Raw genomic sequence first — 48,128 nt, forward strand, 5'->3', positions numbered from 1 at the left:
CGGCTGATGCACCGTCTGGGTCGGGTCCCGCCGCTCGAGTTCGAGACTGCGTATTACGCTGCTCTCGGTGCCGACCAGTCGGCCGCACACAGGTAACCGCAGTGTGCACTAAGCCCGGGGCGGTTCATCGATCAGCCGAACACTATCGGCGCGCTGCCGGTCACCTCCGACTGCACAAGTGAGCAATTGCCACAAATGCACCGATGGTCACAAACTGTCGTTGCAGTATTAGCAGCGGCGATGGTCTATCGGAGCCTAATTGACAGACGCGCCTGGCCCACTTCTACGCCCAGATGGCCGGCGAAACCGGGGTCGAGCCGACGGGCGAGCCAACCCGCCCGACCTGCCTTCGGTCATCTTTAGATCGCGTCGAAGACCTTGGGGTCGACGAGGGTCGAGGTGTCGCCGAGCTCACGGCCTTCGGCGACGTCGCGCAGCAGGCGGCGCATGATCTTGCCCGAGCGGGTCTTCGGCAGCTCCGGCACCACGGTGATCTGGCGGGGCTTGGCGATCGGGGAGATCTCCACCGCCACGTGATCACGCAGTTCCTTGATGAGCTGCTCGCCGGTGCCCTCGACGTGCTCGCGCAGGATCACGAACGCGACGATGCCCTGACCGGTGGTCTCGTCCGCCGCGCCGACGACCGCGGCCTCGGCGACGGACGGGTGCGACACGAGCGCCGACTCGACCTCCGAGGTGGAGATGCGGTGACCGGAAACGTTCATGACGTCGTCGACACGGCCGAGCACCCACAGCGCCCCGTCGTCGTCGTAGCGGGCACCGTCGCCGGCGAAGTACCAGCCCTGATCGGCGTAGCGCGACCAGTAGGTCTCGCGGTAACGCTGATCGTCGCCCCAGATGCCGCGCAGCATCGCCGGCCACGGCTGGTCGAGCACCAGGTAGCCGTTACCGCCCGCCCCGAGCGGGGTGGCTTCGTCGTCGACGATCTTCGCCGAGATGCCGGGCAGCGGGGCCATCGCCGAGCCGGGCTTGGTGGCGGTGATGCCGGGCAGCGGCGAGATCATGATCGCGCCCGTCTCGGTCTGCCACCAGGTGTCGACGATGGGTGCCGAATCCGCGCCGATGACCTCCCGGTACCACCGCCACGCCTCCGGGTTGATCGGCTCGCCGACGCTGCCGAGCAGACGGATCGACGACAGATCGTGGGCGTCGGGGATCTCGCGACCCCACTTCATGAACGTGCGGATCAGCGTCGGGGCGGTGTAGTAGATCGACACCCCGTACTTCTCGATGATCTCGAAGTGCCGGTGCTCGTTCGGCGAGTTGGGGGTGCCCTCGTAGACGACCTGCGTGGCGCCGTTGCTCAGCGGTCCGTAGACGATGTAGCTGTGGCCGGTCACCCAGCCGATGTCGGCGGTGCACCAGTAGACATCCGTGCCCGGCTTGTGGTCGAAGACGTAGTGGTGGGTGTACGAGGCCTGGGTCAGGTAGCCCCCGGAGGTGTGGATGATGCCCTTCGGCTTACCCGTGGTGCCCGAGGTGTAGAGGATGAACAGCGGATGCTCGGCGTCGAACGGCTGCGCGGTGTGCTCCGGGGAGGCCTTCTCGACGGTCTCGTGCCACCAGAGATCGCGTCCCGAAGTCCACTCGACGTCGATGCCGGTCCGCGCGACGACCAGCACGTGCTCGATCGAGGTCGCGTCGGCGACGGCCTCGTCGGCGGCGGCCTTGAGCGGCGCGGCCTGACCGCGGCGCCACTGACCGTCGACCGTGACGAGCAGCTTGGCGCGGGCGTCGTCGATGCGCGAGCGCAGCGCCGACGACGAGAAGCCGGCGAAGACCACCGAATGGGTCAGGCCCAGGCGCGCGCACGCGAGCATGGTGACGATCGCCTCGGGGATCATCGGCATGTAGATCGCGACGCGGTCGCCGGCGACCAGGCCGAGCTCGGTGAAGGTGTTCGCGGCGCGACAGACCTCGGCGAGCAGGTCGTTGTAGGTCAGCGACCGGGTGTCGCCGGGCTCGCCTTCGAAGTGGATGGCGACCCGATCGCCGTTACCGGCCTCGACGTGCCGGTCGACGCAGTTGTAGGCGACGTTGAGCGTGCCGCCGACGAACCACTTCGCGAACGGGGCGTCGGACCAGTCGAGCACTTCCGTCCAGGGCTCTGCCCAGTCGAGTCGTTTCGCCTGCTCGTCCCAGAATCCGAGCCGATCGGCGTCGGCCGCTGCCTGCAGTTCCGGACCGGCGTTGGCGGTGGCGGTGAACTCCGGACTCGGCGGGTAGGAAACGGGCACGTTGTCATGACCGCAACTCATCTGGTCTCCAATACAGGGATAGCTCACGGGGGAATGCGTCGGCCGCTACCGACATCTGAATGATCTGGATCACATAGCCGTTCAGCGCCTACGTTTCCGATCACGGTTGCAGCCGGCAAGAAGTCCACTGGGCTGCATACCTTGGAATGGCTGAGACGAAATCTCTCTTTCCTTCTCTGAGAGGATCGGACTCGTCGACGGGTGAATCAGCGATGCGTGATCGAATCCCAGCCAACGACCTCGGACGCGGATCGCGGATCCGGGCCGGTGTAGATCGCCGCGGGACGCACCAGCTTGCCCAGACGCTTCTGCTCGAGGATGTGCGCGCACCAGCCGGCGGTCCGGCCGCACGTGAACATCGCGGGCATCATCGCTGAGGGGACTTCCGCGAAATCGAGGATCACCGCGGCCCAGAACTCGACGTTGGTCTCTATCGCCCGGTCGGGACGACGCTCGCGCAACTCGGCCAGGGCGGCCTGCTCGAGCGCGGCCGCAGCCTCGAAGCGCGGAGCGTCGAGCCGCTTCGCGGTGCTGCGAAGCACCCGGGCGCGGGGGTCCTCGGCGCGGTAGACGCGGTGACCGAAGCCCATGAGCTTCTCCTTGCGGTCGAGGATGCCCTTGACCAGTGCGCGCGGGTCACCGGTGCGCTCGGTCTCCTCGATCATCGGCAGCACGCGGGCCGGGGCGCCACCGTGCAGCGGACCGGACATCGCGCCGACCGCACCGGAGAGCGCCGCCGCCGCGTCGGCACCCGTGGAGGCGATGACCCGGGCGGTGAACGTCGAGGCGTTCATGCCGTGCTCGGCCGCCGACACCCAGTAGGCGTCGATCGCCTCGACGTGCTTGGGATCGGGATCGCCCTTCCAGCGCACCATGAAGCGTTCGGTGACGGTGGCTGCCTCGTCGATGCGCTGCTGCGGCACGGCCGCCTGGTAGATGCCGCGGGCGGACTGGGCCACATAGGACAGGGCCATCACCGCGGCGCGCGCGAGATTGTCGCGGGCGGTCGCGTCGTCGATGTCGAGCAGCGGACGGAAGCCCCAGATGGGTGCGAGCATCGCCAGACCCGCCTGGACGTCGACGCGCACGTCGCCGGTGTGGATCGGCAGGGGGAACGGCTCGGCCGGGTGCAGGCCGCGACCGAACTCGCCGTCGACGAGCAGGGCCCACACGTCGCCGAAGGTGACGCCCTTGGCGACGAGCTCTTCGATGTCGACCCCGCGATAGCGCAGTGCGCCACCGTCCTTGTCGGGCTCGGCGATGTCGCTCGTGAAGGCGACCACGCCTTCGAGTCCTGCGACGAAATCGTCCGGCACAGTCGACTTCTCGTTTGACATGCTCGCCTCGGTCACGGTTACGGTCATTGATCCCTGCTCCTCGCACTCCCCCAAGTTTCGGTCGACAGTCAGTTCTTGGGCACCCGCACGATGAGCGCGTCGCCCTGGCCGCCACCGCCGCACAGCGCGGCAGCACCGACGCCACCCCCACGGCGCTTCAGCTCGAGCGCGAGGTGCAGCACGATGCGCGCGCCCGACATGCCGAGCGGGTGACCGAGCGCGATCGCACCGCCGTTGACGTTCACCTTCTCGGGATCGATACCCAGCTCGCGGGCGGAGACGATGCCGACGGCGGCGAAGGCCTCGTTGATCTCGATCAGGTCGAGGTCGGTCGGGTCGACACCCTCACGCTCGCAGGCCTTGGCGATCGCCCGTGCCGGCTGCGACTGCAGCGTCGAGTCGGGTCCGGCGACGACGCCGTGGCGGCCGATCTCGGCGATCCAGCTCAGCCCGAGCTCGGTGGCCTTGGCCTTGCTCATCACCACGACCGCGGCGGCACCGTCGGAGATCTGCGAGGCCGAACCGGCGGTGACGGTGCCGTCCTTCGAGAAGGCCGGACGCAGCGATCCGAGCGATTCGGCGGTGGTCTCGGGGCGGATGCCCTCGTCTGCGGCGAAGACGATCGGGTCGCCCTTGCGCTGCTTGATCGACACCGGCACGACCTCGTCCTCGAACAGGCCGTCCTTCCAGGCGCGGGCGGCCCGCTGGTGCGAGGCGGCGGCGAAGGCGTCCTGCTCGGCGCGGGAGACGAACTTCTCGCCCGAGTTCGCCGACTCGGTGAGGTTGCCCATGGCCTGATCGGTGAAGATGTCGTGCAGGCCGTCGTAGGCCATGTGGTCGCGCAGCGTGACATCGCCGTACTTGAACCCGGCGCGGCTCTTCTCGAGGAGGTGCGGGGCCTGGCTCATCGACTCCTGGCCCCCGGCGACGACGATGTCGAACTCGCCCGCGCGGATCAGCTGATCCGCCATGGCGATGGCGTTGATGCCGGACAGACACACCTTGTTGATCGTCAACGCCGGAACGTTCATCGGGATACCGGCGGCGACGGCGGCCTGACGGGCCGGGATCTGCCCGGCACCGGCGGTGAGGACCTGGCCCATGATGACGTACTCGACCTGCTCGGGGGCCACACCGGCCCGCTCGAGCGCACCGGAGATCGCGACACCGCCGAGATCGGATCCGGAGAAATCCTTGAGCGAGCCCTGCAGACGCCCCATGGGCGTCCGGGCTCCGGCGACAATCACCGCACGTGTCGTCCCAGTCATCGATACTCCTCCGATTTCTCTACTTCTCATATGGGTTTATGGAACCGAACTCCGAATCGCCGAAGCCGGCTGCGGGTGCGGGTGCGTCACCACCATGCACAGATCGACACGTAGTCGGAACAGACTCATGCATCACGTCGAGTGCAGCGGCCTTGGTACCGATGTAGGCCGAAATACACGGGGCAGCATGGAGTCCCGCAGTGCAGCTTTTCCCTTGCGCGACAACTCCACTGCGACAGTACGGTTACTGGATCGGAGGTCACCGCGACAGCGACACGGCCGCGAAGTAGCCACCGTTACGACACCGTCATCGACTCGTCGCTGGCCTTCGGGATCGGCCGGTAGCACGCTCCGAGCAGAATTCCGGCCGCACACAGCCCACCGACCAATGCGATCGTGCCGGCGCCCCACCCGTCGAGCAGGTTACCTCCGAAGATCAGATGATCGAGACTCGCACTGCCCGCACCCATGATCGCGACGACGACAGCACCACCGGCCAGCACGAGGTTGTACTCCCAACCGTCCGCTGCGATGAAAAACCCTTTACCTCGATGCACGGTCCAGGCGGCCACGAACATCAACGCGACGAACCCCGCAGCAGCGAACGGGGTGAACAAGCCGAGAGCAAGGGCGATGCCCGCTCCTAGTTCAGTGAGGGCAGCAAGCCAAGCGTGTACCTTGCCGGGCCGCATGCCGATACTGTCGAACCACCCGACGGTACCGGGAATACGACCTCCGCGGAAGAGTTTCCCGTATCCATGGGCGGCCATTGTCAATCCGAGCAGTACTCGGAGTACCAACAAGCCGGTATCGATAGCGTCCATTTCAGCTCCGATTCTCAAAACGTGATTGCTCGCGGAGTTGTATCCGCTGGAATGCACGTTGATGTCGAAGAAGCCTGTCCCCGCGGACCGGCCTCACTAGCCGCCGCCGTGTTGTCGAAGCGTCCGAATTCATAATCGGACCGCCCTCAGGGAGAGGAGTGAACCAGCAACGATACCGGGCTGCGTCACGTGGCCGGTACCGACGATGGCCACCCGCCCGATCACGTGCGTCACCGGCCTTTCGAACAGTTCTGTATCCATAACTTCCTTCAAAACCCGTGCGATCCCCAGGCTCGCCGCTTGTAGCGACACCTCCGTCGTGATCGTCAACGGACGGTGATGAGTGGCAGATGATGGGTTTCGGAGAACTCCACGCATTCTGCGTGAGACATAAGTTGGGTGGGATCGTTGATCCCGACCAATTCTGCGAACAAGGCACCTGGACGCAGTTCCGTACCTGCGGTCAGGCTCAACGCAATTGCCGCCGCACTGTCCTGCATATCGGAAGCACATGGGTCGATGGCGATCGGGACGAGGTGCCCGGGTCGAGTGAGAGCTCTCGGACCGGCCCCCGGGTCGACAAGGACACGGGCAGTGGTCGCACGATCGGCGGCAGAGATACCGGTACTTGTCCCCTGCACGGCATCCACGCCTACGCACATCCGAATTTCACCTGTGTCGAACGGGTTCATCGGCGGCAACATCAACTCCTCACAGCGCCCGCGCGGAAGCGCGATCTGCACGAACCCCGACGAGTATCGGACCATGAACGCGACCGCGGCTGTCGACGCCGCATGTGCGGCGACGACGAGGAACCCGTGCCCACGAAGACCGGACACGATGACGAGTCCTCCCCCTGCGAGGTGCTCGATCGCACTATTACTCGAATGTCTTGGCTGCCCAGGCGTTCGCACCGAGTGCCGTGTCACCAACTGTGGGACGTCCGTGTCACGCTGGCTGGATGTCAACGTCATAGGAACTGCTCCTGCCGTCTCGTGTAAGCCGTCCGCGCTGGCCGGCCAGCGCAGTGAATCCGGTTCTCATATCGAGCAGTGCACGAGTCCAGAACCGAGTTCCTACACCACTACCCGGATTACATTCCGAACATGTCAGAGGTCGATGCGAGCAAAGTCGGGTTCGGTCTTCTCCCGAACCTCGTCCTCTGTCACTCCAGGCGCCAACTCGACCAAGGCCAAACCACCTCCATCCGGGAGGACATCGATCACAGCAAGGTCTGTGATGATCCGCTGGACGACTCTGCGCCCGGTATAAGGCAACGAGCACTCGTCGACGATCTTGTAAGATCCGTCGTAGGCCACGTGTTCCATCAGTACGATGAGCCGCTTTGCCCCGTGGACCAAGTCCATCGCGCCACCCATTCCCTTGACCATTTTCCCGGGAATCATCCAGTTCGCGATGTCACCTGCGGCGGAAACCTGCATTGCTCCAAGAATCGCCGCGTCGATCTTGCCGCCGCGGATCATGCCGAACGACATGGCGGAGTCGAAGATGGAGGCTCCGTCTCGAAGCGTGACGGTTTCCTTGCCTGCGTTGATCAGATCCGCGTCCTCGTCACCTTCGAAGGGGTAAGGGCCCGTACCCAGTACTCCGTTCTCCGATTGCAGCACCAACTCCATGTAGTCGGGAACATAGCTGGGTACCAGTGTCGGGAGTCCGATTCCCAGGTTCACATACGAACCGTCACTCAGCTCCGAGGCAGCTCGCGCTGCCATCTCTCCTCGTGACCAGCTCATGCCTGCACCACTTTCCTCTTCGAGTCATTGTGCGTCGATGCCGAGGAAACACTGCGCTCGCGCACCATCCGCTTCTCAATCCGTTTGTCCGCAGCCTCTTCCGGGGAGAGCGCAACCACGCGGTGCACGTACACCCCAGGCGTGTGCACATCGTTCGGCGCAATTTCCCCGGGTTCCACCAAGAGCTCGACTTCTGCGATGGTGATCCTGCCGCACATCGCAGCCAGAGGGTTGAAATTGCGCGCCGAATCCCTGAAGACAAGGTTGCCGTGTGGGTCGCCCTTCCAGGCTCGGACCAGCGAGAAATCCGATACGAGGGCTTCCTCCAGAACGAAGTCCTTCACGCCATCACCCATGTCGAAAGACCGGACCGATTTCGGAGGGGACGCAATTGCCACATTGCCGTCCTTGTCGTACCGCCACGGCAGCCCCCCTTCCGCAACCTGGGTACCGACCCCGGTCTGCGTGTAGAAGCCGGCGATCCCCGACCCACCGGCACGCATTCGCTCCGCGAGTGTCCCTTGAGGCGTAAGTTCCACCTCGAGTTCTCCGGCGAGATACTGGCGAGCGAACTCTTTGTTCTCCCCGACATATGAAGCAACCATTCGGCGCAGGCGACCCGCGGCCAGCAAAAGGCCCAGTCCCCCGTCGTCAACGCCGGCATTGTTGGAATAGACCTCCAGGTCGCAAGTCCCTTTCTCCAGCAATGCGGCGATAAGGACCGACGGGATTCCACATAGTCCGAACCCACCTACCGCGATAGTTGCGCCGTCATTGATGTCCGCGACAGCTTCATCCGCGGAATCCATAACCTTGTTCATCGTCTTAACTCCATCAGGTGATCGACCCGGTGCCGGCATTCGGATCCGCGAACCGTTGACCTGCGATCCACAGGATCGTTGCCCGTCAATATTTCTCGCAAAAATAGGACGGGATCGACTGGCAGGGGCGATGTTCGGATTGTTCTACCAGTTCCTGATCTGAGAGCCACAGAAACAGTGCGAAATAGATACTCGCTCCGGCAGATCAGGCACGCTATTGCGGACTACGTCTGGTTCGCATCTACTAGGTCAGCCGACGCGTAGCAGCTCTGTTCAGGGTGATGTCTACCGCATGGCTCGCAACTGCGCGACCTACCCGAAGAATCGGGATCTCGGCGAGGCGGTTCGCAATGCGACCGGACACGGGCGCTTCGGCGAAACTTGGGGTGAAGAACTTGATCTCCGCATTTCCCCGCCACACTCTGTCGTATCGTGCCCCCTGCGTAAGAATTGTCGGATAATCCGCATCGGGAACCGGTTCCTCGTCAGCAGTGGGAGTCGCAGTAATATGCTTCCACCCGAGCCAATGGTAGGTACTCGAAGCGTTGTTCACACGTTCCAAGTACTCATTCGACGTAGGCTCCATATTCGAAAAGTTGATGGACAACAGATCTGTTCCATATTCGCTGCATACAACCTCGAAGGATTCCTCACCGACCGAAGCAGAGGGTATGTCCGCGTAGACCTTCGGTACGCCCAGATATTCCCGTCCGGCGACCACCGAGTTCGAATCATCCTCCCACACAACGAGGCTGAACGGGCCCTGAACGGTTTCCTTCTTGCCGCGGAAGATGGCGTCGATGTGTACCGCAACGAGGCTGTAGCCGCGTCCGGCCAACCAATCCAGATTGGAAAGCCTTGCGTAACTGATCATTACTGTCGGAGTGTCCGTCAGTTGATAGAAGGACGGAAGGAGATCGGCAACGGCATCCTTGCTCGTCTCGAAAGTCACTCTCGCGGACCATCCGGTCGCTCCGGTCGAGACCGGCGGCATCTGCGATGCCCCGAAACTTGCTGGCATGTCCAGGCGATTCTCGTAGGTCATCTTTGCCTCCTTCAGACAGTGCGACTCTTCGACCGACTCCAGATCGAGTCACCGCTGTCGGCTCTGGGCCCAATACTGCACAAGTACCACGACACAGTCAAGGCTGACTGTGCATTTTCGTAGGAATACTCGTGCGGACCCTTGCGCGTCCAGGTGAGGTCGAGCCCGTGGGTTCACGACCTCACCGGCAACGAGACGCAGTACACCCACGAAAACCAGCTTCCGCTCAGCACCGCAGTCAGGAAAGGGAGCGCCGCGGGGTCACCCCTACTGGGGGTGACCTACGAGCACAACCGTGAGGAGCTGCGGGCGTATCGCAACAGCGCGAAGAGCAGTCACCCGCGGTCCGGGGACGCTGCGAAACGTCGACGCCATTCCGAGACAAGGGCTTCAGATAAAATACGGACCAGTACACACTGCCGGGAAAACTGGGATGGATGACCGATGAACATGATGAACGCCGGAGGGAAGATCGAGGCCGGTGTGGATCACCCTCGCTCGAGTCCCGCCGTTCCGAGAGGACCTGCGTATACCGGATCCAGCCGGTCCCGCCGGGCCAACACAAATCTGTCGCCTACCGGCTCGTTCATCTCCCTGAGATCCCGGAAGGTCTTCACCACGACTCTTCGGGCGATACGCCAATCACCGTCCCGGCGTTCGAAACGGTCGATGTAACGACCGACCGAGGTCATCAGACGTCGCGGTTGCCCAGGACCCGCCTTGAGGACATGCATACCCGTGTAATACGTCTCGGTCATGGCCACGTCACCCTCCAATTCGATCTGGGTGCTGCCGAGCACATGCGAGACGCTGTCGAAAGTCTCTTCCATTTTCTGCATGGCAAATTCTGCAAACTCCACGACCGTACCCACGAACGACCCGTGGTCGTCGATTGCATCCGGGTGGTAAAGGGAGAGCAGAAGTTCACGATCGCCCCGGTCCACGGCCCGGCAGTACAACGCGAGCACGTTCCGGATCGCTTCGCGGTCACAGTGGGCATTCCAATCGACACCAGATCCCGACCGAGACAGTTCTGCGCCCATAGCTCCTTCTCAGCGTTTCGTCCGGCATTCGGAGCATCATGCGAGCTCCGAGAGGAGTACATCCGGTTCTCTCCAGGGTGTTGTCACTCGGTCGAGGCCGATAAACCAGGCAACCAGACAACCAAATCGGGCCAGAGGATGATCAATAGCACGACGCCCAGCACAGCCAGGACGAATGGCATGATCCCCTTATAGACGTCCACCAGCGTGATCCGCCGACCGAGGTTCACCTTCGGATCCTGGGCCAGCCGGTGGATCACGAAGACGAGCATTCCGATCGGCGGGAAGACCATACCGATCTCACACATGATGATGATGAAGACGCCGAACCACAGCATATCGATGCCGACAGCCTCCAACGGCGCCTGCAAGAGCGGAACCGTGAGCAGAATCATGGGCGTGGACTCGAGGAACATGCCGAGAACGATGTACACGACCACAAGGATCAACAGAAGCTGCACACGTCCGAGGTCGAGACCCACCAGATAACTGGTGAGCGCTTGAGCAAGGCCACTCAGGGTGATGATCCGGCCGATCAGGAGTGCACCGATCAGCACGAGGAACAGACTGGCGACCGAGGCCACTGCGTCCACCGCGCTGTCCTTCACGAATGACGCCAAGCTCCGCACGCCACGCTTACCGGAGCCCAGGCTCAGCCATCCGAACAGGAGAGCCACCAATGCGCCGACGGCAGCCGATTCCGTGGCGGTGAAGATCCCTGAGATGATCCCACCGAGCACGACGACCGCGACGGTCACGAGCGGGATCAGGCCGCCGAGAGATCGGAGCCGGTCCCCAAGGGTGACACCTTCCATGCTCGCCCGTGGCGCCATGGAGGGCCGTACCATCGCCCAGACAAAAATGGTCACCGAGAATGCCAGGGCGAGTAGCACACCGGGCACGATCCCGGCAACAAGCTGCGGACCGACAGGCACCTGCGCGACCCCGGCATAGATGATGAGCAGGATACTCGGGGGGATGACCTGTCCTAGCGTGCCCGCCATGGCGACCGTTGCCGTCGCGATTTTCGGCGAGTAGCCGATCTTGAGCATCTCCGGAATCGCCATGCGGCCGAGTGCGAACGAGATGCCGATCGTGCTGCCGCTCGTCGCTGCCAGGCCGGCGCCGGCGGCATTGGTCGCGATCGCGGGCCCCCCAGGCAACCGACCGAACCAAAGGTACATGCTGGCAAACGCCTTCGCCGTCATACCGCTGCGCCACATCGCAACGCCCATGAGAGCGAACAGGGGGATGACGCTCAGGCTCCAGCTGGCCACCCCGTCGAAGACGAGTTCCTGCAACGACGAAGTCGCCATTCGGTGACCGCGGAGGCTGAACAACCCGACGACCGCTGCCAGGATCATCGCTACGCCCACCGGAATACCGATGAACATGATGTTGACCAGCAATATGATCGTGAGAATGCCGACGGTCAGTCGATCCAGGTCTGCGAACAGCATGACTCCGGCAATGCCTACCGCCGCCATCCCGAAGACGAGTCCGAACCAATTCAGGGCGCTCGCTATTTTCTTCGGCGGCTTCGGTGGCGCGGTGTCGATGTCAACCGGATCCAACGTGCTAGTCATCAATAGGCTCCTTCTCCGTGGCGCGCATTCCGAACAACTCACACAGCCGCGCGCCCGCGCAGATCAACAGCAGCGTCACGCCTATGGCGACCAGGAAACGGCCAGGCCAAATCGGAACATTCGTCACGGCTGTCTTCTCACCGATTTCGAATGCGGCAAACGCTCGTTCCCAGCACAACACCGTCACCCAGGCCATCAGACCTCCGACAACGATTGCGCCCACGATGTCGGCAACCTTCGCACCGACCGGGCTCAGCGCGTCCGTGAGGACGGTTACCCGGATCTGCTCACTGCGGAGCTCGGTACTGCCCAATGCCAATAGCGCGAGCCCTGGCATCCAGAGGTACTGGACCATGTCGAGGGTCGCAGGCAGCGGGTCGCCGGCTACGCGCGCCAGAATGTCGATAATGATATTGAAGCCCATAAGCCCGACCAGCACACCAGCGAGGCCGACACCTCCCGCTGCAATCCTGTCGACCAACCGAAGGACGACCGGACGACGGTGTATGTCGTCGGGCTTCCCAAGGGCGACTTGGCTACTCATCGTCAGACCGGCCCGTCGAAACAGCTTCCAGAATCAATTCCTGGTAGCCGTCCCAGTCCACCTGCTCGGTTCCGGCTACGAACGAGGAGGCCACTGCGTCGGGAGAATAGTCGTCGTCGATGGCTACGCCGAGGTCCTCGAGTGCGGCAGAATTTCGCTCGATCGAGTCCACGTACCACTGAAGCAGACCTTCCGCGTCATCGACGCCTGCAGGTGCATCGGACACCATCTCTTCCAGCCTCCGCTCCTGCTGAGCGTAGAGAAGGTCGAGGAATGGCTGCATGTCCGCGATTGCGACGTTGTTCTTCTCGAGGGTCTCGATCACGGTGGCCCGCTGCTCGACAGCGAGCTTCGGTGTCTCGGTCGAGAATATGGCAGCAGCGTCTCGAATAATTTCTTGGGCTTCAGCCGGAAGGCTCTCCCAGATCTCCTGATTGATCACCAGGCCGGCGCCGGTGTTCACCGACATCGGCAGAGGCAGGTAAGTGTCGGCGACTTCGAAGAGACCGGCCTGGAGGAGGAACGTAGTGGATACCACCGCACAATCGATAACTCCACGCTGCAGAGCCTCGTACAACTCTCCCGAGGGTATGGACACCGGTGAAATACCGAGTGCCTTCGCCTCGCCGTTCCATGGCTCCCCGGGAACACGCGCGGAAGCGCCCTGGAGATCCTCAGGCGTCGTTACCGGTCGCGAGCAGATCATCTCGTTACTGCTCGCTGAGTTCATCGCGAGCGGAACGAGGCCGTGACTCGTAAATTCCTGGAGGAAAGGCAAATCCTCATCGAGATACATCTCGATGTGGGTCGGCACGCCGACCAGGTTGCTCGCCGGGTAGCTGTCCGGCGGCACTGCCCCGGCACCTGAGAACCAGTTCGCTATCGGCATCTCGGTGGGCGCCGACGCGATCGCCAACCGTCCCATGTCGGCAACCCCGTCGCGAATACCGGAGGCCATCTGGGGGGCGTCCAACAGCGCCTGCGACCAGTAGGGCGTAATGGTGATCTTGCCCCCGGACTCGCTTTGCACGTAATCGATCATCGCCTGGGCCGCTTTGCCGTCCGGGGAATCGGGCGACACGAGGTCAGCGTAGTTGAGAGTGATCGGTTCCATGGACGCGAGATCGCCCGAGCCCGCTGCCCCACTCCCACCGCCACCCGAGCACCCCGTGAGCGCCAAGATCAAGATACTCCCGGCGGCAACTGCTGCCGTCTTCCTACTGCGCATGTTTACTCTCTCTACGGTCGGATCCGAATCAAATTCGAACTTGGACAGGAGAAACAACGGCGAACGAAATCTTTTGCCGATGGCGCCTATTCACGCCAAGCAAGGTGTGATGTCGTTCAGCCAGGAAAGCCGAACCCGTTCTGACGTGACGTCCGTCACGAAGAACGTACGGGACAAAATAACTCCAGTCAACACTGACCGGACCTTCGTCCGATCACACGACCCGAGACCCTCAACTGCAGTGCTGACAGCTCGGCAAACTGTATTTTCCACGCGCCCAATACATTCGACGTGGGAGAACCGAAGGGGCAGATCAACTGCCATCAGCTCGTCTGCGGTCGGTAACAACCACTCCGACCACCTGTGGCTCGCAATCGCGATTGCGAACTCGTGTTTGTATCCCTCGACCACGCTCTCGTAGTGTGATCAGTTTCGGCCACATCGAGCGACTGCGACGCGAAACCTCGGGGAACATCCCGTCGCCAGCGGTGGTCCGTTGTGCCCCCCCCCCCCCCCCGATTTTCTGGTGCGACTCCCCCGTCCAGCGCCCGGGTGCGGCGACGGGTCCACGGACTTTGCTCTCGCAGCCCGTGCGGGGCCACGAATCCATGCATTGCGTGCAACTATCAAGCCTGCATATGCATTGGTCAGATTCGTGACTGAAATGCACAATGAGTTTTCCGACACATATACGTACGAAAGGGGCCGCTGTATGTCTGTTCGTAGCGACCACATAACTCTTGCCGCGTTCGCGTCCGCATCGTCGACGCACGGATCGATCGGCGCATGGACCCACCCGCGGACCGATCCGCGAATACTCACTGCGGACTACTACATCAACCTGGCGCGTACGTTGGACCGTGGCGGCTTCGACATCCTCTTCTTCGATGATCGTCTCGCGATGCCTGCGGCATTTGGTGATTCGCCCGCAGAGGCGGCCATGAAGGGATCTCGTGCGGTAAAACTCGATCTCATCTCGGTCCTCTCACTCGTGGCCTCACACACGTCACGAATCGGCCTCGGGGCCACGTACTCGACGACTTACCACGCGCCGTACCATGTCGCCCGCGCCTTCGCCACGCTGGACCATCTGTCCGCCGGCCGCGCAATCTGGAATATCGTCACATCGCTCAACAGCAATGAGGCGGAGAACTTCGGCACCGAATACCTGGACTCCAGCACTCGCTACGACCGCGCCGACGAATTCCTCGAGATCGTCACCGGGCTGTGGGAGACATGGGAGCGCGACGCTCTGCAGATGGACCGCTCGACCGGTGTGTTCGCCGATCCCACCAAGGTGCATGAGCTCGGATACAACGGGAAATGGCTCTCGTCTCGTGGCCCGCTCACCGTCCCGCAGCCCCCGCAGGGCTGGCCGATCCTCCTGCAGGCAGGCCAATCGGGGCGGGGTATGGAGTTTGCAGGACGATGGGCAGACCTCACCTTTACGTCGCCAAGGAACATCGAGAAGGCTCGAGCACACTACTCGTCGCAAGCGCAGCTAGCAGCGCAGGCGGGCCGCCCGGAGGGGGATGTCAAAATTCTTCCCGCGGTGCAAGTCATTGTGGCCGAGGACAACGAGACCGCCGTCGCACGAGCGCGTTACTTCGACCGGTTGGCTACCCCCGAGGAAGAACTGATCTTCTTGTCGGAACAAGCGAACTTCGACTTCAGCAAGTTGCCGATGGATTCCCCCCTGCCCCCCGATCTCCTGGATTCGATCGAAGGTGCGCGCGGCAACGTCGCCAAGGCCGTCGAGGCCGCACAAGCAACGTACGGACCCGATGCCACACTGCGCGAGCTGGCACACGGGCCGATGCGAAGCACTCTGGTTCGCTTCGTCGGCGACCCCAATAGTGTCGCCGATCAGATGGCCGAGTGGTTCGAGACGAGAGCCTGCGATGGATTCTCGATCGTCCCCGCCGACACCCCGGGGTCGTTCGAAGACTTCGCCCGCCTCGTCATTCCTGAACTCCGCCGCCGCGAGCTGATGCCCGAACTCGATGAAGCACCCACGCTTCGACAGCGCCTCGGACTTCGCGACCGCGCCTCCAGGTAAATCCGCCTCGCTCCGATCGTCCCATGGGAAACCAAGCGAACCCGTCGTCGGAACCGCACGACGGACGCAAATTTCGGTCCGGTTTCGTCAACTCCATGACCGTCCTGTTCCAGCCATCCAGTTAGGAAGGCAGTCAGCAATGTTGCAAAGTACGCGTGCTCCTCGGTCCCCCAGTTCCGACCGCCGGCCGTCGCCGGAGAAGTTCAAAGCGGTTTTCAGTGCCCATCCGGCGGGCGTCGCGGTCATAACGGCCGATGCGGGAGAAGGACCAGTGGCCCTCACCGCCACGTCCGTGTTCTCGGTAAGTACCGATCCACCACTCCTCGGGTTCTCGCTATCGATGCAGTCGTCCAGCACTCCGACCATTCGAAATGCTGAATCGGTTGTGGTGCATCTCCTCGGCGCCGACGAACTCGCGCTTGCAAAGCTCGGCGCTACGAGTGGGATAGACCGATTCGAAGACGAGTCGATCTGGACGCGTCTCGCAGGTGGAGAGCCGCTGTTTACCGAGGCCCCACGGTGGATACGCGGCTCGATCATCGACTCGATGGAAGCCGGACTCTCTTACGTTGTCCTGGTTCGGGCCGAAGAAATAGTCGATGACGATTCGGGTATGTCGCGAGCCCCTCTCGTCTACCACGATCATAGTTGGCACAGACTCTCGGAATCATCCCGACTTCACTAGTTCGCTGGTCGCGGAGAAGAGTTCGAAGTTCTGTATCTGTCCCGATCTGGGCCCTCGAGATCTGTGGTCTTACAGCTCTCGTAACCAGTCTCGGTCGAACAAGGAGTAGGTGAGCAATGAAAAACGCCGCATTCATTCCCAGGAACGGATCGGGAACTCGATCGCGCTTCCGGGAAATCATCCGGGAGGGCCGTAAGCCGATCGGCACTTTTGTGATGTCCTCGGACCCCAATGTAACGCTGGTGCACGGACACGCAGGGTATGACTGGGTACTCATCGATTGTGAGCACGGCATCATCGGGATGGAGTCGGTCCGATCGCACCTACTAGCCGCTGCCGCAACCGGCTTGGTACCGATTGTGCGAGTGCTGGAGAACAATCCCACCCTGATCCAGCAGGCTCTCGATGCGGGGGCAGGCGGCATCGTGATCCCGAAGGTGAGCAGCGCTGACGACGTACGCCGTGCGGTTGCAGCCAGTAGGTATGAAGTCGGGGGGAGGGGTACGTGCTCGGCCATAGCTCCCACGGGCTTCACGCGCGTCGACTGGCCGGCCTTCCAGGACAGGGCAAACCAGGAAACGGTAGTCATCCCGCTGATCGAGAGTCGGGCGGGTCTCTCGAATATCGACGAGATCCTTGATGTCGACGGTATCGACCACGTCTTCTTCGGACCCTCTGATCTCGCACAGGACTTGGGCATCGATATGCTCGAAGATGCCGCTGAACTGATCGGGCTTTGGGAGACTGTGGTGGACGCCGCCCATTCGCGCGGTGTTCTCGCCGGCGCACCGCTCGGATTCGGTTTCGATCAACGGGCCGATTTCGGGACCGTCGGGAGCGACCTGAACACGCTTCGCTCAGCCGCGGAGTCAGCGCTCGATGAATTTCGCAAGCGAGAGGTGAGGATGGACCAAACGGCAGGACCCGTTGACAATCTCGCCCCCACGGCCGGGAGCGGGATCAACCGGGACGCCCCCGTGTCGCCGTGATCTACCCTTTCGGATCGGACTGGGGATAGATTCCCGACCTGTGCACTCGACGTCGGCTCTAGATCCAGAAACTACGTGGACGAAGCGACGTGTGTCCTGTGAACCCCAGGGACGGACATACGCTGGTTCCGGCACATACGAACTTCATTCAAGGGGTGAAACACGATGCTCGATCTCCAACGGATGAAGCACGCGATCGCAGTCGCCAACGCCGGTCAATACAGCGAGGCGGCAAACATCATCCCGATGTCTCAATCCGCCTTGAGTCGTAGCATTCAGACTCTTGAGCGGCAATATGGGATTCGTATCTTCGAGCGTGGACGGTCGGGGGCCGTCCTGACTCCTGACGGTGCAAAGTTCATCTCGTATGCCGAGGATCTGGTGCGGCATGCGGAAGCTGCCGAGCGGGATCTACAGCTCCTCGCGAAGGGGACACACGTACCCACGAGATTTGGTCTCGGCCCCGTGTCGGCCTCAGCGTTCCTGCCCACTCTGCTCCGGAAAATAATGAGCAGACCCGAGGCACCCACGGTCCGAGTGGTGGTGGGCTCCAACGCGACTCTTCGCCACCTGCTTCGCAGCGCCGAGATCGAGTTCTATCTGGGCGGGCTGCCACTTCCTTCCGAAAGCGATCGTTTGGGTCCGGGCTATGCCGTCCGACAGGTAGCCGGACCGGCCAGGGTCGTCTTGCTTGTACGGGACGGCCACCCACTGCTCGACGGACCCTTGACGCGGGACCGGCTGGCCACGTACCCCGTGCTGGCGGGTTCATTCGTTCGACAGGTATTCCCGATCGCAGAGCTCGCTGATCTCGGAATCCGAGAACCGACGATCGAGTTGGACAACTACGAAATTCTGGCCGACCTGACGCGCGACAGTGACGCCATACTGATCGGCGGCGCCGCATTCGCTGAGGGCGATCGACTCGGATTGCGGGGCCTCTCCATCGATATCTCCGGCAAATCGCAGTCTTTCTCCGTGATCGCGCATTCTACCGAACGGCGCCTCACTCCGCTCGCTGCAGAATTGATAGAGGACCTCATTTCTATGACCGATACCGGCCGAGAATGGGTGCGCGATGTTCCACCCATCTGACAACCGCACTCGGTCGCGGACGCGGACGCAACAGTGCCAAAGTCTTGCATCCGCAGCAATTAGCTATTCCTAGAACAAGTCGGCGAGTTCAATTTATATAAATAGCCAACTCCGCCACGCACCACGCACCTCGGGAGATACACAGAATGAAGCCCGTTCTCAAACGCAGACTGCAAAGCGGCGAAGCCGTTTTCGGTGCTCTGCAGAACATTTTTGCTCCACCTGTAACCGAAGCCATCGCGCGGGCAGGTGTCGACTTCATCTTGTTCGATCTCGAGCATGCCGGATACGCAACGAGCGAACTTGATTCTTGCATCCTGACTGCCTACGGCTATGACGTCCCTGCGCTGGTCCGCCCGCGGGAAATCAATCATTCCCTCATCGAACAAGCACTGGAAGCGGGGGCTCAAGGAGTCGTGCTTCCGACCGTGGAGACACGGGAACAATGCGAACTGATCGTTCAAGCATGCAAGTACGGACCCTGGGGGGCAAGGGGATTCGACCCGACATACCCAGTCTCACGGTGGATGGACCACTACAATGTCGATACGTACCTGGCTGATGCAAACCGAGACACTCTGGTGATCATCCTTGTAGAGACGCCCATGGGCTTCGCCAATTTGCCCGAGATGCTCGAAGTAGACGGAATCGACGGTGTGATGTTGGGCGCAGCCGATCTTACCGTCAGAATGGGCAAGCCTATCGGCGGAACTATGGGAGGGCTGACCGGCGACGAGGAGGTCACCGAAATTCTCAGACGTGCCAGAAAGCAGACCATCGACGCGGGGAAGATCTGCCTGGCTGTCGCGCGCCGAGATACGGTGCGTGACAGCTACGACGAGGGGGCACGGATGTTCATATCCCCGACGATGGACGGTTTCGTGCTTTTCGATTACTACAGCGAGGCAGTGAGATACGGGCGATCCAGCATTAGCTGAAAATAGCTGGCTCTTCGGTTCGGCGCCCCGTGAAAGGGTCCCGCGGGGGCGTCGAGCCACTACTGGACAGCTCCCCCTGGGAACCGTGGTTGTTGATCAACGACGAATCCGATCGAGTCCACCTTTGCGGCGGTGCGGCTTCGGACCAGGGTGACGAAGGACCCGGGCTCGCGGACGGCCGGTATGGCGATGGCATACAATCTGATCGAAGCGGCGCAGTCGCAATGGCGGCCCGTCAACGCTCCCCCACTGGCGTCTCTGGTGCCGGTCGGCGCGTTGTTCCCCAAGGGTAAACTCCGCGATCCGCCGGTCGATATCACCCGGAACCTCGGCCCGATACCTCGTGTCAGAGGTCGCGTAACGATCCCCGACTTACGGGATTTGACTACTCGCCATCGACAACCCCATGCTCAACAACGAAGTCATCCGAATCGACGGAGCAAATCGCACGACGCCGCGCTAGGTCGTTCCTGCTGGTAACTTGAATGAAAGGCACGTGGTGACTGCACAACTGCACTATCAGGACAAGGTTGCTGTCCTTCATCTCGGAGACGGCGAGAACCGCTTCACGCCCCAATGGATCGACACAGTCGACACTCTGTTGGACGAGGTCATGCGCGAAGGTGTTCAGGGTCTGATCACGACCGCCGACGGCAAGTTCTACTCGTACGGACTCGACCTTGATTGGTTGACTGCACACAAAAGCCAACGAGAATGGTACTTCGAGCGTGCGCAGCAATTGTTCGCGCGGATCCTGACCCTTCCTCTGCCGACTGTTGCTGCGGTCAACGGACATGCATTCGGGGCCGGGGCCATGCTGGCACTCTCTCACGATTACCGAATTATGCGTGCCGATCGGGGCTTCTACTGTTTTCCTGAAGTCGACGTCCAGGTACCCTTCACCTCCGGCATGGCCGCATTGATCCAAGCCAAGCTCACACCCCAGGCTGCGATCACCGCGATGACGACCGGGTATCGATACGGTGGCATCGAAGCACGGGAGAATGGGCTTTTGGACCGTACGGTAGATGAAGCGTCCCTGGTTGACAGCGCACTCGAGTTGATCAGACCCATAATCGGTAAGGACACTTCGACTCTCGGCGCCATCAAGTCAACCATGTTCGCGTCGGTCGTCGACGCACTCGTCAGGTAAGAGTGCACGATCGTCCCGCATACCCCGGCGTAGCGGGTCCCTCGACCGGTACGACCGCCGGATCATAGACTTCGACGGATACCCACGCCGGTAGGGAGGACGACATCGTGCAAGTGGCGCCGGGCTGACGAGTTGGCCGCGGAAGTCAAGAACGGCAAGGAGATCGCCGCCGCACTCGAGGAACTGCGGGAGCAGAAGAGCCGACTCGAGCGGCTGCTCACCGGCACCATGCGCATGTCGGAGCGGTTCGCGCGCAAGGTTGTTGGGCTCTCCCGATCCGCCTACCGACGGCTGCCGTTGGCGCAGACGCCGGACGATCCGGATGCCGATCTACGCGCAGAGCTGCGCAGCTATTCCCGCAAGCATCCGCGGCACGGGTTCCGCCGGGCGTGGGCGTGGCTGGGCTACGACCAGGGCGTCTGGTCAACAAGAAGTAGGTCCACGGCCTGTGGAAGGAAGAGGGTCTGCAGGTCCGGCGCGCCCCACGCCGCAAACGCGCCGGGCAATCTTCCGTTCCGGTCGTCGACGCAGATGCTCCGAATGTTGTGTGGGCCGTCGACTTCCAGTTCGACTCGACCGTCGGCGGCAGGACGGTGAAGATCGCGTCGATGGTCGACGAGCCTCCCCCAAGCACTGCGTGCAGGGTGGTACCCCCACCCGGATGTCGTTGCTGAACATCGTGGACCGCTCGATCACCGCCGACCGATTGATCGAGGGCTTAGAGAAGGCGTTCGCGATGTGGGGTGGTCCGCCGCTGGTCTTGCGCATGGACAATGGGCCCGAGTTCATCTCAGAAGCACTGCGGGCCTTCTGCGCCGGCTCGTCCGCTTTCTCGGAGTCTCGGGAGGACCGACGCACCTGCATGTCCAGATTCTCGACGGAATGGAGCATCTGACGCTGGGGGCGGCGCGGACGCACCCCACGACGCGGCAACACCCCCGCCGATGGCGGGAGTGTTGCACGTAGGAGAGCTCTACTGCGCAGGCGCCGGCATGTGGACGGTCTTGATCTCGAAGAATTCCTCAAGACCTTCGATACCACCCTCACGACCCTGACCGGACTGCTTGTAACCACCGAACGGCAGCGTGAAGTCCATTGTCGCAGTGTTCACGCTGATCGTGCCCGTGCGGATGCGGCGCGCAACCTCGAAGCCATGATCGATGTCCTCGGTGTACACCGCGCCCGACAGGCCGTACATCGAATTGTTGGCGATCGCGATCGCATCCTCTTCGTCCTCGTAGGTGATCACCGAGATGACCGGGCCGAAGACCTCTTCCTGCGCGATCCGCGAATCGGGATCGACGTTGTCGAGCAGCGTCTGGGCCACAAAGAAGCCTTTCTCGAACCCGTCCGGTCGCCCACCACCGAGCACGACCTTCGCTCCGTCTTCCTTCGCGATGTCGATATACCCGAGCACCCGGTCCTGCTGACGCTTCGAGGCGAGCGGGCCGAGAAAGTTGGTCGGCTCCCAGGGATTGCCCATCGGCAGCGCACCGTACGCAGCCTCGAGCACCTCGAGCACCTCGTCGTGGCGCTTACGCGAAACGAGCACCCGGGTCAGGGCGATGCAAGCCTGACCGGACTGCATGCAGCTCCCCATGGGAAGGCTTTGCACCACATGGTCGATGTTCGCATCGTCGAGGATGATCGCCGCGGACTTGCCGCCGAGTTCGAGCGAGACCCGTGCGATGCGCTCACCGGCCAGCGACATGATGCGCCGGCCCGCGGCGGTACTCCCGGTGAAGGTGACGTGGTCGACCTCGGGGTTGGTCACGAGGGTCTCCGACACCTCGCGATCGGCACACAGCACGCTCACCACGCCCTCGGGGATACGGCCTTCATCGACGAGTTCGCCGATGATGTCAGCGAACACCGACGGCGAAAGCGGCGCCTCGGGTGCAGTCTTGAGCACGATGGAGCAGCCGGCTGCCAGTGCGGGGGCGACCTTGAAGGCGATCGTTCCGGGACCGTTCCACGGGATGATCGCGGCGACCACTCCGGTGGGTTCCTTGACGATGCGGGAGACGCCTCCGGCGGCACGGGGACGTTCCTCGAGCGTCTCGAACTCACGGGCAACCGCGGCCACTGCGCGGAACAACTCGCCGAGCATCTCCTGGGTCGGCCGGCTCACACTGACCGGCACCCCAACCTCGATCACGCCGATCGGGGTAAGTTCGTCCACGCGTTGTTCGAGACGATCGGCGATGGCGTCGAGCACGTCGGCACGCTCGGCCATGGTGCGCGCAGCCCACTCCCCCTTGTCGAACGACTCACGAGCCGCAGCCACCGCCTTGGCGACGTCGTCCGCCGTTGACGCGCGCGCCCGCGCAACTTTCTCTTCGCTGAAGGAATCGACAACGTCGATCCAGTCATTGCCGGTCGAGTCGACCCAACGACCGCCGATGAACACCTGTTCGCGATCGGCGATCGGCGGGCGGATGCCTGCTGCGGTCTCGGTAGTGGTCATGTTGGAAAACTCCTCAATTCAGCGGATGTTGTAGCCGGCGTCGACCGGGAAGGTGATTCCAGATTACGTAGCGGGGCATCGTCGGACCCGAGGTACACGATCGCGTTGCTGATATCGACTTGCTGATATCAACCGATTCGACCATTTCGACGGTCATCGGGTTCTTGTAGGATTCGTCGGCCACAACCTCGGCGTGGTGTGATGAATTCGGCGTACTCCGCGTTGGCCTCCATCGGGGGGTCACTCCGGTCGGATGCACAGTGTTGACCGAAACTATTCGGGCCAATTGTCTTACATACAGCCGCACCAGACCGACAACATAGTGATTGGCTGCCGAATACCGCCTACCCGGGGAGGTATTGAGGCGGATGCTGGTGAATCCGACAGCGGAAGTGGTGATGATGGAATCACCTTGGCCCCGCTCGATCAGGCCTGGAACAGTCGATTCGAGTGTGTGCCACACGCCGGTGAGCATCACGTCGTGCCACGCCTGCGCTGACTGCCGGACCCGTATGACCGGCATGATGCCGACGTTCGGCAGCCCAATATCGACCTTGCCAAACGGCGCGACACCTGCGTCGTAGACGGTCCGAACGCCATCGAGATTTCGGACTCGCCGACCGCCGTGACGATAGCGCCGTCGATTTCCTTGGCGATTCGTTCGGTTTCTGCCAGGTCGTCGCCGGTGGCCATCGGCTAGAACACGGTCGGATCTGGTCGCAGATGTCCATCGCGATGACGTATGCGCCCCTATGCAAATGTCGGGGAAAATCAGCGCTGTTCGAGAGTCATCGCCCGTTCCGGGCACATCGCGACGGCCTCTTCGACCCCCGCGATGTGGTCATCCCGATCCGCCACGAGCCTGGATGTTCTCCGCGGTCTCGAGGTCGTGGATAGACAGGATGTCAGGCCTCAACGTCACCATAGGCGGAAGAGGTGTTCCCATCCTCCGGGAACATCATTGCCACGCGCGCCAGAGTACCGCCATCGGTGGTCGGCAGCGTGACGCCCGAAATGTAGGCCGAGTCGTCGGACACCATAAACAACGCAGCCCGCGCGTTGTCCTTCAGCGACGGCGGGCGCTGCAGCTTGAGCGGAATCGGCGACACGGCCGGATCCCACGGTCCTGCGGTCTCCTCGTACGACTGCCCCACCACCGGAGAACCCGCCGGAGCCAGGAAGTTCGGCGACATCCCGTGGGTCGGCGCGATCGCATTGACCCGGATCCCGTACTTGCCCAGGTCGAGGCTCAGACCCCGAATCAGGCCGTTGACGCCGGCCTTCGTCGCCGAGTACAGCGCAATGTCGTGGTAGGCGACGAGCGATGCCGCGGACGACGTCGCAAGGATCACTCCGCCGCCGTTGGCACGCATGTGCGGCACTGCCGCCTTGGCCGTGTAGAACACGCCCGATAGGTTGACGCCGAGCACATCCTGCCAGTCTGCGTCCGTCAAATCCTGGAACTCGACCTGCTCACGGCCCGCCCACGACATACCCCCATGCGAGAGCACACCCGCATTTGCCCAGGCGATATCGAGCTTTCCGAAAGCCTCGACCGTTGCGACCACCGCATCGGTCACCTGCTGTTCGACTCGCACGTCCGCGGTGATCGCAATTGCGGAACCGCCTTGCTTCTCGACCAGTTCGACGGTTCCCTTGGCGCGCTCCGGATCGATGTCCACGACCGCGATCTTCGCGCCTTCCGACGCGAACAACTGTGACGACTCGCGTCCCAAACCGGACCCGGCACCGGTGATCAGTGCGACTTTGCCTTCGAGTTTCATGACATCTCCTCTGCTGGTATCAGTGACATTCGAAATAAGTTGAACGACAGAGCTTTCCGTCCAGACTCTGCAAATCGAGCGCCACCGAGTCTCGTGTCATGTCAGGACGTGAATATCGACAACAGCGGGGTGACGTGCGGACAGCCCACCATCGATGGGTATGAGCGCGCCGTTGATGGCTCGCCAGGCGTCGCTCGCCAAGAAGACCACCACAGCCGCGATATCGTCCGGACACCCGAGTTGCGGAACCGAGACGTGCCGCGAGCAGGTCGCAACGAGGCCCTCATTCACGTCAGCCCGCCCCCGATGGGCAGGCACGCGAAGCGATCGACTGCACCCCTGACAGCCTTGGCCGCGCGCTTTCATGCTCAATTGATCTTGGGCTGGGCTGCCCACACAGAAAAGTAACCCGAACTGCAGTAATAAGACTTTCGAAGGTCGGATTCGTGCGAGTTCGAGGAGCACCTTTCTGGTGAGCAAGTCTATCGACCCCTACCCGTTGACACGACGGGGAAGTCGACACCACGGGAAACTGGAGTCGTGTCGCAGGGCGGCGCGATCATGCTGCTACGCACCACCGAGAAGACGGATCTGACCTCGGCGTTGTCGATGGCACTGGTGCGGTGGGCGCAAGCCCTGACCACCCAACGCTCGGGTCGTCACCCTGGCGAATTGACCGCCTGGATGCAGACACTCGCTTGACCAGGATCACCGCCCTGACCGAGGGAAAGGGGCGTTTCCTTCGGTCAGGGCGGCACGACGGACCTGTCACAGATCGATGTCAGCTCTTCCAGTTGAAAAGCTCACGGGCGTTGAGTTCCACAATCTTGTGCGCCTCGTCGTCCGGCACGGATGCGAGAGTCTCCGCGATCCGCTTACGGCTGTTCGGCCAGTTGGAGTCCGAGTGCGGGTAGTCGATTTCGACCATCAGACGATCGATACCGATCTGATGACGATTGTTGAGGCCGTGCTCGTCGTCGATGAAGCAACCCCAGAAATGCTTCTTGAACAGATCCGAAGGGCGACTATCCTTGTCGATGTTCTGGTACCAACGGTGACGATCCCATACGAAGTCGGTGCGCTCGAGGATATAGGGGATCCAGCCGATGCCACCCTCCGACAGGGCCACCTTCAGGTTCGGATGCTTCTGCAATGCACCCGAGAAGAGGAGGTCAACGAGGCTCCACATGTGGTTCGACGCGAACAAGGCGATCGCCACCGCAAACGGTGTCTCGTCCGTCCCTGCGTTATCGAAAATCGTCGCGTTCTGAGCCTTGGCGGAGAAGTCGAACCCGGGTGTGAATCCGCCCGAGCCGAAGTGAAGCGACACAGGCATATTTGCGGCTTCCAGCGCGGACCAGAGCGGGTCCCAGTGATCGGTGTGGAACGAGGGAAGCCCAAGAGGTGTGGGGGCATCCGGGAAGCTCACGGTGCGAGTTCCTCGTTCAGCGAGACGCTCCACCTCCTTCACCGACTCCTTGACATCCCAGGTAGGAAGGATGCCCAAGGGAATCAGGCGGTCCGGATCTGCGGCACACCATTCGTCGAGCTGGAAGTCGTTCCATGCCTTCACGCATGCCAAGGCAAGTTCCTTATCCTTTGCTCGCTGGAAGACGCCACCGCCGAACCCCGGGAAGGTCGGGAAGGACATGGATGCGTGAACCCCGTCGAGGTCCATGTCCTTGAGCCGAGCCTTCGGCTCATAGCATCCCGGAATCATGTCGTCGTAGCGAACAGGCTCTACGCCGAAGTCCTTCTGCTCGCGACCCGCAACAGCATTGAGGCCGATGTACGGAAACTGAGTGCCCTCGAACTCCCAGATGTGGTGACCCTGGTCACTCTCGATGATCTTGGGGCCGGCTTCCTGGAACTTTTCCGGCAGACGATCTTGCCACACCCGCGGGTGCTCGATGAGATGATCGTCCACGGAGATGATGTTCATGTAATCCTGCAGTGGCATTTTCTACCCTTTCGCGATTCTTGCTCGCCGTATATTCCGGGAGGACTGTCGACGCATTTCTGCGTTTGTGCTCAATCACTCTGGATTCGGCTTGTAACCCCAGAACGACTCGAAGATCTTGATATTATCGGGACCTCCCATATTTCGAACTGCCGCCTCCCTCAATAGCTCGATGCGGCGCTCGATCATTGTACGAGCTTCATCGTTTTTCAGATTCTCGAGCTTGCGCTCTTCTTCTGCGATCTCTTCCAACAAGCGAATTTTTACTTCGTTGTAGGTCAGAAGGTCGTGATCGTCGGCATCCAGTCGTGCTTCGAGAGCTTCGTCGAGACCCATATGAGTGACCTCCATGGTAGAAATTGCACGGTTCATTGGTGCGTATGGCCAGAACATAGAAGAGTCATGGCCGTCGATATTGAGAGTGGGGCACTGTCGCGATCCGGTGTGTTCAGTGCGTCATGTCACATGAGTCTGACATGGTGACGACCTACAGTCAACCCTGACGGGTACTTCGAAGCTTGCGGTGGTGAGCGAGCGATCTTTTCGAGCGACTCCATGCGTCTACGCGATTGCCTGCGTCGCGTCGCGTCGCATCACCAGACGCATCCGTCGCGTTTCCTGACTCGAAGCGCAATCGGCAGATACAGCCCCTCCCCCTTCGCACCGAAAGCGTTGTCGGACGGGGCATTCCTATCAACACAGAGGCGTGGACCGCATTTCGATCGGGCTGATCTGTCGCTGCACGACCTGTCGGGCACGCAGTCTCGTTCCTCATGGACGCACAGTCATCTTCCGCAGACACAGCAGTCGATCAAGTAGGGTTGAGACGGATTTTCAGACGGCATTGACAGCGGTGGATACGTAGGATCCTCCGGCTACCGGTGCGGCCGAGCCGTCCCACCTACATGCAGTAGATATCCACGCGAAAGCCGTTGAGCACTTCGATTCGGACCGTCGGCGCGTGGCCGGGTCCACACGAAATCTGAGGGGCCACTTTTAGTGCACCCATAAGTGACGTGATCGTCAATCCACGGTACGGTCGATATTGACCGCGAGCGGGACCGATGTGTAGGGTCTCGCCGCATCATGCGTACCCGCGAAAGTGGACCAGCCACCTCAGAGCCTTAATGATCGCGAATTACGCAGCCAGTGAGAGGATGTGCAGCAGGATGCCTCGTGCCAGCGAGAAGAAATCCGAGTCGGTCGGGAATCAAGTCGAGACGGCCCGCGGTCCAGTACCGATAAGTACGCTGGGACGAGCGCTGATGCACGAGCATGTCTTCATCTTGAATCACGACCTTCTCCGCGGTTTCCCCCGTTCCTATGGGTTCGATGAGGACGCCGAAGTCTCCAAGGCAATCAAACGTCTCGATGCACTCGCCGACGCGGGTATCGATACCATTGTCGATCTGACCGTGCCGGGGATCGGACGGCACATTCCTTATGTCAGGCGGGTCGCTGAAGCATGCAAGATCAATATTTTGGTAGCCACTGGATACTACACTTTTACGACGCTGCCGGATTTCATCCGTTTCCGAGGAAAAGCGACCGGTGACCTCACTTCGTATCTGGCTGATCTCTTCGTCGATGATGTTGTCAACGGAATTGGGGATACCGGAGTTCGGCCGGCAATGATCAAATGCGCCAGCGACGAGGCCGGCATCACGCCAGATGTCGAGATAGTACTCCGAGCGGCAGCGCGGGCCAGTCTGCGAACAGGTCTGCCGATCACTACACATTCGCATCCCGCCTCCGAAGGGGGTTTGGCACAGCAAGACATCTTTGAATCAGAGGGAGTCGATCTCACGAACGTGGTGATAGGCCACAGTGGGGACACCGCAGATGTCGACTACCTCCGTCGGGTGATGGACCGTGGATCGACCGTCGGACTCGATCGATTCGGAGTCGACTTGAATCTGACCGAAAAGGAACGAGTCGAAACGGTTGTCACGCTGTGCAAAGAAGGGTACGCAGAACAGATCGTGCTGTCCCATGATGCAGCCTGCTACCTGGATTTCGTGATGCCCGATCCAGAAAAGATGCGACGGCTTCTGCCGAACTGGCATTTCGAACACATCCCGCGTCGGATTGTTCCGAGCTTGCTTCGAGCTGGTGTCACGGAGCAACAGGTCGACACCATGCAGATCGAGAACCCGGCACGGATACTCGCTGGCAATGCCTCACGGTCAGGTCATCTCGCCCCGAGCAAAGAGCACAACAGCTGAGCCTGGATACCGACTCGACCCCTCGATCCACACAAACTCTCCCCGACGGGTGTTGACGAAGACGGCACCGAGCGCAACCGCGTGCTCACCCTCGCGCCGGATGATCTTGCCCGCGGCGTGGTGAGAGGTCAGGTCAGGAACTTACGACCGTTTCAGAACGGCTTCTGCATTCGCCTCGAACTGGTCGACGTGGTCGAGACCGCCCCGGCGCCGGTAGGGGTTCGACGCCCTCGACGACGAGGCATTCTTCCAGGCTGTCCTCGCCCCGGCTCGTGGAGCCGACCTCGATGAGCGACACTGCCAGGGGCGTTGGCGAGATCGACCTGGACCCGGTCCGACACAACACCTCCTGCAATTCCTTGAATCGGTGTGCTACAGGTGATTACCGGGATCATGTCGCGACGCGGTGTTTCGAGCACGCCGCCGCGACTGAGGGTCTGTCCTTGGCGCATTACGGCGTGGCCACCTGTATTTCGAGGCGGAGAAGGAAGGCGATCTCCGCAAGGTCGGGTACTCGACGCAGCGCCGGGTCGACCCCCAGATCATCGTTCGAGTGCGCGTCGACCGGATCGGTTCTTCCCCTCGAGAGCGGTCGTTTCGAGGGCGACAAGGCTTCAGTTCCAGGCCCCACACCACATCGCCGGTGTCGAGATGGTCGTCGCCGCCGACGCCGGCATGCTCCCCGCCGCTGACCTTGCCGTCTTCACGGTCCAGCGCATCGAAGAACCGGTCTTTCAACTCTGCAGAACCACAATCCCCGCAACTCCCTGAAATCCAGGGTGTTGCGGGGATCGCGAGAACCCGTCAACCCGAGGGGCATCGACGTTCCTCTGTCCGCCTATCGATCTACCTATCGACGGGAACGGCTGGATTCTCTACAGCCACAGATTTCGTCTCGGCCACCGGACGCAGGTAAGCAGCGGCAACAAGCGCGACCAGGGCGGTTGCTGCCATGTAAAGCGCGATCGGGTACCACTCGCCTGTCGCTGCATAGAGTGCGCTGGCAATCAATGGCGCGAAGGCCGGACCGATAATGGTTCCCACGTTCGCTCCGATCGCCATGCCGCTGAAGCGTGTTTCAGGCGGGAAGCAGTACGAAAAGTAGCCGGGCATCGAACCGCTCAGCATGGTGTACGGGATCAGATACAGAACGAAGCCCACCGCCATCAGGACAATGCTTCCTGTGTTGAGCAAAGCAAACCAGATGAAAGGCGCGATCAACATACCGATGCAGCCGCCCTGAAACACCCGTCGAGCTTGAAGTCGGTCCGACAGCCTCCCGAAGACCACAACTCCGAAGATCATTATCGGGGACGTGAGCAGAAGCAGAGCGAGCGCCGTCGACCTACTGATATCAAGAGCATCCGGCGCGTAGCTCAGGAAGTAGACAGCGAGGATATACATCGCATTCCCCGATACCGTAATGGCGAGTGCAATGAGCAAAACTTGCTTCGGCGACTCCTTGAAGACCTGGAAGATCGGCGCCTTCGCCACCCTGCCGGAATTTTTCGTCTCCTTGAATTCCGGAGTCTCGTCGAGCCTGATACGGATGAACAAGCCAACGCCGAGGAGCACGGCACTCAAGAGGAACGGAACGCGCCAACCCCAGTCCATGAAGGCATCGCCGGGCAGCTGACTGAACACGAGAAATGCGACGTTCGCCAAGAGCAAGCCCAGACCGACTCCGGTATTCACCCAGCCGCCACTGACACCCCGGTTCTCCGTCTTCGAGTGCTCGAGGCTCACCAACCATGCGCCGGTCTGCTCACCTCCCAGCGAAAAGCCTTGCGCCATGCGGCAAATGACCAGCAAAACCGGCGCCAGTATGCCGATACTGTCATACGTCGGGAGTAGGCCGATTCCGACAGTGGCGACACCCATAATCATCAGGGTCGTTACAAGTACCGCTTTGCGTCCAATCCGGTCGCCGTAGTGGGCGAAGACCACCGCGCCGATCGGCCTGATGATGAATGCGACACCGAAAGTTGACATTGCGAGGAGGGTTCCGCCAACCGCACCCATCTCGGGGAAGAACAAAGTCCCGAATACGAGAGCGGACGCAAGACCAAAGATATTGAAGTCGTACCATTCGATGGTCGTACCGATTTGGCTGGATATCACCGCGCGTCTGGCTTGGGCCCTGGAGGACGGCTGCACACCTACTGACATAGCAGCACCTTTCTGGAAGTGCGAGGTGTATGGCACGGGAAGTGCCAATGGGACAACACCACCGCGTAACTCGCGTCGAGTGAGGGCCGGCCATGTGATCGGGCCACTCGCCGGGAGAGTTGTTACGCAGCGATATTTCAGGGGGTTATCGTGAGTTCTGACGGCCCAAGCGATCCCGTAGCAATTTCGGAAGCACAATTGCCGTAGATGACATCAACTGGAGTCCGTCCTCACAGCGGTTCTCCCGTTACAGGCGTAACGGATGGAAGACACTGCGACCATACGAGCGGCAAGACCTGACTGCGGCCTGCTTCGACCACCGCTCGTTCGAACGACTGCGGTTACCCGCCTTCTCGACTGAAGCCGATGGCCCGCTTCGACCAACCGAATCCAACGTTTCGAATTCGCTCTGACATCCGACGAGACCTCCTACGATGGTGTGCATCACACTGCCACAAGGCTACGTCACAGTCAAGAGTGACTGTGACTCGGTACACAGCTTGTGTTCGATGGCTCCGGACAGATGCCGGCTACAACGACCGAACCGCGGATCGCCAGGACTCGCGCATACCGCCGGTCGCAAGTTGGCCGGTGGTGTGTGAATAGATCTCGGACCGAGTTGATCCACACCGCTTTCGTTGGTCGCTCCCGCCTCGTCGTGGTCGCTGCTGCCTCCTCGAGCCCAGTCGACGCATGGCAGCAAAGTACGCCGCGAGGTGACGGACCGGGGCGCGCCCCGAGGTACTGACCGCCCACGAGATGATTCGCCGGCAAGACACTCGTCCCCTGTGTACCGCGTTGTGCGGGTGGTTCTGTCCTCAGCCGGAGTACGTTCGCCAGAATGCCTCGACAAGGTTCTTCATTTGAACTGCCATATCCTCATGGTTCAGCGGCAGGACAGGAGCCACGACGATATCGGTCACGCCAAGGTCCACAAGGCGGGCTGCCTTCTCTGCCGTCGCGGCCGCATCGACTCCTCCATCCGGCGATCGCTTGGCCGAGATCCGCGCCGCCACGCCGATGGCAGCAGCGTCCCGTCCTGTCTCCTCGACCAACCTTCGCATCGAAGGGATCGACGTACCCAGGTTCGCGGCGTCATCCCCCCACGGAATCCACGCTGCCCCGTACCGCGAGAGGCGCCTCACGACTGCGGGATTGAGTGTGCCACTTATCCACAAAGGTAATGGCTTCTGCACCGGCTTAGGCATCATGTGCACGTTTTCGAAGGCGAGACCATCTCCCTCGAAACTCGTCACGTCCTGCTCCCACAGACGCCGACATACCTCCAGCGACTGATCCAGCGCACGACCACGGCCAGCGAAGTCGAGGCCACTGGCCTCGTACTCCGCTCGCTGCCACCCCACACCGACACCCAGATCCACTCGTCCGCCCGACAGATAGTCGAGGGTGGCGGTCGTCTTGGCCAGAATGACAGGTCGACGAAGGGCTGCCAGCAAGATGGTCGTGGCAAGCCTCACCCGAGTTGTTCTGGCTGCTGCCATCGCGAGAACTGTCAACGGCTCGAGCCAGAGCCCATCCGGCCCGGTCGGTTGACGGCCGCCCTGACGACCGCCTGCCTCGGGCTTGGTGTACTCGTCCAGGTCATCGGTGAAGACAACGTGATCAGAAACGACAACCCGATCGAAGCCACTCAGTTCGGCGGCGTCGATCGCGGCATAGAGCCACGAGGCAGTCGGGGCTCGATCCCCCTCACCAAAGCAGGGAAGGGCTATCGAAAGCTTCGGAGTACTCATAACCGTCCTTTAATCGCACTCGTCACGTCGTCCCGACGGGCTACTGGTTGACACAAGGTTCGATGACATCTTGGGCTGCCGACCTCGAGGCACGAATGGCGTGCGCGGGCGTCCGACTTCGACGCTGCCGCGATTGATGTGATGTGGGACTACCACCACACCCGCAATCTGTGAGGTTGAGCCGGCCTGAGGCCTCAACAGGCTCAGATTTCGGACTCATCGGATGATGTCACAGTCACGGAGCTTCTGAATCGCGTTGTCGTCGAGCCCCAACCGGCTGAGGACCGCGTCGGTGTGCATCCCCAAGAGAGGAAGGGACGTAGGAGGACTCTGCCGCGAGCGGCTGAATCGTGGGCCGGGGGCGGGTTGCACCATGCCGTCGACCGTTACGAAGTTCTTGCGTGCGACGTTGTGAGGGTGCCGCGGTGCGTCGGCAAGCGAGATCACGGGTGTGACACAGCCATCCGTCCCGTCGAAGACACCGAGCCAGTGGTCCAATGATTTGGTCTTGATTCTCTCGGCGAGTAGACGGCGAGCCTCGGGCCACCGGCTGCGGTCCGCTTGCTCCGGGAGATCGCCATCCGAGAAACCGAGCCCGTCCTTCACCGTGGCGTAGAACTGCGGCTCGATCGACCCGATCGAGAGGTACTTTCCGTCTGCAGTTTCGTAGACGTTGTAGAAGGGAGCACCCGAATCGAGCAGGTTGGTACCTCGGGGACCCCACGTTCCCCGGTTCACCATGTCGTGGATGACCGTGAGCAGCAGCGACGCGCCGTCCACCATGGCTGCGTCGATGACTTGCCCCTCGCCACTGCGCTCGCGTTCGTAGATCGCGCCGAAAATACCGAATAGAAGAAACATCGCGCCGCCACCCATGTCCCCAACGAGATTCAGTGGCGGAACCGGCGTCTCACCTTCGCGTCCGATTGCGTCGAGAGCTCCGGTCAACGAAATGTAATTGATATCGTGTCCCGCGGTCTGCGCTAGTGGACCGTCCTGTCCCCACCCGGTCATCCGCGCGTAGACGAGCCGAGGGTTTCGTGAGAGACAAACATCCGGACCGAAACCGATGCGCTCCGCGACACCTGGTCGAAATCCCTCGAGGAGCACATCCATATCATCTGCAATGTCGAGCAACAGCTCCAGTCCCTCGGATGTCTTGAGATCGACGCAAATCGAGCTCTTGCCACGCGATGTGAGCATCCCTGATCCACCGTTTCCGCCGAACCGGTCGAGTCGGATCACTTCGGCGCCGTTGTCCGCGAGCAACATACCTGCGAGCGGAACAGGCCCAGTCCCCCCGGTCTCCAACACACGCAACCCGGACAGAGGACCATGGGGGTTCGGTCGAGCGTCGTTCATAGCGAATCCTTATCAGCGCGATGGAGTTCAACGAATGATGCCGCGTGCGCGAAGATCGGCGATGGCCTCATCATCGAGCCCATACTCGTGGAGCACCTCGTTCGTGTGCTCCCCGATCGGCCCTGGTCCTGGTGCTCCGTGCGGTTGAGCAGACACACCGAACCGGATGGGGAGCTGCGGCACTCGAATATGTCCGAGACGCGGGTGGTCCATGTCGACGACATAGTCATTCGCGCGAACCTGAGGGTCGTCGAGAGCATCCAAGAAGTCGTTGACCGGTGCCGCCATAATGTGAGCGGAGGCAAACTTCTCGAGCCACTCGGCGCGGGTCCGTTCAGCAAATGCTGCGTCGAGCGCTTCGAAAAGTTCGTGACGGTGCTCTCGTCGCGATTCATTCGTATCGAATCGAGGATCCTCTGCGATCTCCGGATAACCAAGGACCTTGCACAGACCTGCAAAGTGGGTAGCTTCAGGGACGTAGGAGACAGTCAGCCATTTGCCATCCGAGGCTCGATACGTCGTTGCGTTGGGCGAATTACGGGTGCGGTCGTAACTCGTGTCGACGTTGGCGCCATTGATACCTGAGGAAAGAAGGTTGGCCTGCATAGCCCAGATCCCGGTACCCAGAAGCGACACGTGCACCTCCTCGCCCCGTCCATGCACTTGGCGCGCAACCAGCGCGGTAGTGACAGCGGCTGTCACGGCCATCGTCGTGAGGTGATCCAGCATTACCAAGTGAAGCGGGTGCGGTGCGGGTTGACCGACCGTCGTCATCATCCCCGACACCGCCTGGCCGAGTGAGTCGAAGCCGGGCTTGCCTGCCATCGGACCCACCGGACCGAACGCAGTCACGCTGCAATAGACCAGTTGCGGATTGATCTGGGAAAGCCGCTCGTACGTCGTGCCGATCCCCGGACGCGCACGCGGGACCGTATTCGTGAGAAAAACATCTGCTGACTCCACAAGCCGAGCCAACAACTCCTGGCCTTCCGGCTGCTTCAAATCGATGCTGATACCACGCTTACCTCGATTGGCGAAATCCCAGAGCAGGCTCCAGTCGTCGGTGTTGACCGCAGCAGAGCGAAACGGATCGGTGCCATCCCGCTTCGCATATCGTTCGGGGTTTCCTCCCGGACCCTCGATCTTGATGACCGTGGCGCCGAGATCGGCGAGCGTAGCACCCCCACCGGGCCCTGCATAGTACGAGGCCACCTCGACCACGCGGATCCCTTCGAGTGGCCGCTGCGAAGACATGGAGCCAGCACTCATCTGCGTCTCCTGGGTATCAGTCGGCTGCAGAGTCATCCGACTCATCCCTTCGATTCGGTCACGCTACCGAGAACTCTTGCGCGACGCATCGTTGTGGAAGGAACAATGGACCGGGCTACGACCGCCCGGGCAAGTCGAGGCACCGAAGTAACACCATGCTCTCCATCGGGATCACAACCCGGTCGCGTCGAGTGAGCGCCGATCCTCACCGTCGAATCGCCGGCCTCGATGTGTTTGATACGCGTACCCATGCTCGTTCTCCTGTAATCGTCGGCAACGCCGGAGGATTCGGTTCCGACTGGTCCGAATAGGTCTGAGTCCTGGCCTTGTTCTGTGTCGAGTACACCCACTTCGAACGCACACCTTGTAGGTAACTTCCCTCGCTTCAGCGCTCGCCGGCGATCCGGCACTCCTCCGTTGAAGTCAGGTTCGGAAAGTTCTACGCAGCGGTCGCAATACGCGCCTCGGCTGCATTCCAGTCGGGTGTGGGTCGTGGTCTTGTTAGTGACGACGTTCTGTCGCGCGACCCGATGATGGTCGAGCCTCCCTCGAGTGCCGGTTCCCCGGGATGGGAGATACTTGTATAAAACTATGCACCGACGGAGGAATCCGTAGCTCGATAGGGTCGCAAATCCATCGCCTCGATTTCGGCTACCCGATGCTTTATTCTCCAGGAGCCGTCTTCGACATCTTTTTCGAGTTTATCGATATAACGGCCGAACGCTCGGGTGTACAAGACTCCTTCAGAATCGACGTCGAGGCGCGTTATGTAACTTACCGACGTTGCGTAGTCGGAGAAAGTTTCGATTACCGGGTTGATAGCCATGTGCTTGTGATAGACGTGCGGAGCTCGGGTATGGTTGGCCGCCAGCGTAGCGAGACCCGCATGCCCGACGTATTTCCATCCGGCACCATCCGGCAGTGGTGTTCCGCCTCGCGCGGGGAACAACGACGCGTCGATCTGCCCTTTGTAGTGCATCTCGTAGACGGCATCCTCGGTGAAGCAGGCCAGGAACTCGTCTTCCAGACCGTAGTCGAGGGTGTGCGCATACCGGGCAAGTAGTTGCCGGATATCCCTTTCATCCTCGAGATCAATTAACCTCTGAACCAAGTCGAATTGTGCTATTTCATTGATTTGCGGCTTTGTCATGGGTACTCCTCCTGTGAAACGTCTCGAAGGTCGCGGCCGACCCGATCAGTTCGATACGTAAGTTTCGGAATCCCGAGGGTAATTCCTGGGCGTTTCTCCAACTCTGAAAATCGTCAGAAAATGAATTCCGAGCCCTCAGCACATCTGCGGATCACAAGTTTTCAACCTAACCCCTTCGGCAGTTGGAGCACTTTCCGCTCATGCCGGGACCTGAACCCGGCACTCCGCAAAAAGACTGGCAGGGTCGCCCAGCGGAGCGAAGTCACGTTGCATTGTTATGGATATCACATGCTTGGAACTCACCCTGCCATGCCACATCGCCACAGTCAATGGTGACTGGACCTACCGTGCGGATGTCGGCGGCGGCTCGCAAGCGACAAGCGATTGTGCAACACTCGTCACCCCAGCCGACTCGGTCGAGCCCTGAATGGATGTAGCGCCGCGTAACTCGAGGAAGGTATTGGACGCCGAGCGCAGGCAGGCGTCCACCTCTACCCCGTTACCGATATCGGTGAGGCCAATCGAGCAGCGGCAACCAGGACGTAGAGGCCCAGACAGCTTCTGCCCTGCGATTCAACCGTTTGCTGGCTCAGCGGATCCGTATTGAGCGGAGGGACTTCGTATCGGAATAGGGAGTTCCCGCGCGGTTCGTAGGGCGCTGGATCTTCAGTACCGTCAAGCGGGCTACGGCTTCCCAAAAGCGCGTCCGGCCCCGGCGTCGTCCCCGTCAGGTACCGGATGTAGTTCCAAGTGAAAAAGACCTCGAAATGACTGCGGCCGAGTCCGCGCGGGAGGTGAACTCGGGGGTGCGGTGAGGTAGTCCACCCATGCCAGAAGGCCTCGATCAACGATCCGGCAGGTCTTTCTGCGCAGCGCCTCGGCCGAGCTCGCGCGCGAGCGAGCCGGCCGCCGTCAAGCTTTGAGGAACCGTTGACTGTAGCTGCCGGTCTAGAACCTCACGTAGTCGTGAAGTCGACGATGCGGACCTGAGACAACGTCCGGGGTGCAACCGACGATCCGATCTCGAAAGGATAGAGGCGATGTCGGAATTCCGTTGCGCGGCAGAGGAGGGGGGCGTAGAAGCTGTCGACGGGGGACCACAGTAACCGACTGCTCCGTATCCAGTCCGACAATGCAGCTCGACAGAGGGAGGTCACCGCTACGCCCCGGCGGGACCAGAGGGGTCGAGCCGTGCCCGCGAGGAGCTACTGCCAGATCAATTTCCGCAGCGATCAATTCGTGCCGTACCTGACCCGACAGGTATAGCTCGTCGTCGACCGAGGTCGGCGTCCGGCGTTGTTCGGAAGGTAGGTACCCGTGCGATGTCGCGAACGGAGGACACGGACTGTGCCGACGGGCAACAACGCGCAGAAGCAGGCGATCGTGAACCTCAAGGCCGAGGTCGCCCGTCTGCGATCCCTCAACGATGTTGATAGACGTTCCGGCAAGTGACTGCTCGGTGAGCATGGTGTCTCTTTTCGGGACTGATGATTGCGTCGGCGTGGCCCGGAATGAGGTGCTGACGACGCTCAGCAGCAGCGTGTGGGTCGGATCCCGGAGAGGGTACGGGCAAACCTCGCACGACGTGCCGTCAGGGTCGAAATGCTGGTCGCGGTCCTGGTGATACCTCGAGCGAGAGCGCCGTAGAAGGCTTCACTCGAAAGTGATCTAACGGCGTGCGTCTCTTACTTCCCCATTCGCGACGACGAGTAGCGCGTCACACCTATCCGGAATCCGGCTCCTAAAGTCCTAGATCTCGACCGATGACCTCCTTCATTATCTCTGTGGTGCCTCCGTAGATTCGGGTGACTCGAGCGTCTGCATACGCCCTGGCGATCGGGTACTCGTTCATGTAGCCTGCACCGCCATGTAGCTGGAGACAGCGGTCTACCGTACGTCCTTGCAGTTCGGTGGACCACCATTTCGCTTTCGCTGCGTCGATTGCTGTCAGCTCGTCGGCAGCGAGCGCGCGAACACAATCGTCCACGTATCGCTGAGCGATATCGATCTCCGTCGCCAGCTCGGCCAGCACAAACTTCGAATTCTGGAACGACCCTACTGGCTTCCCGAATGCCTTCCTCTCCTTCACGTAGTCAAGAGTCCATTCCAGCGCTCCCCGCGATGCTGCGACGCTCGCGACTGCGATGGAAAGCCTTTCCTGGGGAAGTTTGGCGACAAGTTGCAGGAACCCTTCCCCCTCGTTGTCACCTAGGAGGTTGGCGACCGGAACTCGGACGTCGGTGAAGAACAACTCTGCCGTGTCCTGGGAACGGTTCCCCAGTTTGTCGAGATTGCGACCACGGTCGAACCCAGGCATGCCGCGCTCCAACACGAGCAACGAAATGCCCTTATGACGTTGATCAGGATCGGTCTTGACCGCCGTGATCACCAAGTCCGCGTTGATGCCGTTGGTAATGAATGTCTTTCTGCCGTTGACGATGTAGTGATCACCATCCCGTCTCGCAGTCGTCGACATTGCCGCCAAGTCCGAACCCATCTCAGGTTCGGTCATTGCCACCGCGGTGATCAGTTCCCCTGACGCAATTCCGGGGAGCCACCTCTTTTTCTGTTCCTCCGAACCATAACTGAGGAAGTACGGCAAACAGATGTCGTTGTGCAATGTCAGGCCCAGTCCTGAGGAGCCCAAGCCCGCCCTCATCAGCTCCTCACTCATCACGGCGTTGAACCGGAAGTCGCGTACTCCTCCACCGCCGTATTCTTCAGGAATCTCCATACCCAGAAAGCCTGACGCTCCGGCAGCAGTGAACAGGTCGCGAGGCACGACGCCCGCTGCTGACCATTCAGCGTCATGCGGCTCGATCTCCTTGAGCATGAAGCTGCGGAAAGACTCTCGAAACGCCTCATGATCGGCGTCGTAGAGTGTGCGGCGCATCAGACTGATCCTGCGAGAGTCAGGTATCCCACAAGAGTGAGAATGCGGACGGACTCGGTTTCGTACACTCTGCCGTAGTCGGTGTGCGCCCCTCGGCTCACCTCAATACAACGATGCCTCATTATCGAAGTTCCTTCCGTAGTATCGCGCCCGAAATAATGGCGGCTATCCCGTTGGTGACAGGTTGTGTGATATCCATCGACCCAGTCGGAGACGACTGCGCTCGAGCGTCTCGGTGTGTCGGATGGTAAATCGAAAGTATGAATTTATTTCGCCTTCTTCCACACCGATTTGACGCCATCCGGGTTAAGAATGGAATCGAATTGCTTCAGGTTGTTTGCGTGTCCAAGATTGTGTAGCGCAAATGCAGTATCAAGCGACTGCTGAAGTCCTTGAGCGTCCTCCGAGCGGTTGATGCTCATCTTGGACAACCTGACTCCGAAGGCAGTACGCTCGGAGATCTTCACTGCAAGGTCGAGAGTTGTACGCTCGAGATCTTCACGCTCGACGATCTTGTTGACCATGCCAATGGCGTGAGCTTCATCCGCGTGCAGCGGTTCGCCGGTAAACAGCATCTCCTTTGCCCGTCGCGGATGCATCTCGTACGCGTGCACGAAGTACTCCACACCGTTCACTCCGAATGCCGAAACCGGGTCCGCAAAGGTGGCGTCTTTGGACGCGACGATCAGGTCCATCGGCCAGACCAGCATCAGACCGCCGGCTATAACTCGTCCCTGTACCTGGGCAATCGTGGGCTTCGGCAACTCTCTCCACCTCCGGCAAAGGCCGAGGTATGCCTCACATTCGAACGCCAGGTGTCCCTCAACACCGGGCCCGTTGAAGCCGCCCTCCATGGTCGCCACCGGCGCACAAGGCATGTCGAACCCAGCGGCGAGATCGTGCCCGGACGAGAAGTCCGGACCGTCAGCGGCCAGGATGATCACTCGGACGTCATCGTCGGCGGAGGCGGACATGAGCGCTGCATCCAGTTCGTACAGGAAAGCCGGATCCTGGGCGTTCCTCTTTTCCGGGCGCGCAAGCACGATCCGGGCCACACCCGGTGCCGGATGCTCGGTTCGAATGCGTCCGACAGTGATTTCAGATGTTGCGCCCTGCGATGTGATGGTCATTTTCGACCTCTTTCTGAATGGTGGAAACGGTTGACAGAGCAAGTGGTCCTGTTGCGATGTGCCGACCTCTGTAGACAGGAGCTGTGAGGTTCGTACAGATACCCGCTTCGGTAATCTGGTTCCGTCGCGGATAAAACTCGGTTCCGCTCGCCCGGTCGACGTGGGGAGGCCAGCGCGACCGGCAGAGACCGGCTGTTGCATTTCACTAGGAATATTCCCGATAAATTGCCCGTTTTTTTCACCGGGGTTGGCAACACGCACTTTTGTTCAGGCCGCCGACGGACCGGTACTCCGCGCTCCCGTCCAGATGACTCGGGAATCGACTGCGATTCAGATTGCCTGATCGAATCGTGTGATGCTGCGGTCGGGAGACCTCGTGATGTGTGGCCGCGAGATCCGCCGCGTCCCGTTGATGTGTCGGGGCCGGGATCGCCGACTTCCCCGACATCGAGGCAACCATCCCTTCTCGCAACGACACTCAGGCGAGTGGCGACCTCGATCGATGTCCTTCCTCCATCTGATGCTGCCACTGAACCTGGACCGTCGAGAAGGTGGTGGCCTGCCTGAATACATCCACGTGGTGAAGGAATTCTGACACCTCATAGAGCTACAGTCAACACTGACTCCGACTATCTAGAGTCAGTATTGACTGTAGCTCGCGGATCGGCTAACTTTGACAGGTACCAGTTTGAATTGCAAGGGGGTACACAATTGCCGATCCCCTATTCCTAAGAATGATCTCGATCGGGCTTTTCGGAGTGGCACGAAAACCCAAAGGGCGCGTGATGCGCGGTGCCCGGCTGCCGGATCACGACAGTCGGGACGCGGAACGACGCCAACCGAGGGTGACCATGCTCGTGAAATTGCGGTTGATTCAGAACCACCGGAGATGGGATTTAACGAGTGACATCAATTGCTGACGACCACTTGAGGGACGCCCTGAAAGTGGCCAACGTACCGACTCTCCAGATGGTGCTTGTGCACCTCACCGGAGACGAATCGTGGATTGCCGACCCGTTCTTGCCGACCGCGCCGGCGGGCCTGAGCATCCACGACTCTGGTGGACTCAGCCACGAGCTCGGGGCTCGGATACGCGACGCTGCTTTCGAGGCCATCCTCGCCTGGCAAGCCGGTAAGCCTGTGGCTCTGGCCAAGCCTTCTCCCGAACAACTGCGCAGGATGGCGTCCGTCTCGCTCGGCGAGGAAGTTCCATCCGAATACGTCCGCCTGATCGAGTCGATCTTGTACGGACGTGAAATGGGCTCGACGATCAGCACGGACGCACCGCCGGCTGTCCCCGAGGGCTTCAACGCCATCATCGTCGGATCGGGTCCCTCCGGCATCGCCGCAGCGATCAAGCTTGGCCAGATGGGTATCCCCTTCGAAGTCTTGGAGAAGGCCGACTCGGTCGGTGGTTCATGGCGCGAGAACCGCTACCCCGGGGCCGGAGTCGACACGCCGAGCCACCTCTATTCGTTCAGCTTCGCGCCGCACGACTGGTCGGCGCACTTCGCGCGCCAGGACGAGATGCTGGCGTACCTGGAGGGAATCGCGGAGAATTTCGATGTGCTACCTCACGTTCGGCTCGGAACGGAGGTGACGAATTGCTCGTTCGACGAGCACACTCGGACCTGGACCGTTCAGACGATCGACAGCGAGGGTTGCTCTTCCACCAGGCACGCGAACATTGTGGTGAGTGCGGTTGGCGCCTTCAATCCGCCGAAGTATCCGACAATTCCGGGAGCGGCGCTGTTCGACGGCCCGATCGTCCACACCGCGGATTGGCCTGCGGACTTAGACCTGACCGGCCTGCGCGTAGCAGTGATCGGGAACGGCGCCAGCGCAATGCAGTTGGTTCCGGCAATCGTGGACAAAGCAGCTCACGTCGACATCTACCAACGTTCACCCCAGTGGGCGAATCCGGTCGAGAAGTCCTTCAGCGGTGCGATTCCGACCGAACTCAGAAAACTGATCTCGGCAGTGCCGCTCTACCGGTCTTGGCTACGAATCCGTCAAGCCTGGATTTTCAATGACAAGGCACACGCCTCCCTGCAGGTGGATCCCTCATGGCCTACCCCTGAGATCTCGATCAATGCAACGAACGACAAAATGCGGCGATACCTCGAAAAGTATATTCGGACGTCACTGTCGGATCGTCCCGACCTGTACGAAAAATCTGTCCCCTCATACCCCCCGTTCGGCAAACGCATGCTCCTCGACCACGGTTGGTACGAGGCGCTCAAGCGTCCGAACGTAGAGCTCGTAACCGACGGCGTGGCAGAGATCCGGACCAACTCTGTCGTGTCCTCGGACGGAGTAGCGCGCGAAGCCGACGTCATTGTGTACGCGACCGGGTTCGATGTCGCCCGATTCCTCTCCACACTTCCCGTTACCGGGCGCAATGGCCTTGACCTGCGGGATGCATGGGAAGACGACAACCCCAAAGCATATCTCGGTCTGACAATCCCGGATTTTCCGAATTTCTTCACCCTGTACGGACCGAACACGCAGTCCGGCCACGGCGGAAGCTTGATCTTCGCGGTGGAGATGCAGCTGCGATACCTTGGCGACCTCCTTACGCAGACTTTCCAAAAGGGCGCGGACGTTGTCGAATGCCGTAAAGATGTCTACGAGAATTACGCAGATTCCATAGACAAAGCGCATTCAACGATGATCTGGAGTCATCAAGGCATGAACACGTACTACAGGAACTCTCGGGGTCGTGTGGTCGTCAACAGTCCGTGGCGGATCGTGGACTTTTGGAACTGGACACGTTCTGTGAATTTGGATGACTATGTTCTCGCCGGCCCGAGCGGCACGGACGGACATGAAAGCACCGACGCAAGTTGAGTACAACGTTGAGCATGAATCAGGAGAACAGCATGTCGCCGGAAGTCGATCAGTCCGTAGCCGAAATGTGGGGATCAACCCCTCGCACTGACATTCTCAGCACCTTCAACGAAGCCGTAAGTGCTGTCCCGGACCGGCTTTTCCTCGATTTCAATGGGGACAGCTACACGTACCAGCGCGCATCCGCGCGAATTTCCGAACTCGCCGGCGGACTCGTCGAGTTGGGTGTCAAGCCAGGGCAGATCGTCGCAGGGATGCTCGACAACAATGCCGAGTCGGTTTTCGGCTGGCTTGCAGCGAATGCGGTCGGCGCGATCTACATGGGGATCAATACCGCTCTCAAGGGGGAGTTTCTCCGCCATGTGCTCGCCGAATCGGGTGCCGAGGTCGTTTTGGTCGAGCCCGATTATGTGCCACGGATCACCAGGATCCACACGGAACTCACCACAGTTCGGACGCTGGTCTATCGCGGTGACGAGCAGGTCGATACATCCCCATTCCAGGGGGTGCGACTGAAGGACTTGGAGGGGTTGAGCGCTCCACCGACTGCCGACATCGATCCGGACGATATCTCCTGTCTGGTCGCCACGGGCGGTACAACCGGTCCCTCGAAACTGTGCATGATTTCGCACAGCTATCTTCTCAATCTGTCGCGGCTGCAGAACCTGGCGCAGGGCAGACGAACCGAGGACATCGTCTGGAATCCGATGCCGAGCTATCACCTGAACCTGCTCTGCACAACAATCGTGTCGAGCATGCTCGTCCAGGGAACTGGCTATGTAGCACCCCGCTTCTCGCTGAGTAACTTTTGGCCCGAGATGGAGAGGTCCAAGGCAACCATCGCGAATCTGCTCGGTGCGATGATCCAATTGGTCGCCCAAGCCCCAGACACGGAAGTGTCCGACCGGTGTATCGGTCAGCTACGAGTGGTCAACGGTGTGCCGTTCCCTGCTGAGATCCAGCAAATATGGCGAGATCGATTCAAGATCCAGATTGCCGGGTCCAATGCGTACGGGACCACCGAGGCCTCTTGGGTCACCTTTCTTCCGGCGGGCGAATACCAAAAGCCGGGCAGCTCGGGCCGTCGGCACGACGACTTCGATGTCAGAATACTGGACGACCAGGGACGCGAGGTGCCCACCGGCACCGCTGGAGAGGTTGTGGTTCGTCCCTTGCGGCCAGGGGTTATGTTTTCCGGCTACTGGCGCAGACCGACCGAAACGCTCGCCGTGATGAAAGACCTGTGGTGGCACACCGGTGACATCGGCAAGTTCGACGAGGACGGCTACTTCTACTTCGTCGATCGGAAGAAGGACTACCTTCGTCGCCGTGGAGAAAACATTTCCAGTTACGAAGTCGAAACCGCGGTTCTACAGCACCCGCTTGTCAGTGAGGTCGCAGCCCATGCGGTTCTGTCCGATCTGACCGAGGACGACCTGAAGTTGACTATCGTGCTGGAGGATCAAGCAACGCTGGATCACCTGGAGCTTTTCGAGTGGCTGACCGATAGGCTTCCGTACTTCGCACTTCCCCGCTACATCGAATTCCGTGACGAACTTCCCAAGAGTGGATTCGGGCGGGTGTGGAAATACAAGTTGCGCGAAGAGGGATGCACGGCCGACACCTGGGACCGGGAGGTGGCTGGTGTCAGCTTCGAACGCCGCTGAAGGGACCATGGAAGCGCTGACCAGACCCCTGCCGACTCTTACTCCGGAGAACGCGGCCTTCTGGGAGAGCGGCAAGGACGGCCGGCTCAGGATTCAGCACTGCAAGTCCTGTGGCGCCTACCAGCACCCGCCGGGTCCGATCTGTAGACGATGTGTCGACAACCGGTTGGAATGGAAGGTGGTTTCGGGAGGCGGCACCGTCCGTGCTGTCACCGTCAACCACTACCCATGGAACTCCTTGATGGAGCTGCCCTATGTCGTCGCCATCGTCGAACTCGACGAACAAGAAGGCTTGTCTTTCATGAGCAATGTCATTTCCTCTGACGAGGAATCCGTGTCCATAGGCATGCGGGTTCAAGTTACATTCGAACCGGTGGGCGATGTCTTCATTCCCCTCTTCGTGCCGGCAGGTACACGATGAGGAACGAACGGTTCGAACTCGATGGGCGAATCACGGGCGTCGGTCAATCCGAAGTAGGTCGACGACTTTCCAAGACAGGACTTCAGCTAACCGCGGAAGCCGCGGTTGCGGCCGTCGCCGACGCAGGATTGCAGATGTCCGACATCGATGGTATTTCCTGCTACCCAGCGGCCCACACGACTCCGGGATTCAACGGCGATGTCGGCCTGGCCCAGGTGTCCGACGCACTGGGCATCAGGCCGGCCTGGTTCGCAGGACTTGGCGAAAGCTCCGTAGGTGGGCCGATCGTAGAAGCATTGATGGCTCTCGCAACAGGAATGGCTGAGCACGTCCTGTGTTACCGGACCGTCACCGAGTCTCAGGCGCAAGCAGGCCTCGGCCGTAGCGCCACGACCGAAGGACATGAGTTCAGGAGCACGGACGTCTTCTTCAATCGGTTCCCGCCGTTCGGCGGTGTATCTGCCGTGACGTGGCTGGCGCTGCAGGCCAACATGCATATGGAACGATTCGGGCTGACTCGCGAACAGTTGGGACAGATTCCCGTCGTGTTCCGTGAGAACGCGGCCCGGAACCCCGCAGCGATCTTCCGTGATCCGATGACGTTGGAGTCGTACCTCACGTCCAGGATGATTTCGACACCATTTTGTCTCTTCGACTGTGACGTACCGGTAGATGCAAGTACGGCAATTGTCCTGTCGCGGGCCGACGTTCTTGCAGACGCCTCGCGTGCCGTGCGTGTGGAAGCTCTGGGTACTGGAGCGCGAGACGGCTTTGTTTGGGACCGAGTCAATTATATGGAGTCGAGTCAACGCGACTCGGCCAGAATGCTCTGGTCGCGCTCGGACCTCACCCGTGATGACATCGACTTCGGAGTGGTCTACGACGGATTCAGTTTTATCGCCATGCGGTGGCTCGAAGAGCTGGGATTCTGCGCCGTAGGCCAAGGCGGGTCGTTCATCGAAGGCGGTGACGAGATAAGAGAGGGCGGCACTTTGCCCCTGAATCCTCATGGTGGCCAACTCTCAGCCGGCCGCACACACGGATTCGGGCTCCTCCACGAGGCTGTGATCCAGCTGCGCGGCGAAGCAGGTGTGCGCCAACTGCGCCGCCATAGTACGGCAGTGGCAGGTGTGGGCGGCGGTCCCTTGTGCGCAGCATTTACACTGCTTGCTCCATAACGGCTACCTGTCGAGGACCTGCGAAAGGAACGGAAGAAAGGGTTTGCTCATCGGTTATCCCGGGTACATATTGGGAAACTCTAGCTATTGAGGGTGGAATGCAAGATGACAGTTTCGGATGAAATGCAGGAGACAGGGGGCGAGTCTGCCTTCCGCCTGGCTCAAACCGCGCGAAGCGAAGCCACCAAGGAGGCTTTGCTGGAAGCTGCGATCGAATGTCTCAACGATTTAGGTTTTGCCAGGACATCGACTCTTCAAATTCAAGAGCGCAGCGGCATCAGCCGAGGTGGGTTACTCCACCACTTCGGGTCCAAGGACGCGATGCTGATCGGTGCCGTCCATCACCTTGCTGAGAATCGTTTAACCAATGTCCAACCCTCGTGCAAGGAGCTGCCGCCTCGAGAACGAGTCAGATATGCCATCGAGTCGCTATGGAAGACATTCGATGGCCCCCTCTTCTGGGCTGCCATCGAACTGTGGGTAGGTGCTCGCACAAATCCAGAATTGGCGGCAGCCTTAAGGCCGGCAGAGAAGGAGACTTGGCGCGTAATCCAAAAAATGTCCGACGATCTCTTCGGCGAAGAACTCTGCAGTAGGCCGCAATACGAACAGTTGCGGGAGGTCATAATTCCAAGTATGAGAGGAGTGGCATTGGCCTACACCATCGCTCCTCGACCGATGGCCCAGGATCCCCATATCGATGCGTGGTGTTCGATCGCTTACTCGATATTGGGCGTGTAAGAGAGATGTTCGGCATCCCCAGTTACACATAGAACGGTCTACGAGGTCCTCAGTCTGCGAGATGCCACGAAAGGCGGCTGATCGACGTGTTCATCGATGCACACACTGACTGGGCCCCATTCTCAATATGCGAGCTGTAGTTGTTGTCTACCCTCGGTCTCCAACCAGTGTGCCCGGAACGCCTCGGGTGATCGGAACTCGAGCGATCCGTGTGGCCGGTAACTGTTGTACTCGATCCGCCAATCGTCAGCAAGGACCTGCACCTCGGTCAGCGAATGGAACACTTCGCAGGCGAGGAACTCGTCCCGAAAACGCCCGTTGAACGACTCGCAGTGAACCGCCCCGGGCTTAGTGCACACTGCGGTTACCTGTGTGCGGCCGACTGGTCGGCACCGAGAGCAGCGTAATACGCAGTCTCGAACTCGAGCGGCGGGACCCGACCCAGACGGTGCATCAGCCG

At 60.8% G+C, this 48,128-nt stretch carries 41 protein-coding genes and 2 pseudogenes; 17 read left to right on the top strand and 26 right to left on the bottom strand.

Translation table 11 applies throughout. The features are described from left to right. Positions 1-359 precede the first annotated feature (359 nt). The 12 genes from acs to dctP form a co-directional block, all read right to left on the bottom strand. A complete protein-coding gene (gene acs, locus ACWPOC_RS24850) occupies positions 360-2,279 on the bottom strand; it encodes an acetate--CoA ligase (RefSeq protein ID WP_455409467.1) in 1,920 nt (639 codons plus the stop codon). A gap of 206 nt (positions 2,280-2,485) precedes the next feature. Continuing rightward, positions 2,486-3,643 (bottom strand): citrate synthase 2, encoded by a 1,158-nt coding sequence (locus ACWPOC_RS24855; RefSeq protein WP_455409468.1) that lies wholly within the window; start codon positions 3,641-3,643, stop codon positions 2,486-2,488. Between the two features lie 41 nt (positions 3,644-3,684). Beyond that, positions 3,685-4,884: an acetyl-CoA C-acetyltransferase gene (locus ACWPOC_RS24860; protein WP_455409469.1), complete on the bottom strand. Its 1,200-nt coding sequence runs from the start codon at positions 4,882-4,884 to the stop codon at positions 3,685-3,687. Positions 4,885-5,180: 296 nt separating this feature from the next. Next, the gene (locus ACWPOC_RS24865; RefSeq protein ID WP_455409506.1) at positions 5,181-5,708 is read right to left on the bottom strand and encodes a DoxX family protein; all 528 of its coding nucleotides are present in this window, start codon (positions 5,706-5,708) and stop codon (positions 5,181-5,183) included. Positions 5,709-6,034: 326 nt separating this feature from the next. After that, positions 6,035-6,682 carry a 3,4-dihydroxy-2-butanone-4-phosphate synthase gene (locus ACWPOC_RS24870; RefSeq protein WP_455409470.1) on the bottom strand — a complete coding sequence of 216 codons (648 nt, stop codon included), beginning with the start codon at positions 6,680-6,682 and terminating at the stop codon, positions 6,035-6,037. Between the two features lie 135 nt (positions 6,683-6,817). Continuing rightward, a complete protein-coding gene (locus tag ACWPOC_RS24875) occupies positions 6,818-7,462 on the bottom strand; it encodes a 3-oxoacid CoA-transferase subunit B (RefSeq protein ID WP_455409471.1) in 645 nt (214 codons plus the stop codon). Next, positions 7,459-8,283, bottom strand: coding sequence for a CoA transferase subunit A (locus ACWPOC_RS24880; RefSeq protein ID WP_455409472.1), 825 nt, complete (start codon positions 8,281-8,283; stop codon positions 7,459-7,461). The genes ACWPOC_RS24875 and ACWPOC_RS24880 overlap by 4 nt, the downstream gene beginning before the upstream one ends. Positions 8,284-8,527: 244 nt before the next feature. Further along, complete coding sequence (locus tag ACWPOC_RS24885) at positions 8,528-9,328, bottom strand: acetoacetate decarboxylase family protein (protein ID WP_455409473.1); 801 nt, start codon at positions 9,326-9,328, stop codon at positions 8,528-8,530. Positions 9,329-9,816: 488 nt separating this feature from the next. After that, positions 9,817-10,371, bottom strand: a complete 555-nt coding sequence (locus ACWPOC_RS24890; protein WP_455409474.1) for a nuclear transport factor 2 family protein — start codon at positions 10,369-10,371, stop codon at positions 9,817-9,819. 83 nt (positions 10,372-10,454) lie between these two features. Continuing rightward, positions 10,455-11,957: a TRAP transporter large permease gene (locus ACWPOC_RS24895; RefSeq protein WP_455409475.1), complete on the bottom strand. Its 1,503-nt coding sequence runs from the start codon at positions 11,955-11,957 to the stop codon at positions 10,455-10,457. Further along, positions 11,950-12,501, bottom strand: coding sequence for a TRAP transporter small permease subunit (locus ACWPOC_RS24900; protein WP_455409476.1), 552 nt, complete (start codon positions 12,499-12,501; stop codon positions 11,950-11,952). Before ACWPOC_RS24900 ends, ACWPOC_RS24895 begins: the two co-directional genes overlap by 8 nt. Next, a complete protein-coding gene (gene dctP, locus ACWPOC_RS24905) occupies positions 12,494-13,582 on the bottom strand; it encodes a TRAP transporter substrate-binding protein DctP (RefSeq protein ID WP_455409477.1) in 1,089 nt (362 codons plus the stop codon). Before dctP ends, ACWPOC_RS24900 begins: the two co-directional genes overlap by 8 nt. Positions 13,583-14,441: 859 nt before the next feature. Here dctP and ACWPOC_RS24910 point away from each other — a divergent pair. The 9 genes and pseudogenes from ACWPOC_RS24910 (at position 14,442) to ACWPOC_RS24950 (ending at position 21,543) form a co-directional block, all read left to right on the top strand. Continuing rightward, a complete protein-coding gene (locus ACWPOC_RS24910) occupies positions 14,442-15,788 on the top strand; it encodes an NtaA/DmoA family FMN-dependent monooxygenase (RefSeq protein ID WP_455409478.1) in 1,347 nt (448 codons plus the stop codon). 139 nt (positions 15,789-15,927) lie between these two features. Continuing rightward, on the top strand, positions 15,928-16,473 hold the full coding sequence (locus tag ACWPOC_RS24915) for a flavin reductase family protein (RefSeq protein ID WP_455409479.1): 546 nt from the start codon (positions 15,928-15,930) through the stop codon (positions 16,471-16,473). Between the two features lie 116 nt (positions 16,474-16,589). Beyond that, entirely contained in the window at positions 16,590-17,462 is an 873-nt protein-coding gene (locus tag ACWPOC_RS24920) for an HpcH/HpaI aldolase family protein (RefSeq protein ID WP_455409480.1), read from the top strand. 165 nt (positions 17,463-17,627) lie between these two features. Further along, positions 17,628-18,557: a LysR family transcriptional regulator gene (locus ACWPOC_RS24925; RefSeq protein WP_455409481.1), complete on the top strand. Its 930-nt coding sequence runs from the start codon at positions 17,628-17,630 to the stop codon at positions 18,555-18,557. Positions 18,558-18,703: 146 nt separating this feature from the next. Beyond that, positions 18,704-19,495 carry an HpcH/HpaI aldolase family protein gene (locus ACWPOC_RS24930; protein WP_455409482.1) on the top strand — a complete coding sequence of 264 codons (792 nt, stop codon included), beginning with the start codon at positions 18,704-18,706 and terminating at the stop codon, positions 19,493-19,495. A 99-nt stretch (positions 19,496-19,594) separates the two neighbouring features. Next, positions 19,595-19,816, top strand: a pseudogene (locus tag ACWPOC_RS24935) (IS256 family transposase); the annotation flags it as partial. 178 nt (positions 19,817-19,994) lie between these two features. Continuing rightward, positions 19,995-20,648 (top strand): enoyl-CoA hydratase-related protein, encoded by a 654-nt coding sequence (locus tag ACWPOC_RS24940; protein WP_455409483.1) that lies wholly within the window; start codon positions 19,995-19,997, stop codon positions 20,646-20,648. Positions 20,649-20,780: 132 nt separating this feature from the next. Further along, positions 20,781-21,245: a hypothetical protein gene (locus ACWPOC_RS24945; protein WP_455409484.1), complete on the top strand. Its 465-nt coding sequence runs from the start codon at positions 20,781-20,783 to the stop codon at positions 21,243-21,245. A gap of 64 nt (positions 21,246-21,309) precedes the next feature. Further along, the gene (locus tag ACWPOC_RS24950) at positions 21,310-21,543 is read left to right on the top strand and encodes an integrase catalytic domain-containing protein (protein ID WP_455409485.1); all 234 of its coding nucleotides are present in this window, start codon (positions 21,310-21,312) and stop codon (positions 21,541-21,543) included. A 78-nt stretch (positions 21,544-21,621) separates the two neighbouring features. Here the strand turns inward: ACWPOC_RS24950 and ACWPOC_RS24955 are convergent, their stop codons facing one another. The 4 genes from ACWPOC_RS24955 to ACWPOC_RS24970 all read right to left on the bottom strand — a co-directional run bounded on the left by ACWPOC_RS24955 (position 21,622) and on the right by ACWPOC_RS24970 (position 25,265). Beyond that, positions 21,622-23,115 carry an aldehyde dehydrogenase gene (locus tag ACWPOC_RS24955; protein WP_455409486.1) on the bottom strand — a complete coding sequence of 498 codons (1,494 nt, stop codon included), beginning with the start codon at positions 23,113-23,115 and terminating at the stop codon, positions 21,622-21,624. Positions 23,116-23,128: 13 nt separating this feature from the next. Continuing rightward, the gene (locus ACWPOC_RS24960; RefSeq protein WP_455409487.1) at positions 23,129-23,923 is read right to left on the bottom strand and encodes an SDR family NAD(P)-dependent oxidoreductase; all 795 of its coding nucleotides are present in this window, start codon (positions 23,921-23,923) and stop codon (positions 23,129-23,131) included. A gap of 97 nt (positions 23,924-24,020) precedes the next feature. Further along, positions 24,021-24,899 (bottom strand): SDR family NAD(P)-dependent oxidoreductase, encoded by an 879-nt coding sequence (locus ACWPOC_RS24965; RefSeq protein ID WP_455409488.1) that lies wholly within the window; start codon positions 24,897-24,899, stop codon positions 24,021-24,023. A 96-nt stretch (positions 24,900-24,995) separates the two neighbouring features. Further along, the gene (locus ACWPOC_RS24970) at positions 24,996-25,265 is read right to left on the bottom strand and encodes an SDR family oxidoreductase (protein WP_455409507.1); all 270 of its coding nucleotides are present in this window, start codon (positions 25,263-25,265) and stop codon (positions 24,996-24,998) included. 174 nt (positions 25,266-25,439) lie between these two features. On the opposite strand from ACWPOC_RS24970, the gene ACWPOC_RS24975 reads away from it, so the two are divergent. After that, positions 25,440-25,601, top strand: coding sequence for a hypothetical protein (locus ACWPOC_RS24975; RefSeq protein WP_455409489.1), 162 nt, complete (start codon positions 25,440-25,442; stop codon positions 25,599-25,601). Between the two features lie 79 nt (positions 25,602-25,680). Here ACWPOC_RS24975 and ACWPOC_RS24980 read toward each other — a convergent pair whose 3' ends face one another. Together ACWPOC_RS24980 and ACWPOC_RS24985 are read right to left on the bottom strand one after the other, a co-directional pair. Then, on the bottom strand, positions 25,681-26,859 hold the full coding sequence (locus ACWPOC_RS24980) for an amidohydrolase family protein (protein ID WP_455409490.1): 1,179 nt from the start codon (positions 26,857-26,859) through the stop codon (positions 25,681-25,683). A gap of 75 nt (positions 26,860-26,934) precedes the next feature. After that, entirely contained in the window at positions 26,935-27,195 is a 261-nt protein-coding gene (locus ACWPOC_RS24985) for an acyl-CoA synthetase (protein WP_455409491.1), read from the bottom strand. 833 nt (positions 27,196-28,028) lie between these two features. Here ACWPOC_RS24985 and ACWPOC_RS24990 point away from each other — a divergent pair. Both ACWPOC_RS24990 and ACWPOC_RS24995 read left to right on the top strand, forming a co-directional pair. Next, complete coding sequence (locus ACWPOC_RS24990; protein ID WP_455409492.1) at positions 28,029-29,084, top strand: phosphotriesterase family protein; 1,056 nt, start codon at positions 28,029-28,031, stop codon at positions 29,082-29,084. Positions 29,085-29,301: 217 nt separating this feature from the next. After that, a pseudogene (locus tag ACWPOC_RS24995) lies at positions 29,302-29,780 on the top strand (IS1634 family transposase); the annotation flags it as partial. 150 nt (positions 29,781-29,930) lie between these two features. Here ACWPOC_RS24995 and ACWPOC_RS25000 read toward each other — a convergent pair. From ACWPOC_RS25000 to ACWPOC_RS25030, 7 genes are all read right to left on the bottom strand, one after another. Further along, positions 29,931-31,253: an MFS transporter gene (locus ACWPOC_RS25000; RefSeq protein ID WP_455409493.1), complete on the bottom strand. Its 1,323-nt coding sequence runs from the start codon at positions 31,251-31,253 to the stop codon at positions 29,931-29,933. An 818-nt stretch (positions 31,254-32,071) separates the two neighbouring features. Next, positions 32,072-33,007, bottom strand: coding sequence for a TIGR03619 family F420-dependent LLM class oxidoreductase (locus ACWPOC_RS25005; RefSeq protein WP_455409494.1), 936 nt, complete (start codon positions 33,005-33,007; stop codon positions 32,072-32,074). 216 nt (positions 33,008-33,223) lie between these two features. Continuing rightward, the gene (locus tag ACWPOC_RS25010; RefSeq protein ID WP_455409495.1) at positions 33,224-34,369 is read right to left on the bottom strand and encodes a CaiB/BaiF CoA transferase family protein; all 1,146 of its coding nucleotides are present in this window, start codon (positions 34,367-34,369) and stop codon (positions 33,224-33,226) included. A 27-nt stretch (positions 34,370-34,396) separates the two neighbouring features. Beyond that, on the bottom strand, positions 34,397-35,674 hold the full coding sequence (locus tag ACWPOC_RS25015; RefSeq protein ID WP_455409496.1) for a CaiB/BaiF CoA transferase family protein: 1,278 nt from the start codon (positions 35,672-35,674) through the stop codon (positions 34,397-34,399). 553 nt (positions 35,675-36,227) lie between these two features. Further along, entirely contained in the window at positions 36,228-36,788 is a 561-nt protein-coding gene (locus tag ACWPOC_RS25020) for a nuclear transport factor 2 family protein (protein ID WP_455409497.1), read from the bottom strand. Between the two features lie 1,741 nt (positions 36,789-38,529). Continuing rightward, positions 38,530-39,681, bottom strand: a complete 1,152-nt coding sequence (locus tag ACWPOC_RS25025; protein ID WP_455409498.1) for an acyl-CoA dehydrogenase family protein — start codon at positions 39,679-39,681, stop codon at positions 38,530-38,532. A gap of 266 nt (positions 39,682-39,947) precedes the next feature. After that, the gene (locus ACWPOC_RS25030) at positions 39,948-40,811 is read right to left on the bottom strand and encodes an enoyl-CoA hydratase (RefSeq protein ID WP_455409499.1); all 864 of its coding nucleotides are present in this window, start codon (positions 40,809-40,811) and stop codon (positions 39,948-39,950) included. A 903-nt stretch (positions 40,812-41,714) separates the two neighbouring features. Between ACWPOC_RS25030 and ACWPOC_RS25035 the strand changes: the two genes are divergently transcribed. From ACWPOC_RS25035 to ACWPOC_RS25055, 5 genes are all read left to right on the top strand, one after another. Beyond that, complete coding sequence (locus ACWPOC_RS25035) at positions 41,715-43,661, top strand: flavin-containing monooxygenase (RefSeq protein WP_455409500.1); 1,947 nt, start codon at positions 41,715-41,717, stop codon at positions 43,659-43,661. 14 nt (positions 43,662-43,675) lie between these two features. Continuing rightward, positions 43,676-45,328 (top strand): AMP-binding protein, encoded by a 1,653-nt coding sequence (locus ACWPOC_RS25040; protein WP_455409501.1) that lies wholly within the window; start codon positions 43,676-43,678, stop codon positions 45,326-45,328. Then, positions 45,306-45,749 (top strand): Zn-ribbon domain-containing OB-fold protein, encoded by a 444-nt coding sequence (locus tag ACWPOC_RS25045; RefSeq protein WP_455409502.1) that lies wholly within the window; start codon positions 45,306-45,308, stop codon positions 45,747-45,749. Before ACWPOC_RS25040 ends, ACWPOC_RS25045 begins: the two co-directional genes overlap by 23 nt. Before the next feature lie 134 nt (positions 45,750-45,883). Then, positions 45,884-46,927 (top strand): thiolase family protein, encoded by a 1,044-nt coding sequence (locus tag ACWPOC_RS25050; RefSeq protein WP_455409503.1) that lies wholly within the window; start codon positions 45,884-45,886, stop codon positions 46,925-46,927. Between the two features lie 105 nt (positions 46,928-47,032). Next, positions 47,033-47,668: a TetR/AcrR family transcriptional regulator gene (locus ACWPOC_RS25055; protein WP_455409504.1), complete on the top strand. Its 636-nt coding sequence runs from the start codon at positions 47,033-47,035 to the stop codon at positions 47,666-47,668. Positions 47,669-47,790: 122 nt separating this feature from the next. Here the strand turns inward: ACWPOC_RS25055 and ACWPOC_RS25060 are convergent, their stop codons facing one another. After that, positions 47,791-48,027: an integrase core domain-containing protein gene (locus tag ACWPOC_RS25060; protein WP_455409505.1), complete on the bottom strand. Its 237-nt coding sequence runs from the start codon at positions 48,025-48,027 to the stop codon at positions 47,791-47,793. Between the last annotated feature and the right edge of the window lie 101 nt (positions 48,028-48,128).

This window comes from Rhodococcus sp. 5G237 (assembly GCF_053764735.1).

What these genes read in the sequence shown, in the direction of transcription:
- ACWPOC_RS24865 (WP_455409506.1), bottom strand. Translation starts at nt 5,708, where the DNA reads ATGGACGCTATCGATACCGGCTTGTTGGTACTCCGAGTACTGCTCGGA.
- ACWPOC_RS25050 (WP_455409503.1), top strand. Translation starts at nt 45,884, where the DNA reads ATGTCCGACATCGATGGTATTTCCTGCTACCCAGCGGCCCACACGACT.
- ACWPOC_RS24860 (WP_455409469.1), bottom strand. Translation starts at nt 4,884, where the DNA reads ATGACTGGGACGACACGTGCGGTGATTGTCGCCGGAGCCCGGACGCCC.
- ACWPOC_RS25020 (WP_455409497.1), bottom strand. Translation starts at nt 36,788, where the DNA reads ATGACAAAGCCGCAAATCAATGAAATAGCACAATTCGACTTGGTTCAG.
- ACWPOC_RS24925 (WP_455409481.1), top strand. Translation starts at nt 17,628, where the DNA reads ATGCTCGATCTCCAACGGATGAAGCACGCGATCGCAGTCGCCAACGCC.
- ACWPOC_RS24870 (WP_455409470.1), bottom strand. Translation starts at nt 6,682, where the DNA reads ATGACGTTGACATCCAGCCAGCGTGACACGGACGTCCCACAGTTGGTG.
- ACWPOC_RS24930 (WP_455409482.1), top strand. Translation starts at nt 18,704, where the DNA reads ATGAAGCCCGTTCTCAAACGCAGACTGCAAAGCGGCGAAGCCGTTTTC.
- ACWPOC_RS24895 (WP_455409475.1), bottom strand. Translation starts at nt 11,957, where the DNA reads ATGACTAGCACGTTGGATCCGGTTGACATCGACACCGCGCCACCGAAG.
- ACWPOC_RS24875 (WP_455409471.1), bottom strand. Translation starts at nt 7,462, where the DNA reads ATGAGCTGGTCACGAGGAGAGATGGCAGCGCGAGCTGCCTCGGAGCTG.
- ACWPOC_RS25040 (WP_455409501.1), top strand. Translation starts at nt 43,676, where the DNA reads ATGAATCAGGAGAACAGCATGTCGCCGGAAGTCGATCAGTCCGTAGCC.
- ACWPOC_RS25000 (WP_455409493.1), bottom strand. Translation starts at nt 31,253, where the DNA reads ATGTCAGTAGGTGTGCAGCCGTCCTCCAGGGCCCAAGCCAGACGCGCG.
- ACWPOC_RS24920 (WP_455409480.1), top strand. Translation starts at nt 16,590, where the DNA reads ATGAAAAACGCCGCATTCATTCCCAGGAACGGATCGGGAACTCGATCG.
- ACWPOC_RS24985 (WP_455409491.1), bottom strand. Translation starts at nt 27,195, where the DNA reads ATGGGTCTCGACGAAGCTCTCGAAGCACGACTGGATGCCGACGATCAC.
- ACWPOC_RS24900 (WP_455409476.1), bottom strand. Translation starts at nt 12,501, where the DNA reads ATGAGTAGCCAAGTCGCCCTTGGGAAGCCCGACGACATACACCGTCGT.
- ACWPOC_RS24880 (WP_455409472.1), bottom strand. Translation starts at nt 8,283, where the DNA reads ATGAACAAGGTTATGGATTCCGCGGATGAAGCTGTCGCGGACATCAAT.
- ACWPOC_RS24990 (WP_455409492.1), top strand. Translation starts at nt 28,029, where the DNA reads ATGCCTCGTGCCAGCGAGAAGAAATCCGAGTCGGTCGGGAATCAAGTC.
- ACWPOC_RS25005 (WP_455409494.1), bottom strand. Translation starts at nt 33,007, where the DNA reads ATGAGTACTCCGAAGCTTTCGATAGCCCTTCCCTGCTTTGGTGAGGGG.
- ACWPOC_RS24885 (WP_455409473.1), bottom strand. Translation starts at nt 9,328, where the DNA reads ATGACCTACGAGAATCGCCTGGACATGCCAGCAAGTTTCGGGGCATCG.
- ACWPOC_RS25010 (WP_455409495.1), bottom strand. Translation starts at nt 34,369, where the DNA reads ATGAACGACGCTCGACCGAACCCCCATGGTCCTCTGTCCGGGTTGCGT.
- ACWPOC_RS24890 (WP_455409474.1), bottom strand. Translation starts at nt 10,371, where the DNA reads ATGGGCGCAGAACTGTCTCGGTCGGGATCTGGTGTCGATTGGAATGCC.
- ACWPOC_RS24950 (WP_455409485.1), top strand. Translation starts at nt 21,310, where the DNA reads ATGTCGTTGCTGAACATCGTGGACCGCTCGATCACCGCCGACCGATTG.
- acs (WP_455409467.1), bottom strand. Translation starts at nt 2,279, where the DNA reads ATGAGTTGCGGTCATGACAACGTGCCCGTTTCCTACCCGCCGAGTCCG.
- ACWPOC_RS25055 (WP_455409504.1), top strand. Translation starts at nt 47,033, where the DNA reads ATGACAGTTTCGGATGAAATGCAGGAGACAGGGGGCGAGTCTGCCTTC.
- ACWPOC_RS24970 (WP_455409507.1), bottom strand. Translation starts at nt 25,265, where the DNA reads ATGAAAGCGCGCGGCCAAGGCTGTCAGGGGTGCAGTCGATCGCTTCGC.
- ACWPOC_RS24955 (WP_455409486.1), bottom strand. Translation starts at nt 23,115, where the DNA reads ATGACCACTACCGAGACCGCAGCAGGCATCCGCCCGCCGATCGCCGAT.
- ACWPOC_RS24965 (WP_455409488.1), bottom strand. Translation starts at nt 24,899, where the DNA reads ATGAAACTCGAAGGCAAAGTCGCACTGATCACCGGTGCCGGGTCCGGT.
- ACWPOC_RS24980 (WP_455409490.1), bottom strand. Translation starts at nt 26,859, where the DNA reads ATGCCACTGCAGGATTACATGAACATCATCTCCGTGGACGATCATCTC.
- ACWPOC_RS25025 (WP_455409498.1), bottom strand. Translation starts at nt 39,681, where the DNA reads ATGCGCCGCACACTCTACGACGCCGATCATGAGGCGTTTCGAGAGTCT.
- ACWPOC_RS24855 (WP_455409468.1), bottom strand. Translation starts at nt 3,643, where the DNA reads ATGACCGTAACCGTGACCGAGGCGAGCATGTCAAACGAGAAGTCGACT.
- ACWPOC_RS25015 (WP_455409496.1), bottom strand. Translation starts at nt 35,674, where the DNA reads ATGACTCTGCAGCCGACTGATACCCAGGAGACGCAGATGAGTGCTGGC.
- ACWPOC_RS24910 (WP_455409478.1), top strand. Translation starts at nt 14,442, where the DNA reads ATGTCTGTTCGTAGCGACCACATAACTCTTGCCGCGTTCGCGTCCGCA.
- ACWPOC_RS24915 (WP_455409479.1), top strand. Translation starts at nt 15,928, where the DNA reads ATGTTGCAAAGTACGCGTGCTCCTCGGTCCCCCAGTTCCGACCGCCGG.
- ACWPOC_RS25030 (WP_455409499.1), bottom strand. Translation starts at nt 40,811, where the DNA reads ATGACCATCACATCGCAGGGCGCAACATCTGAAATCACTGTCGGACGC.